We start from the raw sequence: 55,615 nt of genomic DNA on the forward strand, positions 1-55,615 counted from the left end.
CGAACACGGAAGTTAAGCTCTTCAGCGTTGATGATAGCCGGGGGTTCTCCCCCCGTGAAAGTAGATCGCTGCCGGGCGAATTCAACCGTTTCCCTTTTCGGGGAAGCGGTTTTTTTATATCATGAAGCGTTAAACAAAGTAAAAAAGATAAGGTATAATAAATGAAAGGATGTGACTCAGGTGGAGCAGTGGATGGAATATGAATCAATTACGATACTCATTCGTTTAATTCTTGCTGCCTTTTTGGCGGGAGTAATAGGAATTGAACGTGAATCGAAAGGCCATCCAGCTGGTTTTCGGACCCACATGCTGGTTGGGACCGGTTCCTGTTTAGTGATGCTGCTTGCGTTGTTTGGCTTTCAGGATTATTTAAACCAAAACGGGGATTTGGTTGCTTATGATCCTTCACGTCTGGCCTCTTATGTAATAAGTGGGATTGGCTTCCTCGGCGCTGGTACCATTATAGTCCAGGGTGCTTCTATCCGGGGGCTGACTACTGCTGCTTCCATCTGGATAGTCGCTGCTATCGGCTTGACTATAGGAGCAGGCATGTTTTTTGCTGGTATTGCCGCTACAGTTCTTGTATTGACAAGTCTTATCTTTTTAAACCACGTAGACAAATGGTTTAAAAACGTTTCTGATACGGACGTATTGTTTATAGCTATGAACAAAGAGGCAAATGAGCTCGGCGAGACGATTCAACGTCTGGAAAGCATGGAAGTTCAAGTTCAAAAAATAAAGGGCAAGGAATTTGATGAAGACGAAGCCCCTCTGCTTCATTATTATATTAAAGTTCAACTGCCGGAGGGGATAGCTGAAACAGAACTGTATGAGTCTTTATATAAAATAGAAAGCATAAAAGAAATAGAGCTTAATCCGTCCTATGAGTAACATACTGCAGGACGGATTTTTCATTTTGCTCGTCTCTAGCTTGAAAACAGTTGAATAATATTATATATTATAGTCAAAGATAGTCAAAATCAATTTTTTGATAATAGCAAGACGAACCGGGGCGGAGAGGAGGTCGCGGGAATGAAAAGCATGTCTGATGTTATTGAAAATTATTTGAAACAAATTTTAACACAGAGTGAACAGGATCTAATTGAAATTAAAAGAAGTGAACTTGCAAAGCGCTTTGAGTGTGTCCCCTCCCAGATTAACTATGTCATAAGCACGCGTTTTACTATTGAAAAAGGCTATGTAGTAGAGAGTAAACGTGGTGGTGGCGGGTATATACGAATTACAAGGGCTAAAATTTCAGATCACGCAGAACTGCTTCGGCAGGTTTCAGATCTTGTAGGGCACGGTATTGACCAAAGAACAGCAGAGAGCGTTATTATGCGTTTGTTTGAGGAAAACGTGGTGAATAAGCGTGAAGCAAATTTGATGCTTGCGGCAGTTGATAGGTCTATACTGGCCTTAAAGTATCCAGAAGAAAGGGATATTGTTCGTGCGCGGATTATGCAAGCTATGATAGAAAGTCTGCGCTATGAATAAGGGAGGGAAGATATATGATCTGCCAGAATTGCGGTCAGCGTCCGGCCTCTTTGCATTATACGAAAATCGTTAATGGAGCTAAAACAGAGCTTCATTTATGCGAAGAGTGTGCCAAAGAACAGGGGGAATCCTCTGAAACAGAGCATTCTTTCATGTCGGCTGCGGGCGGCTATACCATCCAGGATTTATTGTCGGACTTACTAAACATGGACCAGCCCAGTACAGCTGGAAACGCTGAAAAAAAACAGCCGAAAAAAACAAACACAAACAGGCCGCTGACATGCGACAACTGCGGACTGACGTATAAGCAGTTCACTAAAACCGGCCGATTGGGCTGTGCTCATTGCTATCACGCATTTGAGTCGAAGCTGACGCCTGTTTTTCGCCGGGTGCACAGCGGCAATACCAATCATACCGGCAAGGTCCCAAAACACAGGCACGAGAAGCTGCATGCCCAAAGGGAGCTCGAGGAGAAAAAACAACAGATTAACATTCTCGTCCAAAATGAAGAGTTTGAAAAAGCTGCGGAATTAAGAGACGAAATCCGTACCCTTGAAAAGCAGTTTCAGGGAAGGGAGGAAGACAGCTGATGGCATCCGAGCACTTTTTTTCAGAAGCGATCAGTCCGTGGATGCAGGAAGGGCCGGGACCGGAAGGCGATATTGCCCTCAGCACCCGGATCCGGCTTGCCCGTAATATAGAGCAGTACCCCTTTCCTGTTTTTGCTTCAGAAGAAGCAAGTGCAACACTTCTGCGCTATGCTTCCTCCACTCTGTTGAATCAGTCAGAAGAAGTAGGCTCTCTTGAAGCGTTGAATATGAATGAGCTTCGTCCGAATGAACGGCAGGTACTGGTGGAAAAGCATCTTGTCAGCCCGTATTTAATAAAAAATATGGAACATAGTGCTGTTCTTTTGAATAACGATGAATCAATCAGTATTATGGTTAATGAGGAAGATCATTTGCGTCTTCAATGTCTGAGTAACGGTATGCAGCTTGAAGAATGTTACAATGAAGCTGACCGTCTGGACGATTGGGCAGAGGCTAACCTTACCTATGCGTTTGACGAACGGCTCGGTTACTTAACAAGCTGCCCGACGAATGTAGGGACAGGTATGAGAGCTTCAGTAATGGTACACCTGCCTGCGTTAGTCTGGACCAATCAACTCAGCCGTATTCTCCCGGCTATTCACCAGCTTGGCCTGGTCGTAAGAGGCATTTACGGAGAAGGCAGTGAAGCACTAGGCAATCTTTTCCAAATTTCCAACCAGATGACACTGGGAAAATCTGAAAAAGATATTATCGAAGATCTGCGCGGTGTAGTAATGCAGGTGATTCAAAGAGAACGCCATGCACGCGAGTCTCTGCTCAGCTCTTCAAGGTTAAAGCTCGAAGACAGGGTGTTCAGATCCTACGGTATCCTTGCATACAGCCGGACAATGACGACAAAAGAGGCTGCTAACCGTTTATCAGATGTAAGGCTTGGTATCGATCTGGATTTAATTAAAGGGATTCCGGGTAATATTTTGAATGAACTTATGTTACTGACTCAGCCTGGTTTTCTTGAGCAGTATGCAGGAAAATCACTGAGTCAGGAAGAAGCAGATATAAGACGGGCAAATGTGATCCGTGAGAGAATAAAACTTGAACTATAGATTTACTAATGCGTAGGAGGTGCGTGCAACATGATGTTCGGCCGTTTTACAGAACGAGCGCAAAAAGTACTGGCGCTAGCTCAGGAAGAAGCTATCCGCCTTGGCCATAATAATATAGGAACAGAGCATATTCTGCTCGGTTTAGTGCGTGAAGGTGAGGGCATTGCTGCAAAAGCTCTGCAGGCACTGAATTTGGATACAGACCAGATTCAGCAGGAGGTGGAAACCCTTATCGGCACAGGCCAGCAGGGGTCGAAAACGATTCATTATACCCCGCGGGCGAAAAAAGTTATTGAGCTTTCCATGGATGAGGCACGAAAGCTTGGCCATTCCTATGTCGGCACAGAGCATATTCTGCTTGGATTAATCCGGGAAGGGGAAGGCGTTGCAGCCCGGGTGCTGAATAATCTTGGAGTTAGTCTGAACAAAGCCCGCCAGCAGGTGCTTCAGCTTCTCGGAAGCAATGAAGGGGCTTCGAGCTCGGGAAGCCAGCAGGCTCCGGGAGCAGGTGGAAGTGCCAACACGCCGACTCTTGACAGTTTAGCAAGAGATTTGACGGCAGTAGCTAAAGAAGAAGGCCTTGATCCGGTAATTGGAAGAAGCCAGGAAATTGAACGTGTTATTCAGGTATTAAGCCGCCGGACGAAAAACAACCCGGTTCTTATCGGGGAGCCTGGTGTAGGCAAAACAGCTATCGCTGAAGGCCTCGCTCTGTCGATCGTTTCCAATGAAGTGCCGGAAACGCTCCGCAATAAGCGGGTTATGACTCTCGATATGGGTACTGTTGTTGCCGGCACAAAATACCGCGGTGAATTTGAAGACCGTTTGAAGAAAGTAATGGAAGAGATTCGTCAGTCCGGAAATGTGCTGCTGTTCATTGATGAACTGCATACATTAATCGGTGCCGGTGGCGCAGAAGGTGCAATCGATGCCTCGAACATCCTGAAGCCTTCACTCGCACGAGGAGAGCTTCAGTGCATCGGTGCCACTACCCTGGATGAGTACCGCAAGTATATTGAAAAAGATGCTGCGCTTGAACGTCGTTTCCAGCCAATTCAGGTGGACGAACCGACACTTGAAGAATCCATTCAAATTCTTGCCGGACTGAGAGACCGTTACGAAGCCCATCACCGGGTAACTATCGGAGACGAGGCGATTGAACAGGCAGTAAAATTATCCGACCGGTATATTTCGGACCGTTTCCTTCCGGATAAAGCAATCGACTTAATCGACGAAGCAGGTTCACGGGTGCGTCTGCGTTCTTATACAGCGCCGCCGAACCTGAAAGAACTCGAGCAGAATCTCGAAGAAACGCGTAAGGAAAAGGATGCGGCCGTGCAGAGTCAGGAATTTGAAAAAGCGGCTTCACTCCGTGATTCCGAACAGCGGCTTCGGGCGGAAGTCGAAGAGATGAAAAACGAATGGAAAGAAAAACAGGGGCAGGAAAACTCTGCGATTACGACAGAAGACATTGCTCAGGTGGTTTCAAGCTGGACAGGCGTTCCAGTATCCAAGCTCGCAGAAGAAGAAACGGACCGCCTGCTTCACATGGAAGACATCCTGCATAACCGGGTTGTCGGCCAGGACGAAGCAGTCAATGCTATTTCCAAAGCAGTACGCCGTGCCCGTGCCGGATTGAAAGATCCAAAACGGCCGATCGGCTCCTTTATCTTCCTTGGGCCTACCGGTGTAGGTAAAACGGAGCTGGCACGCGCTGTTGCAGAAACATTGTTTGGCGATGAAGAATCGATTATCCGAATCGATATGTCCGAATATATGGAACGCCACGCGACGAGCCGCCTGGTCGGTTCTCCTCCAGGCTATGTCGGCTATGAAGAAGGCGGACAGCTGACAGAAAAAGTGCGCCGTAACCCGTACTCCGTAATTTTGCTGGATGAAATCGAAAAAGCTCACCCGGAAGTATTTAACATTCTGCTTCAAGTACTTGAAGACGGTTTTCTTACCGACTCTAAAGGACGCCGGGTCGACTTTAGAAATACAGCGCTGATTCTGACATCAAACGTCGGGGCAAGTACTCTGCGTCAAAATAAAAGTGTCGGCTTCGCTGCCCAGTCCACCGAGCAGAAATTCGATGATATGCGGGATAAAATCATGGGCGAACTGAAAAACACGTTCCGTCCTGAATTTATCAACCGTCTGGATGAAATCATTGTCTTCCACAGCCTGGAAAAAGAGCACATCAAAAAGATCGTGCGCTTAATGACAGAGCAGCTTAAAAAGCGTGTGGAAGAGCATGGTATCAGCATTGAAATTACTGAAACAGCACTTGATAAAATTGCTGACGAAGGTTTTGATCCTGAATACGGGGCCCGCCCGCTCAGACGTGCTCTGCAGCGTCACGTGGAAGACCGTTTGTCCGATGAACTGCTTAAAGGTACGCTTGAAGAAGGCAACACTGCTGTGATTGACGTGAAAGACGATGAATTTATCGTTGAAACAAAATCAGGCACAGCGAAAGCGCAATAAAGCTATACTTGAAACAGCTGCCTTGTGGCATATTAATGTCAGGGGGCAGCTGTTTTTCTTTTTATGAACGATAAAATTACGTGGAATCGAAACGAAAAATAGATACAGCCCGTAGTAAAAGAGGAGGATCGTATGGCAAAAGCTAAAACAAAATTTGTCTGCCAGGAGTGCGGGTATGAAACCCAAAAATGGATGGGGCGCTGTCCTGCCTGCAGCAACTGGAATACGATGGTAGAGGAAAAAGAAGCACCGGCATCGAAAGCAGGCCGTCGCCCGGCGGCAAATGTATTCAGCGAAGCTGACAAACCGACACCGATTACCCAGGTAACCGGAGAAAAGGAAAACCGCATTTCAACGTCTGTAGGCGAACTAAACAGAGTATTAGGCGGGGGCATCGTGCCCGGGTCACTCGTACTTGTTGGGGGAGACCCGGGAATTGGGAAGTCAACGCTGCTTCTGCAGGTTTCTGCTCTGCTTGCTTCTCAGAAGTACCGTGTCCTTTATGTTTCCGGAGAGGAGTCGGTCAAGCAGACGAAAATGAGAGCGGAACGGCTCGGAGTGGAAGCAGACACGCTGTTTGTCTTTACAGAAACGAACATGGAGCGCATTGAAGCTGCGATGGAGGAAGTGAAGCCGGATCTTGTGATTATCGATTCGATTCAGACCGTCCATTCGGATGAAATCCAGTCGGCGCCCGGGAGCGTAGCGCAGGTGCGTGAATCGACGTCGACGTTTATGCACATTGCAAAAAATCAGGGCATTGCTGTATTTGTTGTAGGACACATGACCAAGCAGGGGTCCATTGCCGGACCTAAAATGCTCGAGCATATGGTGGATTCTGTGCTTTATTTTGAAGGCGAACAGCATAATACGTACCGGATTTTACGGGCCGTTAAAAACAGATTTGGTTCGACGAACGAAATTGGAATATTTGAAATGAAGGAGGCTGGACTGAAGGAAGTAACAAATCCTTCAGAAATCTTTCTTGAAGAGCGGACGGAGGGTACTTCGGGATCAGCTGTTGTAGCTTCTCTGGAGGGGACCCGGCCGGTGCTTGTAGAACTGCAGGCGCTGATCGCCCCTACCAGCTATGCTTACCCGCGCCGTACGGCTACAGGAATCGACCAGAACCGGATTGCGCTTCTGATGGCAGTGCTTGAAAAGCGTCTTGGCATGCTTCTTCAAAACCAGGATGCCTATATTAATGTCGCCGGAGGCGTGAAGCTCGACGAGCCGGCAGTCGACCTTGGTATTGCTATATGCGTTGCCTCGAGCTTTCGGAATCAATCCACAAACCCGGGTGACATTGTTATGGGAGAAGTCGGCCTTACCGGAGAAATCCGGCGTATTTCCAGGGTGGAGGAGCGCGTGAAAGAAGCAGCGAAGCTTGGGTTTTCGCGGGCGATTATTCCATCGAAGAATATCGGGGGCTGGACATTTCCGGAAGGCATTCAGGTAGTAGGCGTCAAAACGCTTGAAGAAGCACTTGATGCTGCACTCGAACCAGCGCCGCTTAGATAAATTAAAGATGAAGGTCCTGATCGCATAGGGGGACCTTCTCTATCCTTTTTCCTAATAATTAAGAAAATTCAACAATCTCATGAACATATTGTATCAAATTGTCCAAAGTTATGATAAATATGACGTTAGTGGTTTGTACCAGAGGAAAAATGTTTATAATACACTTAAGGAGGTGTTTGGAAAGTGTTGGAAAAGATTGTACAATTATTTTTTGTTCTTGCCGGTATTACGTTAGGATTCCTTTATATTCCTGAACTTATTTCTTTATTTCCTTTTTATACTTTTCCTGAATGGGTTTACAATGCCTATATCGGTGCTGTTGTAGGAGCGGTAATCGTTGGGTTTGTGTTTTGGGCCGTGAGCCTTTGGATCGCAACGCCAATTGTCAACGGCATGCGGTTCCTTGAAGAGAAGGTCGTGAAAGCTCCTGTCACAGACGTGCTGTTTGGAACGCTTGGACTGATTTTTGGCCTGGTGGTTGCCTTTCTAATTTCTCTTCCACTCAATTCTATCCGTATTCCAGTAATTGATTCCGTTCTTCCCCTATTTTTATCCTTTTTCTGCGGCTATTTTGGCTTTCAGATTGGATTTAAAAAGCGTGATGAACTGTTGGGCCTTTTTTCAAGCTCAAAAAACGCTGCAGCAAAGGAAGAAGCAGCGCTGGCTGCTGCAGCAGCTTCAGAAGAAAACCAGGCGTGGGAGAAGCTGCTCGATACAAGTGTGATTATTGACGGGCGCATTGCAGATATCTGCCAGTCAGGATTTATTGAAGGGAAGCTGGTGATCCCGGAGTTCGTACTTGAAGAGCTTCAGCATATTGCGGATTCCTCAGACGTATTAAAGCGTAACCGGGGCCGTCGAGGACTCGATATTTTAAATCGTATTCAGAAGGAGCTTCCTATCGAAGTAGAGATTACGGACGCCGATTTTGAAGACATTCATGAAGTGGACAGCAAGCTGGTAAAGCTTGCGAAAGTGCGAAATGGTATTGTCGTCACCAATGATTTTAATTTAAACAAAGTGTGCGACCTTCAAGGCGTCAGTGTATTAAACATCAATGATTTGGCTAATGCAGTCAAACCGGTGGTTCTTCCTGGTGAGGAAATGATGGTCCAGGTAATCAAAGACGGCAAGGAACAAAGCCAGGGGATTGGATACTTAGACGATGGCACGATGATTGTAGTCGAAAGCGGCAAAGGCTATATCGGCCAGGAAATAGAAGTGGTAGTCACGAGTGTCCTGCAGACAAGTGCGGGACGGATGATATTTGCAAAACCAAAGGTATCGAAACGCGAAAAAGCTTTATAATGAGATGCCCTGTGCCTGCACAGGGTTTTTTTATGCGGATTTCCATCAAATATAAATAGCTGGCAGCTTTTCCTATAGGGGAAGTTTTGGTAAAATTAATGTTTGATAAGCGGTGCGGTAGAATAAATACAGCGTTTTTCGGGTATCAGCATATTATTAACAGGCGGACTTTGCTAAAAAAGCAGAGAAAAAGCAATACATACAACGGGAACATAATGTCTTGAAATTGGAGAGGTACTATGAACTATGCGGTAGTCATTCCTGCAGCCGGCCAGGGAAAACGAATGCTGGCAGGCCATAATAAACAGTTTCTCGTTTTAGAAGAACGGCCATTAATAATTCACACTGCATCTGTTTTCGAGCAGGATCCGTGGTGTAAAGAAATTATTGTTGTTGCCAATGCTTCAGAAATTTATGACATGGAAGAGCTTTTCGAAGAGTGGGGCATTCGGAAGGTGAAGCAGGTGGTTGTAGGTGGAAATGAGCGACAGAACAGTGTGCACGAAGGCTTGAAACGCCTTCTTCCCGAGCACCGGGTCGTTCTGGTGCACGACGGGGCCCGCCCATTCGTGGAACAGGAAGATATTCACCGCCTCGTGGAACAGGCAGAGCAAACAGGGGCAGCAGTGCTTGGCACAAAAATGAAAGACACCGTCAAACGTACAGATGGGGAGACGGTGCTTGAAACGATCGACCGTTCCAGCTTATGGGCGGTACAGACCCCGCAGGCGTTTCAGGCAGCGGTGGTGACGGAAGCCTACGATTACGCAGCAACCCACCAGATTATTGGCACAGACGATACCAGCCTTGTGGAATATATGGGCCGGCCGGTAAAGATTGTGGAAGGAAGCTACGATAATATTAAATTGACCACTCCTGAAGACATGGTGGTAGCCCGGGCGATTTTGCAGAAGCGAAGAGAGGGAAGAAAGTAATGAGAATTGGACATGGATATGATGTACACCAGCTGCAGGAAGGACGGCCTTTAATCCTGGGAGGGATAAACGTTCCTCACGATAAAGGACTGCTCGGACATTCGGATGCAGACGTTTTACTTCATGCAGTAACAGATGCGATACTAGGGGCAGTCGGGCTCGGCGATATCGGCAGGCATTTCCCGGATACGGACCCGGAATTTAAAGATGCTGATTCTGCGGACCTGCTTGCTCATGCCTGCAGTCTTGTGAAAGCAAAGGGATGGAAGCTTGGAAATGTCGATGCGACTATACTGGCCCAGCAGCCAAAAATGGCTCCGCATATTCCGGAAATGAAAAAGCGTATCGGCGAACTGCTTGAAGCACAAGCAGAGGACCAGGTGAATGTAAAAGCGACGACCACAGAGAAGCTAGGATTCGTCGGCCGAAAAGAAGGTATTGCTGCTCATGCTGTTGTACTTCTGCAGCCAGCCGATTAAATATACGTAAAAATAGAGAATATAAAAAACAGAAAGTCTACGGAGGGTGAAGGAAATGAGTGAAAAAGTACGTGTACGGTTTGCTCCGAGTCCAACCGGCCATCTTCATATCGGCGGAGCGCGCTCGGCATTATTTAATTATTTATTCGCGAGAAGCCAGGGCGGAGATTTTATTCTGCGGATTGAAGATACAGACCAGGAGCGTAATGTGGAAGACGCTACGGCCCGTTTAATGGAAAGCCTGCGCTGGCTTGGCATTGAATGGGATGAAAGTGTGGATGTCGGCGGCCCGCATGCTCCTTATCAGTCGATGGAGCGAATCGGACTGTATAAAGAATATGTCCAGCGTCTTCTCGATGAAGGCAAGGCCTACTATGATTATATGACAGAAGAAGAGCTTGCCCAGGAAAGAGAGGAACAGATGGCCCGCGGGGAAGCGCCGAAATACAGCGGACGGGATCGGGATCTTACACCAGAGCAGCGGAAAGCATATGAAGACCAGGGCATTAAGCCGGTCGTTCGTTTCCGTGTTCCTGAAGGACAGAGCGTCATCATTGATGATGTTGTAAGAGGAAATGTTATTTTCGAATCCAACGATATCGGTGATTTTGTCATCGCCCGTAAAGACGGCATACCAACATACAACTTTGCGGTAGTGATTGATGATCATTTGATGGAAATTTCCCACGTCATCCGTGCAGAAGAGCATCTTTCCAACACGCCGCGGCAGGCTCTGGTCTACGATGCCTTTGACTGGGAAAAGCCGCGTTTTGCCCACGCTTCACTGATTTTGAATCCGAACCGCCAAAAAATGAGCAAGCGTGATGGCTCCGTTATTCAATTTGTAGAACAGTACCGTGATCTTGGATATCTTCCGGAAGCTATCGTGAACTTTCTGGCACTGCTCGGGTGGTCTCCAAAAGGAGAAGAGGAGCTGTTTACGATTGAAGAATTAAAAGAACAGTTTTCACTTGAACGGGTTTCGAAGGCGCCGGCGGTCTTTGATACGGACAAACTTGCCTGGATGAACAACCAGTACGTAAAAGAAGTGGACACAGAACGTCTTACGCTGCTTGCACTTCCGCATCTGCAGGAAGCAGGAAAGCTGCCGGCAGAACTTTCGGAAGACCAGTACGAGTGGCTGAAGCAGCTTGTCGGGATCTATCAGGAACAAATGCACTATGCAGCAGAAATTGTCGATCTGACAGATCTGTTCTTCAAAACAGAAATCGACTATACCCAGGAAGCCCGGGAAGTACTCGAGCAGGAGCATGTAAGCACCGTACTTCAGCACTTCTCGAAAGAGCTTGACGAGGCTCCGGATTTTGAACCGGAAACGGTGAAAAAAGCGGTAAAAGCTACCCAGAAAGCGACAGGCTATAAAGGAAAGCAGCTATTTATGCCAGTCCGGGTGGCAACGACCGGGCAGACGCACGGACCCGAGCTCCCGGCAGCCATTTCGCTCCTCGGAAGAAACGTCGTGCAGGCAAGACTGCAGCAGGTTATCTCCTCCTAAATAAATATCGGTAAAACTATGACAGGAAGAAGTAAAAAACAACAGGCTTTATACAGAGATGCTCTCCGTTGGCTGAGAGAGGGCACTGAGCCGGTTTTTGAAATGCGTCCTGGAGTCCTCTGCTGAATATAGTAGGCAGCGGCGGAGTGTGCCCCGTTACGGCAAAAAGAGAAGCGTCTGTCCCGGCGCTTAAACAGAGTGGAACCGCGCTTTAAAGCGTCTCTGTGCGAATTCGCACAGAGACGTTTTTTTTATTGATATACTAAGCATATAATATGAAAGCCTGAGAGAAGGAATAGAAAGTGGGGAAGCACCATGTGGAAAACGCTGAAAAATGATTTGGACGTCGTATTTGACCAGGATCCGGCAGCGAGAAACCGTCTGGAAGTGGTCTTCACGTATGCGGGGGTACACGCAGTATGGTCTCATCGTTTCGCTCATTGGCTGTGGAAGAAAAAGATGTTTTTTCTTTCCCGCGTGATCTCTCAGCTCAGCCGCTTTGTCACCGGAATTGAAATTCATCCGGGAGCGGTGGTCGGCGAACGGTTGTTTATTGATCACGGCATGGGGGTCGTTATCGGAGAAACATGTGAAATCGGCGATAATGTCACGATTTTCCAGGGCGTTACTCTGGGCGGCACGGGCAAAGAAAAAGGCAAGCGGCATCCGACGATTGAAGACCACGTATTAATCGCAAGCGGCGCCAAAGTACTCGGTTCCATGACGATTGGTAAGCATTCCCGTATTGGTGCGGGCTCGGTCGTATTGAATGAAGTGCCGCCCAACTCGACGGTCGTCGGCATTCCGGGAAAGGTCGTTGTACAGGATGGCGTGAAAATCAACAGAAACTCGCTCGACCATCAGAATCTCCCGGATCCGGTGGCTGATAAGATCCGTTCACTCGAAGAGGAAATCGAGCTGCTGAAAGAACAACTCCCGGAACATAAAAGTGCAAACCGCGAACAATCGGTGAAAGGAAGAGAGCAGTAATGGCGATTCATATATACAATTCGTTAACTAATCAAAAAGAGCTGTTTCAACCGATAGACCCGGACCGGATTACGATGTATGTGTGCGGGCCGACTGTGTACAACTACATTCATATCGGCAACGCCCGTCCTGCTATCGTTTTTGATGCTGTCCGCCGCTATCTGATCTACCGTGGATACAATGTGTATTACGTGTCGAATTTTACCGATGTGGATGACAAAATTATTAAAGCTGCGCAGGAAATGAATGAAGAAGTGCCTGTGCTCGCTAATCGTTTTATTGATACGTACCTTGAAGATATCGAATCGCTCAGAGTTGAAAAAGCGGATCTTCATCCACGGGCGACCGAAACAGTGACAGAAATGATTGAGTTTATCGAGCAGCTGATCGCAAAAGGATTTGCCTATGAATCAAACGGTGATGTGTATTACCGCACGAAGAAATTCAAAAACTACGGGAAGCTTTCCTCCCAGTCTGTCGGGGATCTGCAGATGGGCGCGCGGATTGAAATAGGCGAACAGAAAGAGGACCCGATGGACTTCACGCTCTGGAAAAAAGCGAAGGAAAACGAAATCGCCTGGGACAGCCCGTGGGGCGAAGGACGCCCGGGCTGGCATATTGAATGCTCGGCGATGGTGAAAAAATATATGGGAGATACTATCGACATCCATGCCGGCGGCCAGGATTTAAAATTTCCTCACCACGAAAACGAAATTGCCCAGACGGAAGCATTGACCGGAAAACCGATGGCCCACTACTGGATGCATAACGGCTATATTAATATTAACAATGAAAAAATGTCGAAATCGCTCGGTAATTTCGTGCTGGTGCATGACATGATTCAGCAGCACGATCCGGAAGTAATCCGCTTTTTCATGATGCAGGCGCACTACCGCAATCCTATTAACTTTGACAACGACCTGCTTGAATCAGCCAGGGCCGGGCTGGAACGACTTCGTTCGACGATTGAAAACGTCAAGCACCGCCGGGGCGAAAGCGCGGACGGCGGCAGCAGGGAAGGCCGGGAAGCAGCAGAACGGGCGAAAGCGCGCTTTCTGGAGGAAATGGACGATGATTTTAACACGGCAAACGCCATCAGTGTGCTGTTTGACCTGGCCCGGGAAGCAAATAAATACATGCAGCAGCCGCAGACAAGTATTGATTCGCTGGACGCAATTATTGAAACGATGACAGAAATCGGAAACGTCCTGGGGGTTTCTTTGGAAAAAGAAGAAGAAATGCTCGACGAAGATATTGAACAGCTTCTCGAAGAACGGGTGGAAGCAAGAAAAAACAAAAACTTTGCCCGTGCCGATGAAATCCGGGACCAGCTCGAGAACGACGGAATTTTATTGGAAGATACGCCGCAGGGAACCCGGTGGAAGAGGAAATAACATGATAAACTATAGTAAAGTGGATGAAAAGCAGTTAAATGCGCTGGCGCTTGCCTATATGGGAGATGCAGTGCTTGAAACCCACATCCGTCATTATTTAATTTCGGAAGGGAAAGTTCGGCCGCAGGAGCTGCATAAGCAGGCTACCTCCTACGTATCGGCTCAGGCCCAGGCGGAAGTGCTTCGGTCCATGTGGGATGAAGGGTATTTAACTGAAGAGGAGACAGCCGTGGCCAGGCGGGGACGTAACGCGAAATCCGGAAGCATCCCCAAAAATGCGGATCTGGCCACCTACCGCATGAGTACGGCTTTTGAAGCAATGCTTGGGTATCTGTATTTTGCCGGAAGACAGGAACGGGTGAACGAAATTATTGCATTTGCGATAGACAAAACACAAGAAAGAGGCCAGTCATTATGAGCCAGGAATGGATCGCGGGGAAAAATCCTGTTATAGAAGCGTTAAAAGCCGACCGGAAAATTGAAAGAATTATGATCGCAGACACTTCCAAAAAAGGAGCAGCACAGGAAATACGCGCTCTCGCAGGAAAAAAAGGCATAACGGTTCAGGAGGTTTCAAAGAAAAAACTCGATGAACTCGATGCAGGCGTGCATCAGGGAGTGGCAGCTGCTGTCCCTTCGTATCAGTATGCAGGGCTGGATGATTTATTCCGTAAAGCAGAAAAACAGAATGAGGATCCTTTTTTCCTCGTACTGGACGGGGTGGAGGACCCTCATAATCTGGGGTCCATGATACGAACCGCGAATGCCTCCGGCGTGCACGGCGTCATTATTCCGAAAAGACGGGCGGCGGGTGTGACCCAGACTGTGGTAAAAACATCAGCAGGAGCCGTCGAGTACGTGCCGGTAGTCCGGGTAACTAACATTAATAAGACGCTCGATGAATTAAAGGAAAAAGGTCTTTGGATAGCCGGGACAGGCACAGAAAATGCCTCTGATTACAGGCAGATGCAGGCGGATATGCCTCTTGCTCTCGTAATCGGAAATGAGGGTAAGGGATTGAGCCGGCTCGTAAAGGAAGCCTGTGACTTTCTGGTAGAGATTCCGATGCACGGACCGGTTACTTCATTGAACGCTTCTGTCGCTGGTGGTGTTCTAATGTACGAAGTGCTGCGCAAACGCCAGGAGAAGGGAAGGCAGACACCATGAAGGACATTCTTCTCGTAGATGGATATAATGTAATTGGCGACTGGCCGGAGCTGAAGCCGCTCCGGGCCGGTCATCTTGAAGAAGCCCGGGACCGGCTTATTGACGCGATGGCGGAATACCAGGCGTATAAAGGATGGAGAGTTATTGTTGTTTTCGATGCCCACATGGTCCCCGGTATCGGAAAAAACTACCAGCTGAAACGTGTGGAGGTCGTATATACGAGAGAACACGAGACAGCTGATGAGCGCATCGAAAAATTAGTTGGAGAGTTAAAAAATGTGGAAACAAGAGTACACGTCGCAACCTCTGATTATGCCGAACAGTCAATGACGTTTGGGAGCGGGGCATTAAGAAAATCAGCCCGGGAGCTCCGGCATGAAGCAAAGCTTGTTGAAAAAGGCATTGAAGAACAGCTTGCAAATCAAAAAAAAGCAATTCATAAGACTACTCTTCCTATAACGGAAGAAATGGCAGAAATTTTCGACAAATGGCGCAAAAGGGATCTGTAGGCAGTTGACGCTCTTATGAACACTCCGATATAATGATTGCTATATTTACACTACTACGCGCATGGGCGGAGGGATTGTATTGAGTACAGACCTCAAGAAACCGGAACAACGTCAAACTACCCGAACCGAAGATGAAATATTGATTGAATTTGCACGTGCAGGCGATAACCAGGCGTTAGAACGACTGATTGAGAAATACCGGCATCTGGTGCGGGCGAAATCGCGATCGTATTTTCTCATCGGGGGAGATTATGAAGATATTATACAAGAAGGAATGATAGGGCTGTACAAAGCTGTACGAGATTTCCGGGGAGACAAACTATCCTCATTCCGTGCCTTTGCTGAGTTGTGTATTACGAGGCAGATCATTACAGCTATAAAGACGGCGACGAGGCAGAAGCATTCGCCGCTGAACTCATATATTTCATTGGATAAACCAGTGTATGAGGAAGACTCGGAACGGCCGCTGCTCGATATTTTAGTAGAGACCCACGCCAAAAGTCCGGAGGATCTGCTGATTATCAGGGAGAAGCAGGAGGATATGGAAACGAAAATTGGCAATGTACTGAGTGAACTCGAACAGCAGGTGCTGCAGCTGTACATCGATGGCCGTTCCTATCAGGAAATGTCCGGACTGCTCGGCAGAAGAAATAAATCAATCGATAATGCGCTTCAGAGAATCAAGCGGAAACTTGAAAATTGTGAAGAGTGGAATGCGTTAATCTCTTGAAAGACGGGGTTTGTAGGGTTTTTGATTTCAGAAAAATCAAAAATAATTATGTGACAAGTTATTGACAGCGTTTTCTCGTAGTGGTAAGCTTTATTTAAGTTAATACGTTAGGTTGAGTATATGAAAGCCGCACACCAGTCATTCCATTGGGATACGTGTGCGGCTTTTTCTAGGCTCACCCGGTTATTTCCGGTTGTTCATGCTAATTTTTATTCATTATTATGAAAGCGTTTTTCTGGAAAATAACCGGGATTAAAGGTCTGGGTCTTGCGGCGCCGCAACAAATAATAAGACGAACCGCCTAACGTTATGACGATAAGTAAGCTTTAATAAAAAAAGGAGGAAGAAGAAATGTCTGTTTATTTAGCAGAGCTTATCGGTACGATGATTCTTATTATCTTTGGCGGCGGCGTAGTTGCCAATATCAGCCTGAACAAATCAAAAGCTCAGGGCGGAGGCTGGATTGTTGTAGCACTTGGGTGGGGGTTTGCGGTGGCAATGGCAGTTTACGCAGTAGGCCAGTTCTCCGGAGCACATATTAACCCGGCTGTAACGCTCGGTCTTGCTTCTGTTGGGGAATTCGCATGGGCCCAGGTTCCAGGCTATATTATTGCTCAATTAATTGGTGCTGCACTAGGCGGCGTAGTAGTTTATCTTCACTTTCTCGGTCACTGGAAAGAAACAGATGACCCGAATACAAAGCTCGGGGTATTTTCGACCGATCCGGCTCTTCCAAATAGGTTTAATAACTTCTTAAGTGAATTCATCGGCACAGCCGTCCTTGTCGGCGGTATTTTGGGAATTGGTGCCAACCAGTTTACTGAAGGATTGAACCCGTTAATTGTCGGCTTTCTAATCGTAGCGATCGGTCTTTCACTCGGCGGTACGACAGGATATGCCATCAACCCGGCCCGTGACCTTGGCCCTCGTATTGCGCACGCTTTGCTGCCGATTCCGGGTAAAAGAGATTCCAACTGGTCCTACGCCTGGATTCCAGTTGTAGCTCCGGCTGCCGGCGGTGTGTTCGGTGCAATGGTTTACCGGTCGTTTTTCTTAGGAGAAGGCGCGATGGCATTAATGATTTACTCGGTTGTCGTAGCTGTTTTCCTGGGAAGCCTGTACTACATGGGCAAACGTTCCGAAAAAACAATCATGTCCAACCCTGAAGTTAAAAACTAATACAAATTATATACGAAAGAGGAGATGAGGCGGATGGAGAAGAAATACATTTTAGCAATCGACCAGGGAACGACAAGCTCGCGTGCCATTATTTTTAACAAAGAAGGAGAAATTGTAGGCACTGCGCAAAGAGAATTCAAGCAGTACTTCCCAAAATCCGGCTGGGTGGAACATAACGCCCAGGAAATCTGGACTTCTGTCCTTGCAGTCCTTGCAGAGGTGCTTGGGGAAAATGATATCCAGGCTGAAGAGATTAACGCGATTGGGATCACGAATCAGCGTGAAACAGCGGTTGTATGGGACAAGCACACTGGCCGTCCTGTCTATAACGCCATCGTATGGCAATCAAGGCAGACGATGGATATTTGCAACGAACTGAACGAGCAGGGATACGGAGAAATGTTCCGTAATAAAACCGGTCTCCTGATTGATGCTTATTTCTCAGGAACGAAAGTAAAATGGATTCTCGATAATGTGGAAGGTGCCCGGGAAAAAGCGGATAACGGAGATCTCCTGTTTGGTACCATTGATACGTGGCTCATCTGGAAGCTGTCCGGAGGAAAAGCGCATGTCACGGACTATACCAATGCCGGCCGGACGCTTATGTACAATATTTATGATCTGCAGTGGGACGACGAACTGCTTGATGTGCTTAGCGTACCGAAGAGCATGCTGCCGGAAGTGCGTTCTTCTTCCGAAGTGTATGCCAATACAGTGGACTACCACTTCTTTGGTCAGGAAGTTCCTATTGCCGGCGTAGCAGGAGACCAGCACGCTGCCCTGTTTGGCCAGGCATGCTTTGAAAAAGGTATGGCAAAGAACACGTATGGCACCGGCTGCTTTATGCTGATGCATACGGGGGATAAGCCAGTGCCTTCAAATAATGGATTGCTGACTACTATTGCCTGGGGAATTGATGGTAAAGTTGAATACGCTCTTGAAGGAAGTATTTTCGTAGCCGGATCGGCTATTCAGTGGCTCCGGGACGGGCTGCGGATGTTTACTAACTCTCCGGACAGCCAGAAATATGCCGAGCGCGTCGATGATACGAACGGTGTATACTTTGTACCGGCATTTGTAGGACTCGGTGCTCCTTATTGGGACAGTGAAGCGCGCGGAGCTATTTTCGGACTCAGCCGCGGAACGGAAAAAGAGCATTTCGTAAGAGCAACCCTTGAGTCGCTTGCGTATCAGACAAAGGACGTTCTCGGCGCAATGGAAACAGACTCTGGTATTGAAGTGAAATCTCTCCGTGTTGACGGCGGCGCTGTTTCAAATGATTTCCTGATGCAGTTCCAAAGTGATATTGTCGGTGTGCCCGTAGAGCGCCCGGCTGTTATTGAAACAACTGCGATGGGAGCAGCATATTTAGCGGGGATTGCTACTGGCTTCTGGAGCAGCAAAGAAGAAGTGAAAAAGCAATGGAAAAAAGAGAAACAATTTGACCCGCAGATTAATGAAGATACGAGAACAGAACTGTACGAAGGCTGGAAAGAAGCAGTGGACGCTACCAGAGCGTTCAAACCGGGAAAAAAGAAAGCACCAACGCAGTCAGCTAACTAATAATTATGAAGGGACCGGCGCTTACCGCGAGCGCCGGTTTTTATATGCACTTCAATTTCTTCTTGATTATAGTGGGGAAGTTGTTTATGATTGATATTGGTAGAAATATATGTGCACCTAAAGCAAACAGACCGCAGAGCCCTTAGGAGCGGCTGTTTTTTTAATGGTTGAAAACAAGCAGGGCAAAGAAGCCTGGTGGTACATTCGATGCAGAAAAAGATGCAGATACTTTGTTCGTACGAGACCTTATATTAATAATTCTATAACCGTAAACACCGGTTGATGGAGGTGGCTGCATGGCTGGGGGTACGAAAAAAAGCCCTATCCGCTTTCTCAAAGAAGTAGGGCAGGAAATGAAGCGTGTTACATGGCCGACACGCAAAGAGCTAACGAAATATACGATTGTCACGGTACTGACTATCATCTTTTTTGTGATCTATTTTTCCGTTATCGATTTAGGGCTTTCTGAGCTTGTTCGTGTATTTTTAGAGTAGTAATGGTTGAACGTTTGGAATAAAGGAGGGAAGGGACTTAGCTCCCACTCTAGATATGGAAAAAAGCTGGTATGTAGTCCATACTTATTCGGGCTATGAAAACAAAGTAAAAACAAACCTGGAAAAACGGGTGGAGTCTATGGGGATGACGGATAAGATTTTCCGTGTACTGGTACCTGTGGAAGAAGAAACGGAAACCAAAAATGGGAAGAGCAAAACAGTCTCCAAAAAGGTTTTCCCGGGATATGTCATTGTTGAAATGGTAATGACAGATGACTCCTGGTACGTAGTCCGCAATACGCCCGGAGTAACCGGGTTTATCGGTTCGACAGGAGCTGGGTCGAAGCCGACGCCGCTGCTGCCGGACGAAGTGGATGCTATTCTCGGTCAGATGGGCGAGAAGGAACCAAAGGCAGAGGTTGATTTTGAACTTAAAGAAGCAGTGAAGGTTACCGAAGGGCCGTTTGCTGATTTCACCGGCACGGTCGAAGAAATTAATGCAGAAAAGCAGAAGGTCAAAGTTTATGTAAACATGTTTGGCCGCGAAACCCCGGTTGAACTGGAGTTTACTCAGGTAGAAAAAATCTAGAGCCGGCTTATTGTTTCCGCCCACTCTTGAATTAGCTGTTGCTTATTTTGGCTGCAGGTGATAAAATCATCCTGTTTGGTATTGAAAGATATCACAGCCTAAAGCACATGGTGTTTTAGAATGAGTGGGAGGATACATTGTATCCGGCTACCACATCACGGACGAAGGAGGTGTGTCGCGTGGCTAAAAGAGTCGAGAAGGTTGTTAAACTTCAAATTCCGGCTGGTAAAGCGAACCCGGCACCACCGGTAGGCCCAGCGCTTGGTCAAGCCGGTGTGAATATCATGGGATTCTGTAAAGAATTCAACGCTCGTACACAGGAGCAGACAGGGACAATCATTCCTGTAGAAATCAGTGTCTATGAAGACCGTTCGTTCACTTTTATTACGAAAACTCCGCCAGCTCCTGTACTTCTTAAAGAAGCAGCTGGAGTCAAAGGCGGTTCCGGTGAGCCTAACCGTAACAAAGTCGGTTCAGTAACCCGGGATCAGGTTCGTGAAATTGCTGAAACGAAAATGCAGGATTTGAACGCATCTGACGTTGATTCAGCAATGCGTATGGTTGAAGGAACAGCCCGCAGCATGGGCTTAAACGTTGAAGACTAATTGAAAGATTTGCCTTGCTGAAGGTTGTGTGGACGCCTCTGACGCTTTTGCCGAAGGGACGGCTCGCAACCTTTACTAGTGGGAGGTCTTACCGTTAAACCACAACAAGGAGGAAAAACAATGCCTAAAAGAGGTAAAAAATACCGCGAGGCGGCGCAGCTCATCGACCAGGAGCAGCAGTACAATGCTGAAGAGGCGATTGAGCTTGCGAAGAAAACATCGATCGTAAACTTTGATGCAACGGTAGAAGTGGCGTTTCGTCTTGGAATTGATCCGCGTAAAAACGATCAGCAGATCCGTGGCGCGATTGTACTTCCAAACGGAACAGGAAAAAGCCAGCGCGTGCTTGTTTTTGCTAAAGGCGAAAAAGCTCAGGAAGCAGAAGCAGCCGGCGCTGATTATGTAGGAGAAGAAGATCTGGTGAACCGCGTGCAGCAAGGCTGGTTTGACTTTGATGCAGTAGTAGCCACTCCTGACATGATGGCCCAGGTAGGGAAATTGGGCCGTACCCTCGGACCGAAAGGCCTTATGCCTAACCCGAAAACTGGTACGGTTACAATGGACGTTACAAAAGCTGTTGAAGAAATTAAAGCGGGTAAAGTGGAATACCGTGTCGATAAGTCCGGTAACATCCATGCGCCAATCGGCAAAGTATCCTTTGATACTGCAAGCCTGGTGGAAAACTTCAACACGGTTGCCGAAGCGCTTCAAAAAGCAAAGCCGGCAGCTGCTAAAGGAACGTACATGAGAGGCGTTGCTGTAACGACTTCCATGGGTCCTGGCGTAAAAGTAAGCACTTCGTCGTTGAAATTCGCATAAATTAAACCGTAATACTTTGTTTGCCGGGAGCTCCCGGGCGATCTTGAAAAAGCTCTTGACCCGGGTGCTGCTTCCATTTATACTAAATGACGGATCAGCCAACAATTTTATATTGTTGCCGCAGACAGCAGGAGTGCAAAGCACTTAAACGTCCTGCCGAGGTACCATTCCTATACATTGAACGCTTTAATGCGTTTTACGGGAGTAGTGTCTTCGTGTCTGCTAATTGGACAGGAAGATTTTTTGTGTCTGCGGTTGCAGGCGGCAAACAATAAAGAATGGCAGGAGGTGGAACGGATGAGCAAAGTAATCGAACAAAAGCAGGCGGTTGTTGATGAAATCGCGGCTAAGCTGAAAGACAGCGTATCGACCGTACTGGTGGATTATCGCGGTCTGGACGTATCGGAAATCACAGAATTGCGTGCGCAGCTTCGTGAAGCAGACGTTGATTTCAAAGTATATAAAAATACAATGGCGCGTCGTGCAGCAGAAGATGTGAATCTGAAGGACGAGTTGAATGAACACCTGGTAGGTCCTACAGCCATTGCGACAAGCAAAGAAGACGCAGTAGCACCTGCGAAAGTGTTGTACAACTTCGCTAAAGATCACGAAGCACTGGAAATCAAAACAGGTGTCATTGAAGGCAGCGTTGTTTCCCAGGAGCAGATCAAGGAATTGGCAAGCCTTCCATCCCACGATGGACTTGTGGCTATGCTGCTTAGCGTTATGCAGGCGCCAATCCGTAACTTCGCACTGGCTACAAAAGCAGTGGCAGAGCAAAAAGAAGAAGAAGAGAGCGCCTAACCAACCGGCGTTTAAATCGGCTTAAATATTAATATTAAGAGGAGGATTATCCATGAGTAATCAAGAAATGATTGATGCGATTAAGGAAATGTCCGTTCTGGAACTGAACGAATTAGTAAAAGCAATTGAAGAAGAATTCGGCGTAACAGCAGCTGCACCAGTAGCAGCTGGCGGTGGCGGCGGTGAAGTCGTTGAGGAAGAGCAAACAGAATTCGACGTAGTACTCGAAAGCGCTGGTTCTTCTAAAATCAACGTCATCAAAGTTGTCCGCGAAATTACCGGCCTCGGCTTGAAAGAAGCTAAAGCATTGGTAGACGGAGCTCCTGACACGTTGAAAGAAGGCGTATCTAAAGAAGACGCTGAAGAAATGAAAGGTCAACTCGAAGAAGCAGGCGCTTCTATCGAATTGAAGTAAGTTTCGTATAAAACTCATCCGCATCTGTGCGGGTGAGTTTTTTGTTGCAATAAACTGTCTGGCCCTGCTATGATAATATTCCAATAATTAGAACGGAGCGATGCTATGAGCGGTGAACAATATTTTCATGCAAATCCAAGCGCGGCGAGCAACGAGAAAGTCATTCGTGCAGAGCTTCGGGGAAAAGACTGGTCATTTATTACAGACAGCGGAGTCTTCTCGAAACAAACGGTGGATTTTGGGACGGAGACCCTGCTTGAAACCTTTGAATGGCCGGAGGTAGACGGGGACATCGTAGATGTTGGCTGTGGTTACGGCGTAGTAGGAGTTACTCTCGCCAAAGAAACCACCCGAAGCGTTCTGCTTTTTGATATCAATCAGCGCGCCGTGGAGCTTGCAAAGAAAAATATCCAGCGGTACCAGCTGGATAACGCAGAGGCGGCGGAGAGTGATTTGTTTAGCGCCTATAAAGGCGGAGCGGCAGCAGTTTTAACAAACCCACCCATCAGGGCCGGAAAGAAAGTAGTACACCGGCTGTTCGAAGAAGCTTATGAAGCACTAAAGTCGGGGGGCGAATGCTGGATTGTCATTCAAAAAAAGCAGGGCGCCCCTTCAGCGAAGGAAAAGCTTAATGAGCTTTTTCCGGTCGTGAAAAATGTGAAAAAGAATAAAGGCTATTATATTTTTCGGGCACGTAAATAAATAAAACAGCACCATCAGAAGTTGACGGTGCTGTTTTGATATGGTATTATAATTTAATGCGTATAAGTATCCATACGCGCCAAACTACATGTAATATTCTACTTATTAAATCAGGTGATACCGTAAGAAGTATCATCCATTTCTTTTCTATTTGCCACTTCACGGCTGGGCTGAATTACGGTTACAGCAAGCTTATCCACTACAACGAGAACGTTTGTGCTTTTGATTCCTTCTTATTCTAACACACTCGAATGAGAAATGGGAGAATCGATCGTAATAAGTATTAGGAAAAACAATTCCATTTAAGATAATCAACATAAGTCAGGGAGAAGCGATCAGCGTTCTCAAACTGGCTATTCGGTTTGTGAAGCTTTTTTAACGACGAGGTGTGCGCGGGCTGTTCTCTGTGTTCTGATACGCAGGCGTTTTTATCAGAACAGAAAGAGCCGTCCGTCTACATGACGACGCGTCTCTGCATTTATCACTATTTAGCTATATTACCGATAATTGCCTTGGAAAAACGCTTGTTTTTAAAACGGGCGGATATCATGCGAGATTTGAGGGGTGAATCTGTTGTCAAGTCAACTTATTCAATTTGGACGTCACCGCCAGCGGAGAAGCTATGCCCGAATCAATGAAGTATTGGACCTTCCAAACCTCATTGAGATTCAGACGGCTTCTTATCAATGGTTTCTAGATGAAGGTATTCGCGAAATGTTCCAGGACATTTCGCCGATTGAAGATTTTACCGGAAACTTGGTGCTTGAATTCATCGATTACAATTTAGGGGAGCCTAAATATCCGATTGATGAATCAAAAGAACGCGATGCCACATATTCTGCACCGCTCCGGGTCAAGGTTCGCCTGATGAACAAAGAGACCGGCGAAGTAAAAGAGCAGGAAGTATTTATGGGTGATTTCCCGCTTATGACCGACACAGGTACTTTTGTGATAAACGGTGCTGAGCGTGTTATCGTATCCCAGCTCGTACGTTCACCAAGCGTATATTTTAATAATAAAGTGGACAAAAACGGCAAGCGTGGCCACACTGCGACCGTTATTCCAAACCGCGGTGCATGGCTCGAGCTTGAAACAGACGCAAAAGACGTCGTTCACGTTCGTATTGACCGCACGCGGAAAATTCCGGTTACCGTGCTCCTTCGTGCGCTTGGGTTTGGCTCGGATCAGGAGATTATCGATCTTCTGGGTGAAGACCAGTACCTGCGAAATACGCTCGAAAAGGATAACACAGAAGGCAGTGAAAAAGCCCTTCTCGAAATTTATGAACGTCTCCGCCCTGGAGAACCGCCAACGGTGGACAGCGCTAAGAGCTTATTAAATACGCGCTTCTTTGATCCGAAGCGGTACGATCTCGCAAACGTCGGGCGTTATAAAATGAATAAAAAACTTCATATCCAGAATCGTTTATTCAACCAGCGTTTAGCAGAAACGCTTGCTGATCCAGAAACGGGAGAGGTCATTGTTGAAGCGGGTACGATGCTCGACCGCCGGACATTGGACCGTCTGATGCCGTACCTGGAAAACAATCTTGGATTTAAACGGTACACCGTTTCCGGTGGAGTGGTGGAAGATGCAGATTTGGACGTACAGTCTATTAAGATTTATGCAGATGACGGTCAAGGCGAAGACCGTGAAATTAACGTAATCAGTAACGGAAATATTGATAATGATACGAAGAATATTACTCCTGAAGACATGATTGCTTCGGTTAACTATTTCTTCAATCTTCTTCACGGTGTCGGCCGGACAGATGATATCGACCATCTGGGCAACCGTCGTCTCCGTTCTGTCGGGGAGCTGCTTCAAAATCAATTCCGTATCGGGCTTTCCCGTATGGAACGTGTCGTACGTGAGCGTATGTCCATTCAGGATCCAAGCTCCATTACGCCGCAGGCGCTTATCAATATCCGCCCGGTAATTGCTTCCATTAAAGAGTTTTTCGGAAGCTCGCAGCTTTCCCAGTTTATGGACCAGACAAATCCTCTGGCTGAGTTGACACACAAACGCCGTCTGTCAGCGCTTGGACCGGGCGGTCTTACCCGTGAACGTGCCGGCTTTGAAGTTCGTGACGTGCACTATTCCCACTACGGGCGTATGTGTCCGATCGAAACGCCGGAAGGTCCGAACATCGGTTTGATTAACTCCTTATCAAGCTACGCCAAGGTAAACAAATTCGGCTTCATCGAAACTGCCTACCGTCGTGTAGATCCGGATACGGGAGTGGTCACCGAACAGTGTGACTACCTGACTGCCGATGAAGAAGACAACTACGTAGTCGCCCAGGCGAACGCTTCACTTGCTGAAGATGGCACGTTTGCCGACGATGAAGTTATTGCCCGTTTCCGCGGGGATAACACGATCGTTCCAAAAGAAAAAATTGACTATATGGACGTATCGCCAAAGCAGGCAGTTTCTGCTGCGACAGCGTGCATTCCGTTCCTTGAAAACGATGACTCCAACCGGGCATTGATGGGTGCGAACATGCAGCGTCAGGCAGTACCGCTTCTTGAACCGGAAGCGCCTCTTGTAGGTACCGGCATGGAATACGTTTCAGCAAAAGATTCAGGCGCTGCCATTATCGCACGTCACAAAGGCGTAGTTGAGCGGGCGTCCGCACGTGAAATCTGGATCCGCCGCATTGAAAATGTGGATGGAAAAGAAGTCGAAACTGATATCGACAAATACCGTATGATGAAATACGTCCGTTCTAACCAGGGAACAAGCTACAACCAGCGTCCGATCGTAAAAGACGGAGATCGTATAGAAAAAGGCGAAGTACTTGCAGACGGTCCGTCGATGGACAATGGGGAAATGGCATTGGGCCGTAACGTATTAACCGCCTTTATGACGTGGGATGGCTATAACTATGAGGACGCTGTTATCCTGAGTGAACGGGTAGTAAAAGACGACGTTTATACTTCCATTCACGTCGATGAATACGAGTCAGAAGCCCGCGATACTAAGCTCGGACCGGAAGAAATCACCCGTGACATTCCAAACGTCGGCGAAGAAGCGCTGAAGGATCTGGATGACCGCGGTATTATCCGTGTCGGTGCGGAAGTGAAGGATGGCGACATTCTTGTTGGGAAAGTAACGCCAAAAGGCATGACGGAGCTTTCCGCAGAGGAACGTCTGCTTCACGCGATCTTTGGGGAAAAAGCCCGTGAAGTACGTGATACTTCGCTTCGTGTTCCTCACGGCGCAGACGGTATTGTACTCGACGTAAAAATCTTTAACCGTGAAGACGGAGATGAACTTCCGCCAGGAGTGAATCAGCTTGTCCGGGTGTACCTCGTGCAGAAGCGTAAGATTCACGAAGGGGATAAAATGGCCGGCCGTCACGGAAACAAAGGTGTTATTTCGCGTATTCTTCCAGAGGAAGATATGCCTTACCTGCCGGACGGAACACCGATTGATCTCATGCTGAACCCTCTCGGGGTGCCTTCTCGTATGAACATCGGACAGGTTCTTGAAATGCACCTCGGCATGGCGGCCCGTTCCCTGAACCTTCACATGGCGACACCGGTGTTTGACGGTGCCCGTGAAGAAGACGTGTGGGAAACCATTCAGGAAGCCGGTCTCGCCCGGGACGGAAAAACCGTATTGTATGACGGGCGTACAGGGGAAACCTTTGACAACCGTATTTCGGTCGGGGTCATGTATATGATCAAGCTTGCCCATATGGTTGACGACAAGCTTCACGCCCGTTCAACCGGGCCTTACTCCCTCGTCACCCAGCAGCCGCTTGGTGGTAAAGCCCAGTTCGGCGGCCAGCGTTTCGGGGAAATGGAAGTATGGGCGCTTGAAGCGTATGGTGCAGCTTATACGCTGCAGGAAATTCTCACAGTGAAATCCGACGACGTTGTCGGTCGTGTGAAGACGTACGAAGCGATTGTTAAAGGGGAAAATGTGCCGGAACCTGGCGTTCCTGAGTCGTTTAAAGTTCTGATTAAAGAGCTTCAAAGCCTTGGGATGGACGTGAAAATGCTTTCGAGCAATGAAGAGGAAATCGAGATGAAAGAACTCGATGATGAAGATGAACAACCCGGAGATAACTTGAATCTTAGACTCGAGTCCTCGGAAAACGCATAAGGTCTCATCGGTAAAATGGAGAACACGGGGTGTCTAATTAAAAGCTTATCAGCTTTTGTAGGCACCTCTTGTCCCTCTTTCAGCCATGCCACCTTTATAGATCGAAAGGGAGGTCGACCTCTTGATAGACGTCAATAACTTTGAATATATGAAAATTGGACTTGCCTCTCCGGAAAAAATTCGTTCCTGGACACACGGTGAAGTGAAAAAGCCAGAAACGATCAATTACCGGACGTTAAAACCGGAAAAAGACGGGCTGTTCTGCGAACGTATTTTTGGTCCGACAAAAGACTGGGAATGCCACTGCGGCAAATACAAGCGTATTCGCTATAAAGGCGTAGTCTGTGACAGATGCGGAGTGGAAGTTACCCGTTCGAAAGTGCGCCGGGAACGCATGGGCCACATCGAGCTTGCAGCTCCGGTATCTCATATTTGGTACTTTAAAGGTATTCCGAGCCGTATGGGACTTGTTCTTGATATGTCCCCGCGCTCGCTCGAAGAAGTTATTTATTTTGCTTCTTATACAGTAACGGAGCCAGGGGAGACGCCGCTTGAATACAAGCAGTTGCTTTCCGAACGAGAGTACCGTGCATATTACGATAAGTACGGCAAAACCTTCTCTGCTCAAATGGGTGCAGAAGCCATCCGCAAGCTTCTTCAGGATATTGATCTTGAAAAAGAAGTGCATGGCCTAAAAGGTGAACTCGAAACAGCACAGGGACAGCGCCGCACTCGTGCGATCAAGCGTCTGGAAGTGCTTGAAGCGTTCCGTCACTCTGGCAACCATCCAGCATGGATGATTCTCGACGTGCTCCCGGTTGTTCCTCCGGAAATCCGTCCAATGGTTCAGCTTGATGGCGGCCGGTTTGCAACCTCTGATCTGAACGATCTGTACCGTCGTGTGATTAACAGGAACAATCGTTTGAAGCGTCTTCTTGACCTGGGAGCACCGAGCATCATCGTACAAAACGAAAAACGGATGCTTCAGGAAGCTGTCGACGCCCTGATCGACAACGGGCGCCGCGGCCGTCCAGTTACCGGTCCCGGAAATCGTCCGCTAAAATCTCTTTCTCACATGCTTAAAGGGAAGCAGGGACGTTTCCGTCAGAACCTTCTCGGTAAACGTGTTGACTATTCTGGTCGTTCTGTTATCGTGGTCGGGCCAAGCCTGAAAATGTATCAATGCGGGCTTCCTAAAGAAATGGCTCTTGAGCTCTTCAAGCCGTTTGTAATGAAAGAACTCGTGAACCGGAGTCTGGCACACAACATTAAGAGCGCAAAGCGGAAAGTAGAACGCGTGCATCCGGAAGTATGGGATGTGCTTGAAGACGTTATCCGCGAACATCCGGTTCTTTTAAACCGTGCTCCAACGCTTCACCGCCTTGGTATTCAGGCGTTTGAACCGACGCTGGTCGAAGGGCGCGCCATCAAGCTTCACCCGCTCGTATGTACAGCGTATAACGCCGACTTTGACGGAGACCAGATGGCTGTACACGTGCCGCTTTCGGCAGAAGCGCAGGCAGAAGCCCGGGTGCTCATGCTTGCAGCGCAGAACATCCTGAACCCTAAGGATGGCAAGCCGGTTGTTACACCTTCCCAGGACATGGTGCTTGGAAACTATTACCTGACACTTGAGCGTGAAAATGCGATGGGTGAAGGTTCTACCTTTAATGATATAAAAGAAGTGCTCACTGCCTATCAAAACGGCTATGTGCATCTGCATACCCGGATTGCTCTGCCTGTCCGTGCGTTAAATAAAACGAATTTCAGTGAAGAAGAGATGAGCAAGCTCGTCTTAACGACACCAGGAAAGCTCATTTTCAATGAAATTCTGCCGACATCGTTCCCTTATGTGAACGAGCCGACAGCATTAAACCTTGAACAGGAGCTCCCGGAAAAATATGTAGTACCGAGCACGACAGATATAAAAGAAGAATTTAAAAACCGCGAACTCATACAGCCATTTAAAAAAGGCTTCCTGGGGGATATCATCGCAGCGGTATTTAAGAACTTCCAGATCATCGAAACGTCGAAAATGCTTGACCGTATGAAGGATCTTGGCTTCCATTACTCTACAAAAGCAGGTATTACTGTTGGTATTTCGGATATTGTTGTACTTCCGGATAAGCAGGACGTGCTGACGGATTCCGAGGAACAGGTTTCGCGGGTGATGAAACAGTTCCGACGCGGTTTGATTACCGAAGAAGAGCGCTACGATAAAATTATCAGTATTTGGGGCAGCGCCAAAGACGTCATTCAGGAAAAACTTATGGGTACGCTTGATATAAGAAACCCTATCTTTATGATGAGTGACTCCGGTGCCCGTGGTAACGCATCGAACTTTACCCAGCTTGCAGGTATGCGCGGACTGATGGCCAATCCATCCGGACGAATCATCGAGCTTCCGATTAAATCAAGTTTCCGTGAAGGACTTACTGTACTTGAATACTTTATTTCCACGCACGGTGCGCGTAAAGGTCTTGCCGACACAGCGCTTAAAACTGCTGACTCGGGTTATCTGACCCGTCGTCTTGTGGACGTGGCCCAGGACGTTATCATCCGTGAGGATGACTGTGGCACCGACCGCGGACTTGCGGTAGCAACGCTTCGTGAAGGTAACGAAATCATTGAAAAACTTCAGGACCGCCTCATCGGCCGTGTAGCCTTTGAAACAGTGCGTCATCCTGAAACGAACGAAGTACTGGCTCAAAAAGGCGAGCTTCTGAATGAGGATTCGGCCCGTATTATTGAAGAAGCCGGCGTCGAAAAAGTCGTTATCCGCTCTGTCTTTACGTGCGATACGCATCACGGCGTCTGCAAAAAATGCTACGGCCGTAACCTTGCTACAGGAGCCGACGTTGAAGTGGGCGAAGCAGTAGGAATCATTGCTGCCCAGTCTATCGGTGAACCGGGCACGCAGCTTACAATGCGTACGTTCCACACAGGCGGGGTAGCCGGGGATGACATTACCCAGGGCCTTCCTCGTATCCAGGAGCTTGTTGAAGCCCGTAATCCGAAAGGTCAGGCTGTCATTTCTGAACTCTCCGGCGAAATTGTCGATGTGAAAGATCTGACGGATAAAAAAGAAGTTACGGTGCAGGGCGCGCTTGAAAGCCGCTCCTATACAACTCCTTATGGTGCCCGTCTCCGCATAGGAGTAGGAGATCAGGTGGAAGTCGGCCAGGCTCTTACTGAAGGTTCGATCGATCCGAAAGAACTGTTGAAAGTAACCGGACTCGACCAGGTACAGCAGTATCTTCTGAAAGAAGTTCAGAAGGTATACAGCATGCAGGGCGTTGAAATTGGCGACAAGCACATTGAAGTAATGGTCCGTCAAATGTTCCGTAAAATCCGGATTACTGATTCCGGTAATACAGATGCTCTGCCTGGCAGTCTGGTGGAAGTGCATGCGTTTGAAAAAGCAAACCGTGAAGCACTTCAAAAACACCATCAGCCAGCCGTCGGTCAGCCGGTCATTCTTGGTATTACGAAAGCATCGCTTGAAACAGACTCCTTCCTTTCAGCCGCTTCGTTCCAGGAAACGACAAGAATTCTTACGGACGCAGCTATTCGCGGCAAACGCGACGAGCTTTTAGGTCTGAAAGAAAACGTTATTATCGGGAAACTGGTTCCGGCCGGTACAGGCATGCAGCGTTACCGCAGCCTCGAACAGGTTCTCCCGGAAGAAGCTGTTCAGGAAATGCAGGAATCGGGCGAAGAAGTATATTCGTCGGAATGAAATAGTGTTGACATCGCAAAAACGCGGTGATATGCTATCTAAGGTGCGTTAAGCTCCTGTGCTTTGGAGGATGAATGATGTCTTATGAAAAAGTAACACAGGCTGACGAAGTTTTAATTGGAACTAAACAAACGCTTAAAGCGATTGAACATGGCACAGCTTCCGAAATCATTGTGGCAGAAGATGCCGCTGTAGAAATTCAGCAGCGTATTCTTAAAGCTGCAAATGAAAGCAGTGTTTCCATCCAGTTTGTCGATTCGATGAAAAAACTTGGAAAAGCTTGCGGAATTGATGTAGGAGCGGCTACGATCGCTTTAAAAAAGCAATAACGAGTTTTTGCTGGTGGGATTTCGGATCTCATCGGCAAAAACTTTCATTTTGCTTATCAATGAACCACCTGGAACGGTGGTCTTGAAATAACTTAGTCGGAAAGGAGGAAAACAACTATGCCAACTATTAATCAGCTGGTTCGTAAAGGCCGTCAGATGAAGACTAAAAAGACTGACTCTCCGGCATTGAACCGAGGTTACAATAGCTTGCGTAAAGTCCCAACAGATCAAAATGCTCCGCAGAAACGTGGTGTATGTACTCGTGTAGGCACACTTACCCCGAAGAAACCAAACTCGGCTCTTCGTAAGTACGCACGTGTGCGCCTGACTAACCAAATCGAGGTTACAGCATACATTCCTGGTATTGGTCACAATCTCCAGGAGCACAGCGTAGTATTGATCCGTGGAGGCCGTGTTAAGGACCTTCCTGGTGTGCGTTATCACGTTGTTCGTGGTGCTCTTGATACTGCCGGTGTACAAAACCGTATGCAAAGCCGTTCCAAATACGGAACCAAGCGCGGGAAGAAAAAGAAATAATAACAGCTCGTTCATAATATAAAGAAAGGAGGAGGATTTATGTCTCGTAAAGGACCAGCACCACGCCGTGATGTTCTGCCTGATCCTATTTATAACTCCAAGCTTGTTACACGCATGATCAACCGTGTAATGAATGATGGTAAAAAAGGAAAAGCGCAAAATATCCTATACAGAGCATTTAACCTCGTGCAGGAGCGTTCCGGTCAGGAGCCGATGGAAGTTTTTGATCAGGCTATGAAAAACGTTATGCCTGTATTGGAAGTAAAAGCCCGCCGTGTAGGGGGAGCTAACTATCAGGTTCCAATTGAAGTTAAACCAGACCGTCGTACGACTCTGGCACTTCGTTGGATCGTGAGCTACGCTCGTCTTCGTGGAGAAAAAACCATGGAAGAGCGTCTTGCAAATGAAATTCTTGATGCTTCCAACAACACAGGATCTGCTGTTAAGCGTCGTGAAGATACTCATCGTATGGCTGAAGCAAACAAAGCGTTTGCTCACTACCGCTGGTAAGCAGTACCGCGGAAAATACTACTTTGATGAATGGAAGGAGAAAGAAAGTCCATGGCACGTGAATTCTCCTTGGAAAAAACCCGTAATATTGGAATCATGGCTCACATTGATGCTGGTAAAACGACAGCAACAGAGCGTATCCTTTATTACACGGGTCGTATCCATAAAATTGGTGAAACCCATGAAGGTGCTTCTCAAATGGACTGGATGTCGCAGGAACAAGAGCGTGGTATTACTATCACCTCCGCTGCGACGACAGCCCAATGGAAAAACCACCGTATCAATATCATCGACACTCCTGGCCACGTAGACTTTACCGTAGAGGTAGAGCGTTCCCTGCGTGTGCTTGACGGAGCTGTTGCTGTATTGGATGCGCAGTCCGGCGTGGAGCCGCAGACAGAAACTGTATGGCGCCAGGCAACTACCTACCATGTTCCACGTATTGTTTTCGTTAACAAAATGGACAAGGTAGGCGCGGATTTTGTTTATTCCTTAAGCACACTGACAGAGCGTCTCGGCGCGAATGCTCAGGCAATTCAGCTTCCGATCGGTGCTGAGGATGATTTTGAAGGAATTATTGATCTTATCGAAATGCAGGCTTACTACTACCTTGATGATCTCGGAACCCGTGCGGAAGCGCGTGAAATTCCGGAAGAGTATCAGGCACAGGCTCAGGAGTACCGCCAGAAGCTGGTGGAAGCTGTATCAGAACTCGATGAAGATCTTATGATGAAATACCTTGAAGAAGAAGAAATCACAAATGAAGAACTCAAACTGGCAATCCGTAAAGGAACGCTGAACGTTGAGTTTTATCCAGTACTTTGTGGTTCTGCCTTTAAAAACAAAGGCGTTCAGCTTATGATCGACGCTGTTCTCGACTATCTTCCATCTCCATTGGATGTTCCTGCTATTAAAGGTAAATATCCGGATTCGGAAGAAGAGGAAGAGCGCCCGGCAGACGACAACGGGAAGTTCTCTGCACTGGCCTTCAAAGTGGCCACAGACCCTTATGTCGGTAAGCTGACTTTCTTCCGCGTATATTCTGGTACACTCAGTTCCGGGTCGTACGTCAAAAACTCCACGAAAGATAAACGTGAGCGCGTCGGCCGTATTCTTCAAATGCACGCAAACTCCCGTGAAGAAATTTCAACGGTATATGCCGGTGATATTGCAGCGGGCGTCGGTTTGAAAGATACGAGCACCGGTGACACACTTGTGGCAGAAAAAGACAACATCGTGCTTGAATCGATGGACTTCCCTGAACCGGTTATTTCCCTTTCTGTAGAGCCGAAGTCGAAAGCGGACCATGACAAAATGAGTATCGCTCTCGGAAAGCTTGCAGAAGAGGATCCGACCTTCCAGACAGAAACAGACGAAGAAACCGGACAAACGATCATCAAAGGTATGGGTGAGCTTCACCTTGACATTATCGTTGACCGTTTGAAACGGGAATTCAAAGTAGAAGCGACTGTAGGTGCCCCTCAGGTATCCTATCGTGAAACAATCCGCCAGGAAGCTAACTGCGAAGGTAAATTCGTACGTCAGTCCGGTGGACGCGGTCAGTACGGACACGTTTGGGTGAAATTTGAGCCAAACGAAGAAGGCGCCGGCTTTGAATTTGTAAACAAAATCGTCGGCGGTGTGGTACCTCGTGAGTATGTACCTTCCGTGCAGTCCGGTATTGAAGAGTCCCTTCAAAGCGGTATGCTCGCCGGTTATCCGGTTATCGACGTAAAAGCTACTCTTTTTGACGGTTCCTATCACGATGTCGACTCTAACGAGATGGCATTTAAAGTTGCGGCTTCCATGGCTCTGCGTGAAGCAAAGCAAAAATGTAAGCCGGTACTGCTTGAACCGTTAATGAAAGTAGATATCGTGGTTCCAGAAGAATACATGGGCGACGTTATGGGTGATGTAACATCCCGCCGTGGCCGTGTAGACGGTATGGAAGCACGAGGCAACTCTCAGGTTATCCGGTCATTTGTACCGCTTGCTGAGATGTTTGGGTACGCCACGACTCTTCGTTCCAACACGCAGGGCCGCGGAACGTATTCCATGTTCTTCGATCATTACGAAGAAGTGCCAAAAAGTGTTTCTGAAGATGTTATCAAGCAGGCAACAGGACAGTAAAAATCCGGCAGCTTGATGATTGTATGCATGACGGATTTATTGTAAGCTAAGGTAGGGCGTTTACTGATAGCAGCGCCCGCCTGGCTGCTATACAACATTAATTACCTGAAATAAAGGGAGGACAATTATAATGGCAAAAGAAAAATTCGACCGTTCGAAAACGCATGCGAACATTGGTACTATCGGTCACGTTGACCATGGTAAAACAACTTTGACTGCTGCGATCACAACGGTACTTCACAAAAAATATTCCCGCGGAACGGCTATGGCTTATGACGCAATCGACGGTGCACCTGAAGAGCGTGAGCGTGGAATCACGATCTCCACTGCACACGTTGAGTATGAAACTGATTCCCGTCACTATGCACACGTTGACTGCCCAGGTCACGCTGACTATGTTAAAAACATGATCACTGGTGCAGCTCAAATGGACGGAGCGATTCTCGTTGTGTCCGCAGCTGACGGCCCAATGCCTCAGACTCGTGAGCACATCCTGCTTTCCCGTCAGGTTGGTGTACCATCCATCGTTGTTTTCTTGAACAAAGTTGACATGGTAGACGACGAAGAGCTTCTCGAACTCGTAGAAATGGAAGTTCGTGACCTCTTATCCGAATACGACTTCCCTGGTGACGATGTACCAATCATCAGCGGTTCTGCTCTGAAAGCCCTCGAAGGCGACGAAGAGTATGAAAACAAAATTCTTGAACTGATGGAAGCTGTAGACAACTACATTCCAACTCCAGACCGTGACAAAGACAAGCCATTCATGATGCCTGTAGAGGACGTATTCTCTATCACAGGCCGTGGTACAGTTGCAACTGGCCGTGTTGAACGTGGCGTTCTTAACGTTGGGGACGAAATTGAAATCATCGGTATCGATGAAGACTCCCGCAAATCCACGGTTACTGGTGTAGAAATGTTCCGTAAGCTTCTTGACTATGCAGAAGCTGGCGACAACATTGGTGCGCTTCTCCGTGGTGTGTCCCGTGATGACATCAAACGTGGCCAAGTTCTTGCAAAGCCAGGTTCGATTACTCCACACACTAACTTCAAAGCAGAAGTTTATGTACTTTCCAAAGACGAAGGTGGACGTCATACTCCATTCTTCTCTAACTACCGCCCACAGTTCTACTTCCGTACTACGGACGTAACTGGTATCATCCAACTGCCTGAAGGCGTTGAGATGGTAATGCCTGGCGATAACGTAGAAATGACAGTTGAGCTCATCAACCCAATCGCTATCGAAGAAGGAACTAAGTTCTCTATTCGTGAAGGCGGCCGTACAGTTGGCGCCGGCGTTGTTTCTACTATCCAAAAATAATCACCCGATTATTCTCCTCTAATGCTGAAAAGCATTAGAGGTTTTTTTATTTCTTCCATATTAATTAAAGCTCTTAAAGATAAAAGGGAAAAAGGGGGGGGGGCGCACCGAGATTTTTTTGAAAAACCCCTTGCGTAAAAGGCGAACGATCACTATAATAGATGAAGTGTGACCATGGGAGACATAGAAATACTTCTATATCCACCCACGGTCAGGCGATGATGCGGAAGGTTGCTGACACACCCGGGTCCATTGCCATGGCCAGGTGTGAGGAAATTTTCGCGGAGTATGTCTGTAAAATCGGACGAGAAGGAGGGCTTTTAATGGCAGCTAATGAAAAAATTCGTATTCGTTTAAAAGCGTATGATCACAGAGTGTTGGATCAATCCGCTGAAAAGATTGTAGACACGGCAAAACGTTCTGGTGCAGGTGTTTCTGGACCGATTCCATTGCCAACAGAGAAATCTGTTTATACAATTCTTCGTGCTACGCACAAATTTAAAGATGCTCGTGAGCAATTTGAAATGCGTACACATAAACGTTTAATCGACATTTTAACGCCAACGCCACAAACGGTAGATTCGCTTATGCGTTTAGATCTACCATCGGGTGTAGACATCGAAATCAAATTATAATAACAAATATATGAAAATCAAAATTTATTAGGAGGTGTGACTCATGGCCAAAGGAATCTTGGGTAAAAAACTCGGCATGACGCAACTGTTTAAAGAAAACGGCGAACTGCTTCCAGTTACGGTCATTGAAGCAGAGCCAAACGTTGTGCTTCAAAAGAAAACTACTGAGTCCGATGGATACGAAGCTATTCAGCTAGGTTTTCACGACAAAAAAGAAGCACGCGCAATCAAACCGGAAAAAGGACATGCTGAGAAAGCAAACACGACCCCCAAGCGCTTCGTTAGAGAAATCCGCGGGACAAACCCAGAGGATTACGAGGTTGGTCAAGAGGTCAGTGTAGCAACATTTGCAGAAGGAGATATCGTAGACGTCACTGGGAAATCCAAAGGGAAAGGGTTCCAGGGTGCTATCAAGCGCCATAACCAATCCCGCGGACCAATGACGCACGGCTCCCGTTTCCACCGTGCCCCTGGTGCGATGGGCGTTATCGACCCTAACCACGTATTGAAAGGCAAAAAGCTCCCTGGACGTATGGGTAACAACACGGTTACAGTACAAAACCTGGAGATTGTTAAAGTAGATACCGAGCGCAACGTGCTTTTAGTTAAAGGCAATGTTCCTGGTGCGAAACGCAGCTACGTAACAGTACAGAACGCTGTGAAAGCAAACACTGAAAAAGCATAATAGAAAGGAGGGCGCAAGATGCCAACAGTAGATTTACTAAACCAAACCGGTTCCCGCGTAGGAGATATCGAATTAGCAGACACTGTCTTCGGTATTGAACCAAATGAGCACGTCCTGTATGACGCAGTAATCATGCAGCAAGCATCGTTACGACAAGGAACGCACAAAGTGAAAAACCGTTCCGAACGCCGCGGTGGCGGACGCAAGCCATGGCGCCAAAAAGGCACAGGCCGTGCCCGTCAAGGTTCCATCCGTTCCCCGCAATGGGTGAAAGGTGGTATCGTGTTCGGTCCGACGCCAAGGTCTTACGGCTATAAGCTTCCGAAAAAAGTTCGCCGTCTGGCTATCAAATCAGCACTCGCAAGCAAAGCACAGGAAAATGATCTTGTCGTGCTTGATGAGCTGAAGTTTGATGCTCCGAAAACGAAAGAGATGGTTAAAGTACTTTCTTCTCTTTCCATTGATACGAAGGTATTGATTGTTACCGGCAACGACGATGAAACAGTCGGTCTGTCTGCACGCAATCTTCCTAACGTAACATTCCTCACGGCAAGCAGTGTAAACGTCCTGGACGTTGTGAAACATGACAAATTGGTTATGACACAGGACGCCGTGAAGAAAGTAGAGGAGGTGTTCGCATAATGGAAGCACGTGACCTAATTAAAAAACCCGTTATTACAGAACGCTCCGCTGACTTGATGGACGAAAAGAAATACACGTTTGAAGTAGACGTGAAAGCTAATAAATTCCAAATCAAAAACGCGGTTGAAGAAATCTTTGATGTTCAGGTAGAGAAAGTAAATACAATGAACAAAAAAGGTAAATTCCGTCGTTTTGGCCGTCATGAAGGGTACAAACCCAACCGTAAAAAAGCGATCGTGACGCTTACAGCAGATAGCGAAGATATTGAATTCTTCGAAGGTGCTTAATTAACAAATAGATACGAAGGAGGGTAATGAGCATGGCTATCCAAAAGTATAAACCGACCACAAACGGCCGCCGTCACATGTCGGTAAACAAGCACAGCGAAGTCACTTCAGAAACACCAGAACGTTCGCTGCTTGAACCGCTTCATAAAAAAGGCGGTCGTAATAACCAGGGTCGTATGACCAGTCGTCACCAGGGCGGCGGGCATAAACGTCAATACCGTGTTATTGACTTTAAACGTAATAAAAACGACGTACCAGGTAAAGTTGCTGAGATCGAGTATGACCCAAACCGTTCAGCAAATATCGCGCTTATCAACTACGTTGATGGCGAAAAACGGTACATCCTTGCTCCAAAAGGGTTGAAAATCGGTCAGGAAATCATGGCTGGTTCGAGTGCAGATATCAAACTTGGTAACGCATTGGACCTTCGTGATATTCCGGTAGGTACTGTTATTCATAACATCGAATTGAAGCCAGGCCGCGGCGGACAGCTCGTTCGTTCCGCTGGAGCAGAAGCCCAGGTTCTTGGTAAAGAAGGCAAGTACGTACTCGTGCGTCTTCGTTCCGGTGAAACCCGTCTAATCCTCGCTTCCTGCCGTGCAACTGTCGGTCAGGTTGGAAACGTAGAGCATGAGCTGGTGAACATCGGTAAAGCCGGACGTTCCCGTTGGTTAAACAAACGTCCACACGTTCGTGGTTCCGCAATGAACCCTAGCGATCACCCACACGGTGGTGGTGAAGGCCGTGCGCCAATCGGACGCGTTGCACCTGTATCCCCTTGGGGTCAGCCTGCAGTTGGCTATAAAACAAGAAAACGCAATAAAGATTCCAATAAATATATCGTGCGTGGCCGTCGCCGTAAGAAAAAATAATAAAAAGATGAAGCTGCGGTTCTCCGGAATCGCAGGTTAATCGCGAAAGGAGGTTCTCTCATGGGTCGTAGTTTAAAAAAAGGACCTTTCGTCGACTTGCACTTGATGAATAAAATCGAGAGACTAAACGATTCGAACAATAAAGAAGTTATTCGTACCTGGTCACGCCGTTCCACAGTATTCCCGGAATTTGTCGGCCATACGATTGCAGTGTACGACGGACGCAAGCACGTACCTGTTTATGTATCTGAAGATATGGTAGGCCATAAGCTTGGTGAATTCGCACCAACTAGAACGTTTAAAGGCCATAAAAATGACGATAGAAAAACGAAAAGATAAGACCTGAGGGGAGGTAAAGAAACATGGAAGCAAAAGCAGTAGCAAAGCAGATCCGTATCGCCCCCCGCAAGGCTCGTCTTGTGATAGACCTAGTCCGGGGAAGATCCGTCGGAGAAGCTATTGCCATCCTTAAGAACACGCCAAAATCGGCGTCTCCGATTGTTGAGAAAGTTATTAACTCTGCTATCGCCAACGCAGAGCACAACTATGAGATGGAACCAGAAAATCTTTACATCAGCCAAGCATTCGTAGACGAGGGAGTAACACTCAAACGTTTCCGCCCACGTGCAATGGGGCGCGCAAGCCGCATTAACAAACGTACGAGTCACATTACTGTAATCGTCGAAGAAAAAAAGGAGGGATAACGCGTGGGACAAAAAGTTAATCCTATCGGACTTCGTGTTGGAGTCATCCGTGATTGGGAATCGAAATGGTATTCGGAAAAAGAATACGCGACTTTGCTTCATGAGGACTACAGAGTGCGCCGTCACATCGAAACGAAGCTCGTTGACGCTTCTATTTCTACTGTGGAAATCGAACGTGCGGCAAACCGTGTGAATATTACGATCCATACTGCGAAACCAGGAATGGTTATCGGCCGCGGTGGCTCGGAAGTGGAAGCACTCCGTAAAGACTTGAACAACCTGACTAACAAGCGGGTTCACATTAACATTGCAGAAATAAAGCAGGCAGACATGGATGCCCGTCTCGTAGCGGCAAACATTGCCCGCCAGCTTGAAAATCGTATTTCTTTCCGTCGTGCAATGAAACAGTCTATTCAGCGTACGATGCGCGCAGGAGCAAAAGGGATCCGGACAGAAGTAAACGGACGCTTAGGCGGCGCAGACATCGCCCGCTCTGAAAGATACAGTGAAGGAACAGTACCTCTCCATACGTTGCGTGCAGATATTGATTACGGCACTGCAGAAGCAGATACAACGTACGGTAAACTGGGTGTAAAAATCTGGATTTATCGAGGAGAAGTCCTTCCAACGAAAGGAACGAACAAAGAGGAAGGAGGCAACTAATATGTTATTGCCAAAACGCGTAAAGTATCGTCGCGAACACCGTGGCAAAATGAGAGGCCGTGCAAAAGGCGGCAAAGAAATCACTTTTGGCGAGTACGGACTGCAGGCAGTGGAAGCTTCCTGGATCACGAACCGCCAGATCGAATCTGCACGTATCGCTATGACTCGTTATATGAAACGTGGCGGTAAAGTCTGGATCAAAATCTTCCCGGACAAGCCATACACAGCGAAGCCCCTCGAAGTCCGCATGGGTTCCGGTAAAGGTTCTCCTGAAGGCTGGGTAGCTGTTGTAAAACCAGGAAAGATCATGTTTGAAATTGCCGGGGTTAACGAAGAAATTGCCCGTGAGGCTTTGAGACTTGCAGCTCACAAGTTACCGATTAAAACGAAATTTGTGAAACGCGAAGAAGTGGGTGGTGAGGCAAATGAGAGCTAATGAATTGAGAGATCTAACCACAGTAGAAATCGAAGACCAAACAAAAAGCCTGAAAGAAGAACTTTTTAACCTTCGTTTTCAATTAGCGACTGGTCAGTTGGAAAATCCCGCCCGCATCCGTACTGTAAGAAAAGATATTGCACGTGCCAAAACCGTGTTGCGTGAACGTGAACTCGGGATGAACAAAGGCTAAAAGGAAAAGGAGGTTAAACCAATATGGCTGAAGAACGTAACAACCGTAAGGTTTATAACGGCCGCGTGACATCCGATAAAATGGATAAAACGATTGCTGTTGTTGTTGAAACTTATAAAAAAGACCCGTTGTACGGCAAACGTGTCAGAGACTCCAAAAAGTTTAAAGCCCACGATGAAGAAAACACTGCAAAAGTTGGCGACATCGTCCAGATCATGGAAACCCGCCCGCTTTCGAAAGACAAGCGTTTTCGTCTCGTGAAAGTAATAGAAGAATCAGTTATTCTTTAAATCGTTTTTAAAGAAAGGAGGTACCGTGACTTATGATCCAACAAGAATCACGCTTAAGAGTAGCGGATAACTCTGGTGCCCGCGAAGTACAGTGCATAAAAGTTTTAGGCGGTTCCGGCCGTAAAACTGCTAATATCGGTGATATGATTACATGCTCTGTCAAACAAGCAACACCAGGGGGCGTTGTCAAAAAAGGCGAAATAGTTCAGGCAGTTATTGTACGTTCCCGCAGCGGCGTTCGCCGTCCAGACGGTTCTTACATTCGCTTTGACGAAAACGCAGCTGTAATCGTACGTACGGACAAAGGACCACGTGGAACACGTATCTTTGGCCCAGTAGCAAGAGAGCTTCGTGATGAGCAGTATATGAAAATTATCTCCCTTGCACCGGAAGTTCTGTAATACAAATATCATGCGAAGTCGTGATGTCCCGTTAAGGAGGTGCGAAAATGGCCCAAAATAAGCTTCATGTTAAACAGGGTGAAAAAGTAAAAGTAATCAGCGGCAAGGATAAAGGCAAAGAAGGCGTTATCCTTAAAGCAATGCCTGCACAGGAACGTGTAATCGTCGAAGGTGTTAACATCGTGAAAAAACATGCGAAGCCTTCCCAGGAAAACCCACAAGGCGGTATCTTAAACCAAGAAGCTGCCATTCACGTATCAAACGTTATGCCGCTTGATCCGAAATCCGGCGAACCAACACGTGTTGGTCACAAGGTAGAGAACGGCAAAAAAGTACGTGTCGCCAAAAAATCAGGTGAAGCCCTGAACTAAGTAAGACAAAGGACGAGAGGAGGTCACACGAATGAACGCTTTAAAAGAAAAGTATCAAACATCAATCGTACCGAGTCTGCACGAGAAATTCGACTACTCTTCCGTAATGGGAGTACCGAAGGTTGATAAAATTGTTATTAACATGGGTGTTGGGGAAGCAGTACAAAACCCTCGCTCATTGGATAAAGCAGTAGAAGAGCTGGAAGCAATCAGCGGGCAGAAGCCTTTGATTACAAAAGCAAAACGTTCTATTGCAGGATTTAAACTTCGTGAAGGTATGCCAATCGGTGCAAAGGTAACTTTGCGCGGAGCACGTATGTATGACTTCCTGGAGAAATTAATCCACGTCACGCTTCCACGTGTCCGTGACTTCCGCGGTGTGTCAAACAAAGCATTTGACGGCCGTGGCAACTACACGCTTGGTGTACGCGAACAATTGATCTTCCCGGAAATTTCCTACGATCAGGTAGAAAAAGTACGCGGAATGGATATCGTTATCGTTACTACTGCTTCTACTGATGAAGAATCTTACGAGCTGCTCGATCAAATGGGCATGCCATTTCAAAAATAAATTATTCACGTAAACGCCGGCAGGCGCCGGCGCACGACCCCGTAACTGGGAGGGAGGTATTCAAATGGTCATGACAGATCCGATTGCTGATATGCTTACTCGTATCCGCAACGCAAACATGGTGAACCACGAGAAAGTAGAATTTCCTGCATCGAACCTTAAAAAAGAAATCGCTGAAATCCTCAAGCTGGAAGGTTTCATTCGCGACGTTGAATATGTCGATGATAAAAAACAGGGAATGATCCGCTTATTCTTAAAAACAGGTACGGAAAACAAGAAAGTTATTTCCGGTATCAAACGTATCAGTAAACCAGGTCTCCGTGTTTATGCAGGATCCAACGAGGTTCCTAAAGTGCTGGGCGGACTTGGTATCGCAGTGATTTCTACATCTAAAGGTGTTATGTCTGATAAAGAAGCAAGAAAACAAAACGTTGGCGGCGAAGTACTCGCATACGTTTGGTAATAAAATCGTTATAAAGAACGGAGGTGTGCAATATGTCTCGTATTGGCCTGAAACCAATCGAAATTCCAGAAGGCGTAACAATCGCTAAAGAAGGAAATACAGTAACAGTTAAAGGACCAAAAGGTGAATTGAGCCGTGATCTTCACCCGGTTATTACTGTGAATATTGGAGAGTCGGAAGTGACTTTTGAACGCCCTTCTGACAATAAAACGTACCGTTCGCTTCATGGTACGACCCGAAGCCTTGTAAACAACATGGTAGAAGGTGTAACAAAAGGGTACGAAAAGAACCTCGAGCTCGTCGGCGTAGGTTACCGTGCGCAAAAGACTGGCGAGAAGTTAGTGTTAAACGTTGGTTACTCCCACCCGGTAGAATTTGTTTCCGAGGAAGGAATCGATATTGAAGTACCTTCTAACACGAAAGTGACCGTCCGCGGTATTGATAAAGAACGCGTCGGGGCAGTAGCTTCCAACATTCGCTCTGTGCGTCTTCCTGAACCTTACAAAGGCAAAGGAATCCGCTACGAAGGTGAAGAAGTTCGCCGTAAAGAAGGTAAAACGGGTAAATAATCGGTTAATTAACATCGCAACAAGCACGAAAGGAGGAACTGTACGATGGCTCAAGCAACAAGTTATGAAAAACGTAAGAAACGCCATATGAGTATCCGCCGCAAAATCAGCGGCACACCAGAACGTCCTCGTCTGAACGTTTTCCGTTCTGCAAAGCATATCTATGCGCAGCTGATTGACGACGAAGCAGGAGTGACTCTGGCAGCAGCATCGACAATGGAGAAAAATTCCGGAATCGAAAATGGCGGCAATAAAGAGGCAGCCCGCAAAATCGGAGAAACTCTCGCCAAGCGTGCTACAGAAAAAGGCTATGACACAGTCGTTTTTGACCGGGGTGGATTTGTTTATCACGGCCGTGTTCAAGAACTCGCTGAAGCAGCCCGCGAGAACGGACTAAAATTCTAAAAAGTAAGGGAGGGACAAGAATGCAAAGTATTGATCCGAATAAACTGGAGCTTGAAGAACGTGTTGTAACCATCAACCGTGTCGCAAAAGTTGTAAAAGGTGGACGTAACTTCCGCTTTGCAGCACTCGTAGTAGTTGGAGACCGTAACGGCCACGTCGGCTTTGGCCAGGGTAAAGCTATTGAAGTACCAGAAGCAATCCGTAAGGCGGTAGAAAACGCTAAAAAGGACCTTGTACAGATTCCGATCGTAGGAACAACTATTCCACACGAAATCACTGGTCACTTCGGCGCAGGCAACGTTCTATTGAAGCCTGCATCTGAAGGTACTGGGGTAATCGCTGGAGGACCGGTACGTGCCATCTTAGAGCTTGGCGGCGTACAGGACATTCTGTCGAAATCTCTCGGTTCCAACAATCCTATTAACATGGTTCGCGCTACTATCAACGGATTAACTTCTTTGAAAACAGCTGAAGAAGTAGCTAAATTGCGTGGTAAGAGCGTCGAAGAATTGTTAGGATAAGGGGGGAAAGCAAATGGCCAAACAATTGGAAATCACCCTTACCCGCAGTATGATCGGGCGCCCGGAAGAACAACGTGTTACAGTCCGTACACTTGGTTTGCATAAAATCAACCGTACGGTAGTAAAAGAAGACAATCCTGCAATCCGCGGTATGGTGAACAAAGTAGCTCACCTGCTGACGGTAAAAGAACTGAACTAATAAATTTCATTCCTAAATGACAGGGAGGTGGCAACATGAAACTCCACGAACTTCAGCCTGCAAAAGGCAAAAACAAACAGCGTAACCGTGTAGGCCGCGGGCCGGCTTCCGGCAACGGCAAAACTTCCGGCCGCGGACAAAAAGGGCAGAACGCCCGTTCCGGCGGTGGTGTACGTCCAGGTTTTGAAGGTGGGCAGAACCCTATCTTCAAGCGTTTGCCAAAACGCGGCTTTACGAATATTAATCGTAAAGAGTACGCTATTGTTAATGTGGAAACGCTCAACAGCTTCGACAACGGTACAACAGTAACTCCAGAAGCGTTGCTTGAAAAAGGCGTAATCAGCAAGTACAAAGATGGCGTGAAAATTTTAGGCGACGGCAAGTTGGAGAAAGAGCTTCAGGTGCACGCGAACAAGTTCTCTGCTTCAGCAGTGCAAGCAATTGAGGCAGCAGGCGGAAAAACCGAGGTGGTCTAATGTTCCGCACGATTATCAACATGTTTCGTGTGAGTGACATTCGAAACAAGGTGTTGTTCACCTTAGCCATGTTGATTATATTTCGGATCGGAAGTTTTATTCCGGTGCCTGGAACAAACCGCCAGGTGCTAAATTTCTCTGATGAAGCAAGTGCATTTGGCTTTTTAAACACGTTTGGAGGCGGGGCGCTGTCGCAGTATTCCATATTTGCGATGGGCGTCATGCCATACATTACCGCTTCAATTGTGGTACAATTGCTTCGTATGGATGTTGTGCCTAAATTTTCAGAATGGGCAAAGCAGGGGGAAACAGGAAGACGGAAACTGAATCAGTTCACCCGTTATTTTACTATTGTTCTTGCGTTTGTTCAGGGACTTGGAATGTCAGTTGGGTTTAACAACTATTTTCCAGGGCTTATTCCGGACCCAAATGCTGCAAAGTATATATTTATTGCGTTGATAATGACAGCCGGCACGGCTTTTTTAATGTGGCTTGGTGAGCAAATCACTGCAAAAGGTGTGGGGAACGGTATCTCTATCCTGATCTTTGCCGGTATTGCGGCGGGTATTCCTAATGGAATCAACCAAATTTATGCGACGCAGATCGAGGATGCTGGCGGAGAGTTATATATAGGCATTATCACTATAGCGCTTCTGGCAGTAGCAGTTCTTGCTATTATTGTAGGCGTCATTTTTGTACAGCAGGCGCTGCGCAAAATTCCTATTCAATACGCAAAACGAACTGTTGGACGGAGCCCGGTTGGCGGCCAGTCGACACATCTTCCTTTAAAAGTAAACGCTGCAGGGGTTATCCCGGTAATTTTTGCTTTGGCGTTATTTATTTTTCCGCCAACAGCAGCGAGCTTTATTGGGGAAGAGAATGCGATTGCCAACTGGATTGTAAATAACTTTGATTATACGCAGCCTATAGGAATGGTCGTATATGCAGCTTTAATCATTGCGTTTACGTACTTTTATGCCTTTGTGCAGGTGAATCCCGAACAAATGACGGAGAACCTGAAAAAGCAGGGTGGCTACATTCCCGGCATACGCCCAGGGTTTGCCACTGAAAAGTACATCCGGCGGACGCTCTACAGGCTTACATTCGTCGGAGCCCTGTTTTTAACCGTGGTTGCCATCATTCCAGTCTTTTTCATCACACAGATGGGTCTCCCACAGTCGATTCAAATTGGCGGTACAGGCCTTCTAATCGTTGTAGGGGTTGCTTTGGAAACGATGAAGCAAGTAGAAAGCCAGTTAGTTAAACGGAACTATCGCGGTTTCATTAAATAGAATTGGCCTCGAAGACGAAGCTCGCCTATGCCGCTTCCCTTCGGGTAAAATAGTCGTTGGAGGAGATAGCGTGAATCTGATATTGATGGGGCTGCCGGGTGCTGGAAAAGGCACGCAGGCTGCAACAATTAGTGAAGAATACAATATTCCCCACATTTCTACTGGGGATATGTTCCGCACAGCCATTAAAGAAGAGACCGAGCTTGGCAGACAGGCAAAGTCTTACATGGATGCTGGTGATTTAGTTCCAGACGAAGTCACAAACGGTATTGTTGAAGAACGTTTGCAGAAAGAAGACTGCCGAAACGGATTTTTGCTCGATGGTTTTCCTAGAACTCCGGCGCAGGCTGGTGCACTGGAAAAAATGCTGGCGGATATGGGCAGGCAGCTCGATTACGTACTGAACATCGATGTTCCAAAAGAAAAACTTGAAGAACGTCTTACCGGCCGTCGCGTTTCCCCTTCTTCAGGCAGGACTTATCACGTGATTTACAATCCGCCGAAGCAGGAAGGGATTGACGATGTAGACGGAAGTGAACTCGTTCAGCGCGATGATGATAAACCGGAAACGGTTAAGCGCCGTTTGGAAGTAAACATTGAACAGCAGCAGCCGCTGATTGATTTCTATGAAGAAAAAGGATATCTCCGTAACATCGATGGAGATCAGGATATAGATAAAGTATTTCATGACATTGAAGCACTCTTGAAAGACCTTCGTGCATGATTGTTTGTAAAACGGGTCGGGAACTCGTTATAATACGGGAAGTGCGATGTGGCAGAAGCGTTTCATAAGTAACGCGGAGCCCATCGGATACGACCCGGGAACATGATGCAATACCATCATTTTAGGGGTACACTGAATTTGCCTAGAGCAAACACGTATACACCCTCTCCGATGGTTGGACAACCTGGTCCGTTTATTACGGTTTCAGGTTGCTAAATCCTAACGAAGCCTAAGGAAAAGAGGATGCATGCATGAAAGATTCGGAGTCAAGGCGACCCGATCTGGGACAAATCGTTCGAGTGACCCGGGGGCGCGAAGCTGGTCAGTACGCGGTAGTAATCGATGTGCTGGATGATAAGTTTCTGATGCTGGCGGACGGGGAAAGACGAAAGTTCGATCGGGGAAAGAAGAAAAACACGTCCCACGTAGAATTGCTTTCGTATATTTCGCCGGAGGTACAGTCGAGTTTAATAGAAACCGGCCGAGTGACTAACGCGAAAATCCGGCACGCTCTTTACACCTTTTTTGAACAAGAAGCCTTATTTGAAAAGGAGAATTAATTCATGGCTAAAGATGATGTTATTGAAATGGAAGGTACGGTGGTTGAGCCTCTTCCAAACGCTATGTTTCGTGTCGAGCTTGAAAATGGACACAAAATTTTAGCGCATGTTTCCGGTAAGATTCGTATGCACTTTATCCGGATTCTTCCTGGTGATAAAGTAACTGTAGAAATTTCACCGTACGATCTTTCCCGCGGACGTATTACGTACCGCTACAAATAGACCCGCAAGTTCATTCTTGAGCACTCTTACCAATGCATGGCATGCATGCAGTGAAGGAGGTAAATGGAAAATGAAAGTAAGAGCTTCCGTTAAAAAGATTTGTGACAATTGTAAAGTTATTCGCCGTAAAGGTTCGGTAATGGTAATTTGCTCGAACCCGAAGCATAAACAAAGACAAGGATAATAAAAAGGAGGTGCCCGCATGGCACGTGTTGCAGGAGTAGATATTCCGCGTGATAAGCGTATTGCTATTTCACTCACTTACGTATACGGCATCGGCAAATCGCTTGCAGTTCAGGTTCTGAACGAAGCTGACGTTGACCAAAACACCCGTGTGCGTGATTTAACTGAAGACGAACTCGCCCGTATCCGTACGGCTATTGATAACAACCATACGGTAGAAGGGGATCTTCGCCGTGAAACGTCCCTCGACATCAAACGCTTGATGGAGATCGGAAGCTATCGTGGAATCCGTCATCGTCGTGGACTGCCGCTTCGCGGACAAAACACGAAGAACAATTCCCGTACCCGTAAAGGTCCGCGTCGTACAGTAGCAAACAAACGTAAATAATTTATTCATAAAGGAGGTTACCTATTATGGCAAAAGCAAAGTCGAACGCACCACGTAAACGCCGTCAGCGCAAGAATATAGAGTCGGGTGTGGCTCATATCCGCTCGACGTTTAACAACACGATTGTAAACATTACGGACGTCCAGGGAAACACACTTGCATGGGCAAGCGCTGGAGTGCTTGGTTTCAAAGGTTCCCGTAAATCCACTCCATTCGCAGCTCAAATGACTGCAGAAACAGCAACAAAAGCTGCAATGGAACACGGATTGAAAAGCGTAGAAGTTACAGTGAAAGGTCCAGGAGCTGGACGTGAAGCTGCAATTCGTTCCCTTCAGGCAACCGGTGTAGAAGTTACGGTCATTCGTGATGTTACGCCAGTACCTCATAACGGGTGCCGCCCGCCAAAACGTCCACGTGCATAACTGAAAGCGAACATGACTATTGCAAAGGATTCAGGCTGGAAGGAGTGCTTTTGCATTTCGCTTTCCTGTTTTCCTTACTTTCCGGCACCGGCTGCCGGATGTACGACGTTTGAAGGAGGGTACGCAAACAAATGATCGAAATTGAAAAGCCTAACATTGAAGCGGTCGAAGTGAGCGAAGATGCCAAGTTTGGCAAATTTGTTGTTGAACCATTGGAACGTGGTTATGGTACTACCCTGGGGAATTCCCTGCGTCGTATTCTTTTATCCTCGTTACCGGGAGCAGCGGTTTCTACGGTTCAAATCGATGGGGTTCTTCACGAGTTTTCTACGATTGAAGGCGTACTTGAAGACGTAACAACCATTATTTTGAATTTGAAAAAGCTTGCTTTAAAGGTGTACTCTGATGATGAAAAAGTGCTTGAAGTGGATGTGCAGGGAGAAGGTACGATATCTGCACGGGACATCACGCACGACAGCGACGTGGAAATTCTAAATCCGGATCTTCACATCGCTACGTTATCAAAAAACGCCAACCTGCATATGCGCCTTACCGCTCATCGCGGACGCGGTTATGTCCCGGCTGAGGGAAACAACAGCGACGACCTTCCAATCGGTGTCATTCCCATTGATTCTATTTATACGCCGGTCGAGCGCGTAAATTACCAGGTGGAAAATACCCGTGTCGGACAGATTACCAACTACGATAAGTTAACGTTGGATGTCTGGACAGACGGCAGCATCCGTCCCGAAGAGGCAGTATCCCTTGGTGCAAAAATCATGAATGAGCACTTGAATATCTTTATCGGCCTGACCGATCAGGCACAGAATGCGGAGATTATGGTGGAAAAAGAGGAAGACCAAAAAGAAAAAGTGCTTGAAATGACAATTGAAGAGCTTGATCTTTCGGTCCGTTCTTATAACTGCCTGAAACGCGCAGGCATCAATACTGTGCAGGAGCTGACGCAGAAGTCAGAAGAAGATATGATGAAAGTCCGCAACCTCGGACGCAAATCGCTGGAAGAAGTTCAGGAAAAGCTCGGTGAGCTCGGCCTCGGATTGCGCGAAGAGGACTAATCATAAATATTTGTTTGATCAAAGGAGGGAATTGTAATGCCATACTCAAAGCTTGGACGCGACACATCGGCAAGAAAAGCGCTCTTTCGTGATTTGACTACCGACCTTATTATTAACGGCCGGATCGAAACAACTCACGCAAAAGCGAAGGAAGTACAGCCGATCGCAGAAAAAATTATTACTCTTGGAAAACGTGGAGATTTGCACGCCCGCCGTCAGGCAGCTGCATTCGTTCGCAAGGAAACAGCTAATGAAGAAGGCCAGGATGCTGTTCAGAAGCTGTTCTCTGAAATCGGTCCTCGTTACGAAGACCGTCAAGGCGGATACACGCGCGTACTGAAACTCGGACCGCGCCGTGGAGACGCTGCTGAAATGGCTATTATCGAACTTGTATAAACGGGAAGCCCTCGTTTATACATTTCTTTCATTTGCAAATGAAGGTAACATGTAAAAGAGGCAGGACGATGTCTGTAAAGACTGCGTCTTGCTTTTTTTCTATGCAAAAATCGAACATTAAAGGGAGGGGAGAGGCATGGCGATTATCGAACTCCAGAATCTTGAATATCAATACGAGGAAAGCGACGAAAAGGTGTTGAAAGGATTAAATAAAAAGATTCATAAAGGGGAATGGCTTTCGATTATAGGAGCCAATGGTTCCGGGAAATCGACACTCTCCCGTCTCTTTAACGGCCTTTCCCAGCCGACCGGAGGGGCTGTTCTTGTGCTGGGTAAAAAGACAACAGATGAGAATTCTCTGCAAATGATTCGGCGGGAAGTGGGGATGGTTTTCCAAAACCCTGAGCATCAGTTTGTGGCTCCGACGGTGCGTGACGATATTGCTTTTGGAATGGAAAACGCCGGAATTCCGCGAGAAGTAATGCTCGAACGCATTGACGAAGTCAGCCGCTGGGTAAACATCGGGCATATTTTACATATGGAGCCGCACCGCCTGTCGGGAGGCCAGAAGCAGCGGGCGGCGATAGCCGGAGTTCTTGCTTTACGTCCTCAGGTGATGGTGTTTGATGAATCGACCTCCATGCTTGACCCGAATGGCAGAAAAGAAATTTTGGAAACAATGAACCGGCTGTGCCGCGAATCGGGCATCACAATCGTATCGATTACTCATTATCTTGAAGAAGCCTTTATGTCCGACCGTATTTGGTTCATGAAAGCAGGACGAATCGAAAAAGATGTAACTACGGCCAGCATCCCGGATCAGCTGGAATGGATGGAGGCAGAAGGGATGCCCCTTCCGTATAAATATCAGCTTTACAGAGAAGCAAAGAAGCGGAGGATCGATATACGAACGCTCCGTACCATGGTTGAAGGAGAGTAGCAGCATGGATGTGAATTTTCAAAACGTAAGCCATGTGTATATGAAAAAAACGCCGTTTGAAACATTAGCACTTAAAAACATAGATGCCTGCTTCCGCTCTTCTTCAGTGACGGCTGTTATTGGGCGTACCGGCTCCGGGAAATCAACACTTGTGCAGCACATCAATGGACTGCTTAAGCCGTCCGCCGGCGTGGTAACAGTAGGGGATTACCAGCTGGAAGCCAAAACAAAGCGAAAAATGGTCAAAGCGGTGCGGAGTCATGTAGGAATGGTGTTTCAGTATCCCGAGCACCAGCTGTTCGAGGAAACCGTCGAAAAAGATTTATTGTTTGGGCCGAAAAATAAGGGAATGGACATAGCGGAGATACAAAAGAAGCTTCCAGAATTGCTGCAGCAGGTGGGGCTTAGTGAAACACTGCTGGAGCGCTCGCCGTTCGAGCTGAGCGGGGGGCAGATGCGGAGGGTAGCAATAGCCGGGGTGCTTGCCACCAACCCGGACATTCTTATTCTGGACGAACCAACTGCTGGTCTCGATCCCCAGGGACAAAAAGAAATTCTGGAGCTATTTATGAACTGGCAGCTTATGTATCAGCCGACAACGATTATGATTACGCATCAAATGGAGGAGGCGGCTGCATTTGCTGAGTACATGTATGTGATGGAGGATGCAGAGATCAAAATGCAGGGAGAACCGGAAGCCATTTATGCCCAGCGGGAAAAGCTGCAGGGAATGGATTTGGATATCCCGGAGCAGGTACGGGTGCTTCAGCAGATTGAACGGGACAGCGGCATCCGCTTCCCCCATTATAAGCTTTCTCCGGCAGAAGCTGCAGATTACTGGGAGCAGGCCGTTCAGAACGGAGAGGTGCCACATGTTTGAAAATGTCATAATCGGCCAGTATCTGCCGGGGCGCTCCTTTCTTCATCATATGGATCCCCGGGCGAAGATTGCCGCCGTATTGTTTTTAATCATTGTAGTTTTTCTCGTGAACAGCTGGAATGGATATGCGCTTTTCGGAGCGGCGGCGATAGCCGTTTATTTTCTTTCCGGAGTGCCATTTCGATATATCCGCAAGGGAATGTTTCCGGTATTTATTTTAGTGATATTAACATTTTTTCTGCACGCTTTTTTTACAAGAGAAGGAGACATCCTCTTTTCGATCGGTATATTTTCGTTTTATGAGGAAGGCATCCGCCAGGGACTGTTTATTTCTCTTCGCTTGCTGCTGCTCGTGTATTTCACGTCGCTTTTAACGCTGACAACGAGCCCGATTGACCTTACAGATGCATTAGAGCAAATGTTTTCCCCGCTCGAGCGCTTTAGGTTTCCCGCCTACGATGTGGCGATGATGATGTCGATTGCGATCCGGTTTATTCCTACGCTCCTGCAGGAAACAGAAAAAATTATTAAAGCCCAGACGGCCCGCGGCGCTGATTTTAACAAAGGCTCCATGCGGGACCGGATGCAGGCATTTGTTTCTCTTCTAGTGCCGTTATTTGTACGTGCCTTCCGCCGGGCGGAGGATTTGGCCTATGCTATGGAGGCCCGCGGCTATAACGGAGGAGAAGGGCGGACAAAGCTCCGTCTGCTCGTGTGGGGCTGGAGAGATACTTTATGCTGCGTTCTGATCGCGGCATTTGGAGTTATTTTATTGTTTTTACGCCAGTAAACGAAAGGAGGAAAGTCCAATGCCTAGAGTGAAAGCAACAGTAGCGTATGATGGTACGTTTTTTGAAGGCTGGCAGGTGCAGCCGGGCCGCCGGACGGTCCAGAGAGAAATCGAGGAGGCGCTCCAGAAAATGCACAAAGGTGTCCATGTGCCAATCCATGCTTCAGGCCGGACGGATTCAGGTGTGCATGCAAAAGGCCAGGTATTCCATTTTGATTCTCCGCTGCAGCTGCCGGAGCACAAATGGGGAAAGGCCCTTGAATCCTTTCTGTCAAAAGATATCCACGTCTGGCACTCCGCGTATGCCAATGAAGATTTCCACGCACGTTTTGACGCAGTGGAGAAAGAGTACCGGTACTGCGTGCTGCTGCGTAAGGAGCGTGACGTGTTTCGCCGAAATCATGCCTTTTATTACCCATATCCAACGGACGTTGAAGCTGTGCAGAAGGCAGTCCGCTACATTGAAGGGGAGCACGACTTTTCCTCCTTTTGCGCTGCCAATACCGACGTGAAGGAAAAAACCCGCACGGTATACAAAGCAGATGCTACGCTAGACGGGGAGGAGCTGTGGTTTACGTTCCGCGGGTCGGGCTTTTTATACAATATGATTCGCATTGCTGTAGGAACGCTTCTCGAAATAGGAAAGGGCAACCGTTCCCCTGAAGAAATGAAATCTATTATTGAAGCGAAGGAGCGGGCTGCTGCCGGTAACACGGCCCCCGGCCACGGTCTGTATCTTTGGAAGGTGAATTACTGACAGATGAAAGTATTTATCCAGGCCGGTTATAAAAAGCAGTAGTGGGTAGAAAATTAAGGGAGCTGAGGTTATGACGTTTGTAAGTTTTCTGTTCGTCCTGGTTTTTGCTGCTGTCCATGCTGCGGTTAAATTTGTCGGACGTATATCCAACGCAGGTCGCCGCAAGCTGATTTCGATTTCCGGTGGAGTAGCGATCGCTTACGTGTTTTCTATCACCCTGCCAAATTTGAGCACTTCTCAAAAGCAGATTGACAGCCAGACCAGTACTGCTTTTTTAGAAACGGTAAATAATGATGCTTACCTGGTGGCTATGGGAGGCCTGCTTTTAACCTATGCCCTTGAAAAGGTTGCTCATTCATTTCATCGGGAAGACAGCGTGAGGGATCGTCTTCGGAGCGGGAACCTCTACTTTTTAATTCCGCTTACATTTTATACATTGTTTAATGTTATCGTAGGCTACCTGCTGCTTCATGGCCAAATGGGCACAGCAAAGGAAACTGTCTTTTATTTCGCTGCCCTTTCGGTCTATCTGTTAACCTCAGATATCAGCATGCGCTCCATCAATCATCGTCTCTTTGATAAATTTGGCCGGTGGCTTTTAGTAGCGGGAGTTTTAGCAGGCTGGCTCTTTGGATTGCTCATTGATTTAAAGGACGAGTGGGTCTCAGTTATCTATGCGTTTATTTCCGGGGGTATTATTTATCAGGTAATGCAGGAAGAAATACCTCAGCACCGGAAGAGCACGTTCCGGTATTTTGCCGCAGGCTGCGCACTGTACACAGTACTCTGGCTGGTCGTGCGTTAACAGTCTTTAAGGCCAGCTGAAAGCGTAGCCGGCTACGGAAAAAATTGATTATAAAAAAACAACGTTTCCTGGTGTTTTAACATTGACATTTGGCCCCTATTATTATACGATGTTATTTGGCATTTCACGTCCCACTGCCCCGGGATACGGAATGATGAGCGTAAATATGACAAGTGATCGATGATATAATCGGCAGAGAATTGATTTAGGAGGGAAACAACTATGCGTACGACATACATGGCTAAGCCAGGCGACGTAAAACGCAAATGGTACGTAGTAGACGCACAAGGCCAGACACTCGGACGTCTTGCCAGTGAAGTCGCTGCAATCCTTCGCGGTAAAACAAAGCCACAATATACCCCGCACATTGACGTTGGGGATAACGTGATTATTGTTAATGCAGAAAAAATCCACTTAACCGGGAAAAAACTTTCTCAAAAGTATTATCACCGTCACAGCGGTTATCCGGGTGGACTGAGATCTACACGCGCAGACGACATGCGCCGTGAGAAACCAGAAAAAATGCTCGAAATTGCTATTAAAGGCATGCTTCCGAAAAATACTCTTGGCCGCGAACAAGGCAAGAAGTTATTCGTATACGAAGGCCCAGAGCACAAACACCACGCACAACAACCAGAAGAACTGCAGCTGCGCGGTTAAAATAAAAGGAGGGACTACATTTGGCACAAGTACAATATTACGGTACTGGACGCCGGAAAAACTCATCGGCTAGAGTTTTTCTTGAGCCAGGCGATGGAAAA

The 55,615-nt window shown here is 47.3% G+C and carries 68 protein-coding genes, 1 rRNA gene and 2 other annotated features (1 of these 71 cut by a window edge); all 69 genes read left to right on the forward strand.

From position 1 onward, the window contains the following. Positions 1-77: ribosomal RNA gene (rrf, locus tag ACTRXI_RS14150) — 5S ribosomal RNA — on the forward strand; the annotation flags it as partial. A gap of 103 nt (positions 78-180) precedes the next feature. Then, positions 181-891, forward strand: coding sequence for an MgtC/SapB family protein (locus tag ACTRXI_RS14155; protein ID WP_474263590.1), 711 nt, complete (start codon positions 181-183; stop codon positions 889-891). Between the two features lie 141 nt (positions 892-1,032). Then, complete coding sequence (locus ACTRXI_RS14160) at positions 1,033-1,497, forward strand: CtsR family transcriptional regulator (RefSeq protein WP_322527264.1); 465 nt, start codon at positions 1,033-1,035, stop codon at positions 1,495-1,497. A gap of 14 nt (positions 1,498-1,511) precedes the next feature. Then, positions 1,512-2,087 (forward strand): UvrB/UvrC motif-containing protein, encoded by a 576-nt coding sequence (locus ACTRXI_RS14165; protein WP_474263592.1) that lies wholly within the window; start codon positions 1,512-1,514, stop codon positions 2,085-2,087. Next, positions 2,087-3,151 (forward strand): protein arginine kinase, encoded by a 1,065-nt coding sequence (locus ACTRXI_RS14170; RefSeq protein WP_474263595.1) that lies wholly within the window; start codon positions 2,087-2,089, stop codon positions 3,149-3,151. Before ACTRXI_RS14165 ends, ACTRXI_RS14170 begins: the two co-directional genes overlap by 1 nt. A gap of 30 nt (positions 3,152-3,181) precedes the next feature. Further along, positions 3,182-5,638, forward strand: coding sequence for an ATP-dependent protease ATP-binding subunit ClpC (gene clpC / locus ACTRXI_RS14175; RefSeq protein ID WP_474263597.1), 2,457 nt, complete (start codon positions 3,182-3,184; stop codon positions 5,636-5,638). 132 nt (positions 5,639-5,770) lie between these two features. Then, entirely contained in the window at positions 5,771-7,159 is a 1,389-nt protein-coding gene (gene radA / locus ACTRXI_RS14180) for a DNA repair protein RadA (protein WP_322527260.1), read from the forward strand. Between the two features lie 183 nt (positions 7,160-7,342). Then, positions 7,343-8,467 (forward strand): PIN/TRAM domain-containing protein, encoded by a 1,125-nt coding sequence (locus ACTRXI_RS14185; protein ID WP_474263600.1) that lies wholly within the window; start codon positions 7,343-7,345, stop codon positions 8,465-8,467. 239 nt (positions 8,468-8,706) lie between these two features. Next, positions 8,707-9,402 (forward strand): 2-C-methyl-D-erythritol 4-phosphate cytidylyltransferase, encoded by a 696-nt coding sequence (gene ispD, locus ACTRXI_RS14190; protein WP_474263602.1) that lies wholly within the window; start codon positions 8,707-8,709, stop codon positions 9,400-9,402. Continuing rightward, positions 9,402-9,881, forward strand: a complete 480-nt coding sequence (gene ispF / locus ACTRXI_RS14195; protein WP_474263604.1) for a 2-C-methyl-D-erythritol 2,4-cyclodiphosphate synthase — start codon at positions 9,402-9,404, stop codon at positions 9,879-9,881. Before ispD ends, ispF begins: the two co-directional genes overlap by 1 nt. Before the next feature lie 55 nt (positions 9,882-9,936). Continuing rightward, the gene (gene gltX, locus ACTRXI_RS14200) at positions 9,937-11,397 is read left to right on the forward strand and encodes a glutamate--tRNA ligase (RefSeq protein WP_474263606.1); all 1,461 of its coding nucleotides are present in this window, start codon (positions 9,937-9,939) and stop codon (positions 11,395-11,397) included. A gap of 9 nt (positions 11,398-11,406) precedes the next feature. Further along, positions 11,407-11,624, forward strand: a binding site (T-box leader). An 88-nt stretch (positions 11,625-11,712) separates the two neighbouring features. After that, a complete protein-coding gene (gene epsC / locus ACTRXI_RS14205) occupies positions 11,713-12,387 on the forward strand; it encodes a serine O-acetyltransferase EpsC (protein WP_474263608.1) in 675 nt (224 codons plus the stop codon). After that, positions 12,387-13,781, forward strand: coding sequence for a cysteine--tRNA ligase (gene cysS / locus ACTRXI_RS14210; protein ID WP_474263610.1), 1,395 nt, complete (start codon positions 12,387-12,389; stop codon positions 13,779-13,781). The genes epsC and cysS overlap by 1 nt, the downstream gene beginning before the upstream one ends. A gap of 1 nt (position 13,782) precedes the next feature. Beyond that, the gene (locus ACTRXI_RS14215) at positions 13,783-14,199 is read left to right on the forward strand and encodes a Mini-ribonuclease 3 (protein WP_474263612.1); all 417 of its coding nucleotides are present in this window, start codon (positions 13,783-13,785) and stop codon (positions 14,197-14,199) included. Further along, on the forward strand, positions 14,196-14,948 hold the full coding sequence (gene rlmB / locus ACTRXI_RS14220) for a 23S rRNA (guanosine(2251)-2'-O)-methyltransferase RlmB (protein ID WP_474263614.1): 753 nt from the start codon (positions 14,196-14,198) through the stop codon (positions 14,946-14,948). Before ACTRXI_RS14215 ends, rlmB begins: the two co-directional genes overlap by 4 nt. Beyond that, entirely contained in the window at positions 14,945-15,457 is a 513-nt protein-coding gene (locus ACTRXI_RS14225) for an NYN domain-containing protein (RefSeq protein ID WP_474263616.1), read from the forward strand. The genes rlmB and ACTRXI_RS14225 overlap by 4 nt, the downstream gene beginning before the upstream one ends. A gap of 61 nt (positions 15,458-15,518) precedes the next feature. Beyond that, positions 15,519-16,187, forward strand: a complete 669-nt coding sequence (gene sigH, locus ACTRXI_RS14230; RefSeq protein ID WP_474263619.1) for an RNA polymerase sporulation sigma factor SigH — start codon at positions 15,519-15,521, stop codon at positions 16,185-16,187. Between the two features lie 351 nt (positions 16,188-16,538). Continuing rightward, positions 16,539-17,366 (forward strand): MIP/aquaporin family protein, encoded by an 828-nt coding sequence (locus ACTRXI_RS14235; protein ID WP_474263621.1) that lies wholly within the window; start codon positions 16,539-16,541, stop codon positions 17,364-17,366. Positions 17,367-17,399: 33 nt separating this feature from the next. Further along, entirely contained in the window at positions 17,400-18,929 is a 1,530-nt protein-coding gene (gene glpK / locus ACTRXI_RS14240; protein ID WP_474263624.1) for a glycerol kinase GlpK, read from the forward strand. Between the two features lie 296 nt (positions 18,930-19,225). Beyond that, complete coding sequence (gene secE / locus ACTRXI_RS14245) at positions 19,226-19,423, forward strand: preprotein translocase subunit SecE (protein WP_474263626.1); 198 nt, start codon at positions 19,226-19,228, stop codon at positions 19,421-19,423. A 55-nt stretch (positions 19,424-19,478) separates the two neighbouring features. Continuing rightward, positions 19,479-20,012 (forward strand): transcription termination/antitermination protein NusG, encoded by a 534-nt coding sequence (gene nusG / locus ACTRXI_RS14250; RefSeq protein ID WP_091616735.1) that lies wholly within the window; start codon positions 19,479-19,481, stop codon positions 20,010-20,012. A 179-nt stretch (positions 20,013-20,191) separates the two neighbouring features. After that, the gene (gene rplK, locus ACTRXI_RS14255; RefSeq protein WP_022794455.1) at positions 20,192-20,617 is read left to right on the forward strand and encodes a 50S ribosomal protein L11; all 426 of its coding nucleotides are present in this window, start codon (positions 20,192-20,194) and stop codon (positions 20,615-20,617) included. A 120-nt stretch (positions 20,618-20,737) separates the two neighbouring features. Beyond that, entirely contained in the window at positions 20,738-21,436 is a 699-nt protein-coding gene (rplA, locus tag ACTRXI_RS14260; protein WP_474263628.1) for a 50S ribosomal protein L1, read from the forward strand. 100 nt (positions 21,437-21,536) lie between these two features. After that, positions 21,537-21,690, forward strand: a sequence feature (ribosomal protein L10 leader region). Positions 21,691-21,733: 43 nt separating this feature from the next. After that, complete coding sequence (gene rplJ, locus ACTRXI_RS14265) at positions 21,734-22,240, forward strand: 50S ribosomal protein L10 (RefSeq protein ID WP_474263630.1); 507 nt, start codon at positions 21,734-21,736, stop codon at positions 22,238-22,240. A 52-nt stretch (positions 22,241-22,292) separates the two neighbouring features. Beyond that, positions 22,293-22,655 (forward strand): 50S ribosomal protein L7/L12, encoded by a 363-nt coding sequence (gene rplL / locus ACTRXI_RS14270; RefSeq protein WP_319630636.1) that lies wholly within the window; start codon positions 22,293-22,295, stop codon positions 22,653-22,655. Between the two features lie 105 nt (positions 22,656-22,760). Further along, complete coding sequence (locus ACTRXI_RS14275; RefSeq protein WP_474263632.1) at positions 22,761-23,357, forward strand: class I SAM-dependent methyltransferase; 597 nt, start codon at positions 22,761-22,763, stop codon at positions 23,355-23,357. A 573-nt stretch (positions 23,358-23,930) separates the two neighbouring features. Next, entirely contained in the window at positions 23,931-27,470 is a 3,540-nt protein-coding gene (rpoB, locus tag ACTRXI_RS14280; RefSeq protein WP_474263634.1) for a DNA-directed RNA polymerase subunit beta, read from the forward strand. 121 nt (positions 27,471-27,591) lie between these two features. Then, positions 27,592-31,209, forward strand: a complete 3,618-nt coding sequence (gene rpoC, locus ACTRXI_RS14285) for a DNA-directed RNA polymerase subunit beta' (RefSeq protein WP_474263636.1) — start codon at positions 27,592-27,594, stop codon at positions 31,207-31,209. 77 nt (positions 31,210-31,286) lie between these two features. Continuing rightward, positions 31,287-31,538: a 50S ribosomal protein L7ae-like protein gene (locus ACTRXI_RS14290; protein ID WP_474263638.1), complete on the forward strand. Its 252-nt coding sequence runs from the start codon at positions 31,287-31,289 to the stop codon at positions 31,536-31,538. A 117-nt stretch (positions 31,539-31,655) separates the two neighbouring features. Continuing rightward, positions 31,656-32,075 carry a 30S ribosomal protein S12 gene (rpsL, locus tag ACTRXI_RS14295; RefSeq protein WP_022794463.1) on the forward strand — a complete coding sequence of 140 codons (420 nt, stop codon included), beginning with the start codon at positions 31,656-31,658 and terminating at the stop codon, positions 32,073-32,075. Between the two features lie 39 nt (positions 32,076-32,114). Further along, a complete protein-coding gene (gene rpsG, locus ACTRXI_RS14300; RefSeq protein ID WP_022794464.1) occupies positions 32,115-32,585 on the forward strand; it encodes a 30S ribosomal protein S7 in 471 nt (156 codons plus the stop codon). 51 nt (positions 32,586-32,636) lie between these two features. Continuing rightward, a complete protein-coding gene (gene fusA / locus ACTRXI_RS14305) occupies positions 32,637-34,715 on the forward strand; it encodes an elongation factor G (protein ID WP_322527242.1) in 2,079 nt (692 codons plus the stop codon). A gap of 130 nt (positions 34,716-34,845) precedes the next feature. Continuing rightward, on the forward strand, positions 34,846-36,036 hold the full coding sequence (gene tuf, locus ACTRXI_RS14310; protein WP_022794466.1) for an elongation factor Tu: 1,191 nt from the start codon (positions 34,846-34,848) through the stop codon (positions 36,034-36,036). A 323-nt stretch (positions 36,037-36,359) separates the two neighbouring features. Continuing rightward, the gene (gene rpsJ / locus ACTRXI_RS14315; protein ID WP_027847395.1) at positions 36,360-36,671 is read left to right on the forward strand and encodes a 30S ribosomal protein S10; all 312 of its coding nucleotides are present in this window, start codon (positions 36,360-36,362) and stop codon (positions 36,669-36,671) included. A 43-nt stretch (positions 36,672-36,714) separates the two neighbouring features. Next, on the forward strand, positions 36,715-37,356 hold the full coding sequence (rplC, locus tag ACTRXI_RS14320; protein WP_079475105.1) for a 50S ribosomal protein L3: 642 nt from the start codon (positions 36,715-36,717) through the stop codon (positions 37,354-37,356). An 18-nt stretch (positions 37,357-37,374) separates the two neighbouring features. Next, on the forward strand, positions 37,375-37,998 hold the full coding sequence (gene rplD, locus ACTRXI_RS14325; protein ID WP_022794469.1) for a 50S ribosomal protein L4: 624 nt from the start codon (positions 37,375-37,377) through the stop codon (positions 37,996-37,998). Beyond that, positions 37,998-38,285: a 50S ribosomal protein L23 gene (rplW, locus tag ACTRXI_RS14330; RefSeq protein WP_022794470.1), complete on the forward strand. Its 288-nt coding sequence runs from the start codon at positions 37,998-38,000 to the stop codon at positions 38,283-38,285. The genes rplD and rplW overlap by 1 nt, the downstream gene beginning before the upstream one ends. Positions 38,286-38,317: 32 nt before the next feature. Further along, entirely contained in the window at positions 38,318-39,157 is an 840-nt protein-coding gene (rplB, locus tag ACTRXI_RS14335; RefSeq protein WP_022794471.1) for a 50S ribosomal protein L2, read from the forward strand. A gap of 60 nt (positions 39,158-39,217) precedes the next feature. Beyond that, positions 39,218-39,496, forward strand: a complete 279-nt coding sequence (gene rpsS, locus ACTRXI_RS14340; RefSeq protein ID WP_022794472.1) for a 30S ribosomal protein S19 — start codon at positions 39,218-39,220, stop codon at positions 39,494-39,496. A 23-nt stretch (positions 39,497-39,519) separates the two neighbouring features. Next, the gene (rplV, locus tag ACTRXI_RS14345; RefSeq protein WP_022794473.1) at positions 39,520-39,861 is read left to right on the forward strand and encodes a 50S ribosomal protein L22; all 342 of its coding nucleotides are present in this window, start codon (positions 39,520-39,522) and stop codon (positions 39,859-39,861) included. A 3-nt stretch (positions 39,862-39,864) separates the two neighbouring features. After that, positions 39,865-40,524, forward strand: coding sequence for a 30S ribosomal protein S3 (gene rpsC / locus ACTRXI_RS14350; protein ID WP_462868227.1), 660 nt, complete (start codon positions 39,865-39,867; stop codon positions 40,522-40,524). A 1-nt stretch (position 40,525) separates the two neighbouring features. Next, entirely contained in the window at positions 40,526-40,960 is a 435-nt protein-coding gene (rplP, locus tag ACTRXI_RS14355; protein ID WP_022794475.1) for a 50S ribosomal protein L16, read from the forward strand. Then, positions 40,950-41,153 carry a 50S ribosomal protein L29 gene (gene rpmC / locus ACTRXI_RS14360; RefSeq protein WP_091616711.1) on the forward strand — a complete coding sequence of 68 codons (204 nt, stop codon included), beginning with the start codon at positions 40,950-40,952 and terminating at the stop codon, positions 41,151-41,153. The genes rplP and rpmC overlap by 11 nt, the downstream gene beginning before the upstream one ends. A gap of 23 nt (positions 41,154-41,176) precedes the next feature. Beyond that, positions 41,177-41,443, forward strand: a complete 267-nt coding sequence (gene rpsQ, locus ACTRXI_RS14365; RefSeq protein ID WP_462868226.1) for a 30S ribosomal protein S17 — start codon at positions 41,177-41,179, stop codon at positions 41,441-41,443. 32 nt (positions 41,444-41,475) lie between these two features. Then, positions 41,476-41,844, forward strand: coding sequence for a 50S ribosomal protein L14 (gene rplN, locus ACTRXI_RS14370; RefSeq protein WP_079475114.1), 369 nt, complete (start codon positions 41,476-41,478; stop codon positions 41,842-41,844). Between the two features lie 47 nt (positions 41,845-41,891). Beyond that, positions 41,892-42,215 carry a 50S ribosomal protein L24 gene (rplX, locus tag ACTRXI_RS14375; RefSeq protein WP_079475115.1) on the forward strand — a complete coding sequence of 108 codons (324 nt, stop codon included), beginning with the start codon at positions 41,892-41,894 and terminating at the stop codon, positions 42,213-42,215. Positions 42,216-42,246: 31 nt separating this feature from the next. Continuing rightward, entirely contained in the window at positions 42,247-42,786 is a 540-nt protein-coding gene (gene rplE, locus ACTRXI_RS14380; protein WP_022794480.1) for a 50S ribosomal protein L5, read from the forward strand. 64 nt (positions 42,787-42,850) lie between these two features. After that, the gene (gene rpsH / locus ACTRXI_RS14385; RefSeq protein WP_079475117.1) at positions 42,851-43,249 is read left to right on the forward strand and encodes a 30S ribosomal protein S8; all 399 of its coding nucleotides are present in this window, start codon (positions 42,851-42,853) and stop codon (positions 43,247-43,249) included. A 32-nt stretch (positions 43,250-43,281) separates the two neighbouring features. Then, on the forward strand, positions 43,282-43,818 hold the full coding sequence (gene rplF / locus ACTRXI_RS14390) for a 50S ribosomal protein L6 (RefSeq protein WP_474263643.1): 537 nt from the start codon (positions 43,282-43,284) through the stop codon (positions 43,816-43,818). Between the two features lie 45 nt (positions 43,819-43,863). Further along, positions 43,864-44,223 carry a 50S ribosomal protein L18 gene (gene rplR, locus ACTRXI_RS14395; RefSeq protein ID WP_298788702.1) on the forward strand — a complete coding sequence of 120 codons (360 nt, stop codon included), beginning with the start codon at positions 43,864-43,866 and terminating at the stop codon, positions 44,221-44,223. A gap of 20 nt (positions 44,224-44,243) precedes the next feature. After that, positions 44,244-44,744 carry a 30S ribosomal protein S5 gene (gene rpsE, locus ACTRXI_RS14400; RefSeq protein ID WP_022794484.1) on the forward strand — a complete coding sequence of 167 codons (501 nt, stop codon included), beginning with the start codon at positions 44,244-44,246 and terminating at the stop codon, positions 44,742-44,744. A gap of 13 nt (positions 44,745-44,757) precedes the next feature. Next, positions 44,758-44,943, forward strand: coding sequence for a 50S ribosomal protein L30 (rpmD, locus tag ACTRXI_RS14405; RefSeq protein WP_022794485.1), 186 nt, complete (start codon positions 44,758-44,760; stop codon positions 44,941-44,943). A gap of 35 nt (positions 44,944-44,978) precedes the next feature. Next, complete coding sequence (rplO, locus tag ACTRXI_RS14410; RefSeq protein WP_298788697.1) at positions 44,979-45,419, forward strand: 50S ribosomal protein L15; 441 nt, start codon at positions 44,979-44,981, stop codon at positions 45,417-45,419. After that, positions 45,419-46,711 (forward strand): preprotein translocase subunit SecY, encoded by a 1,293-nt coding sequence (gene secY, locus ACTRXI_RS14415; protein ID WP_322527237.1) that lies wholly within the window; start codon positions 45,419-45,421, stop codon positions 46,709-46,711. The genes rplO and secY overlap by 1 nt, the downstream gene beginning before the upstream one ends. A gap of 70 nt (positions 46,712-46,781) precedes the next feature. After that, positions 46,782-47,435 carry an adenylate kinase gene (locus tag ACTRXI_RS14420; RefSeq protein WP_022794488.1) on the forward strand — a complete coding sequence of 218 codons (654 nt, stop codon included), beginning with the start codon at positions 46,782-46,784 and terminating at the stop codon, positions 47,433-47,435. A 251-nt stretch (positions 47,436-47,686) separates the two neighbouring features. Beyond that, positions 47,687-47,995 (forward strand): KOW domain-containing RNA-binding protein, encoded by a 309-nt coding sequence (locus tag ACTRXI_RS14425; protein WP_022794489.1) that lies wholly within the window; start codon positions 47,687-47,689, stop codon positions 47,993-47,995. Between the two features lie 3 nt (positions 47,996-47,998). Continuing rightward, the gene (gene infA, locus ACTRXI_RS14430; protein ID WP_022794490.1) at positions 47,999-48,217 is read left to right on the forward strand and encodes a translation initiation factor IF-1; all 219 of its coding nucleotides are present in this window, start codon (positions 47,999-48,001) and stop codon (positions 48,215-48,217) included. 70 nt (positions 48,218-48,287) lie between these two features. Continuing rightward, on the forward strand, positions 48,288-48,401 hold the full coding sequence (gene rpmJ, locus ACTRXI_RS14435) for a 50S ribosomal protein L36 (RefSeq protein ID WP_084687350.1): 114 nt from the start codon (positions 48,288-48,290) through the stop codon (positions 48,399-48,401). An 18-nt stretch (positions 48,402-48,419) separates the two neighbouring features. After that, positions 48,420-48,788, forward strand: a complete 369-nt coding sequence (rpsM, locus tag ACTRXI_RS14440) for a 30S ribosomal protein S13 (RefSeq protein ID WP_022794491.1) — start codon at positions 48,420-48,422, stop codon at positions 48,786-48,788. A gap of 26 nt (positions 48,789-48,814) precedes the next feature. Continuing rightward, complete coding sequence (rpsK, locus tag ACTRXI_RS14445; RefSeq protein WP_022794492.1) at positions 48,815-49,210, forward strand: 30S ribosomal protein S11; 396 nt, start codon at positions 48,815-48,817, stop codon at positions 49,208-49,210. Between the two features lie 131 nt (positions 49,211-49,341). Next, the gene (locus ACTRXI_RS14450; RefSeq protein ID WP_022794494.1) at positions 49,342-50,286 is read left to right on the forward strand and encodes a DNA-directed RNA polymerase subunit alpha; all 945 of its coding nucleotides are present in this window, start codon (positions 49,342-49,344) and stop codon (positions 50,284-50,286) included. A gap of 36 nt (positions 50,287-50,322) precedes the next feature. Beyond that, positions 50,323-50,682, forward strand: coding sequence for a 50S ribosomal protein L17 (gene rplQ / locus ACTRXI_RS14455; RefSeq protein WP_022794495.1), 360 nt, complete (start codon positions 50,323-50,325; stop codon positions 50,680-50,682). A 136-nt stretch (positions 50,683-50,818) separates the two neighbouring features. Continuing rightward, entirely contained in the window at positions 50,819-51,622 is an 804-nt protein-coding gene (locus ACTRXI_RS14460) for an energy-coupling factor transporter ATPase (RefSeq protein WP_474263647.1), read from the forward strand. 4 nt (positions 51,623-51,626) lie between these two features. Next, the gene (locus ACTRXI_RS14465; RefSeq protein ID WP_474263649.1) at positions 51,627-52,502 is read left to right on the forward strand and encodes an energy-coupling factor transporter ATPase; all 876 of its coding nucleotides are present in this window, start codon (positions 51,627-51,629) and stop codon (positions 52,500-52,502) included. Continuing rightward, the gene (locus tag ACTRXI_RS14470) at positions 52,495-53,292 is read left to right on the forward strand and encodes an energy-coupling factor transporter transmembrane component T family protein (protein ID WP_474263651.1); all 798 of its coding nucleotides are present in this window, start codon (positions 52,495-52,497) and stop codon (positions 53,290-53,292) included. Before ACTRXI_RS14465 ends, ACTRXI_RS14470 begins: the two co-directional genes overlap by 8 nt. A 19-nt stretch (positions 53,293-53,311) precedes the next feature. Beyond that, positions 53,312-54,049 (forward strand): tRNA pseudouridine(38-40) synthase TruA, encoded by a 738-nt coding sequence (gene truA / locus ACTRXI_RS14475; protein WP_474263653.1) that lies wholly within the window; start codon positions 53,312-53,314, stop codon positions 54,047-54,049. Between the two features lie 70 nt (positions 54,050-54,119). After that, on the forward strand, positions 54,120-54,854 hold the full coding sequence (locus ACTRXI_RS14480) for a hypothetical protein (RefSeq protein WP_474263655.1): 735 nt from the start codon (positions 54,120-54,122) through the stop codon (positions 54,852-54,854). 222 nt (positions 54,855-55,076) lie between these two features. Further along, positions 55,077-55,514 (forward strand): 50S ribosomal protein L13, encoded by a 438-nt coding sequence (rplM, locus tag ACTRXI_RS14485; protein ID WP_322527231.1) that lies wholly within the window; start codon positions 55,077-55,079, stop codon positions 55,512-55,514. Between the two features lie 20 nt (positions 55,515-55,534). Next, on the forward strand, positions 55,535-55,615 hold the start of the coding sequence (rpsI, locus tag ACTRXI_RS14490) for a 30S ribosomal protein S9 (protein WP_091616686.1). Its footprint extends 312 nt past the window's final position; the window shows 81 of its 393 coding nt (coding positions 1-81); it begins with the start codon at positions 55,535-55,537; its stop codon lies off the right edge, out of view.

It is taken from the genome of Marinococcus sp. LNHM4E3-1, assembly GCF_056034405.1.

What these genes read in the sequence shown, in the direction of transcription:
- ACTRXI_RS14160 (WP_322527264.1), top strand. Translation starts at nt 1,033, where the DNA reads ATGAAAAGCATGTCTGATGTTATTGAAAATTATTTGAAACAAATTTTA.
- ACTRXI_RS14165 (WP_474263592.1), top strand. Translation starts at nt 1,512, where the DNA reads ATGATCTGCCAGAATTGCGGTCAGCGTCCGGCCTCTTTGCATTATACG.
- ACTRXI_RS14170 (WP_474263595.1), top strand. Translation starts at nt 2,087, where the DNA reads ATGGCATCCGAGCACTTTTTTTCAGAAGCGATCAGTCCGTGGATGCAG.
- clpC (WP_474263597.1), top strand. Translation starts at nt 3,182, where the DNA reads ATGATGTTCGGCCGTTTTACAGAACGAGCGCAAAAAGTACTGGCGCTA.
- radA (WP_322527260.1), top strand. Translation starts at nt 5,771, where the DNA reads ATGGCAAAAGCTAAAACAAAATTTGTCTGCCAGGAGTGCGGGTATGAA.
- ispD (WP_474263602.1), top strand. Translation starts at nt 8,707, where the DNA reads ATGAACTATGCGGTAGTCATTCCTGCAGCCGGCCAGGGAAAACGAATG.
- ispF (WP_474263604.1), top strand. Translation starts at nt 9,402, where the DNA reads ATGAGAATTGGACATGGATATGATGTACACCAGCTGCAGGAAGGACGG.
- gltX (WP_474263606.1), top strand. Translation starts at nt 9,937, where the DNA reads ATGAGTGAAAAAGTACGTGTACGGTTTGCTCCGAGTCCAACCGGCCAT.
- epsC (WP_474263608.1), top strand. Translation starts at nt 11,713, where the DNA reads ATGTGGAAAACGCTGAAAAATGATTTGGACGTCGTATTTGACCAGGAT.
- cysS (WP_474263610.1), top strand. Translation starts at nt 12,387, where the DNA reads ATGGCGATTCATATATACAATTCGTTAACTAATCAAAAAGAGCTGTTT.
- ACTRXI_RS14215 (WP_474263612.1), top strand. Translation starts at nt 13,783, where the DNA reads ATGATAAACTATAGTAAAGTGGATGAAAAGCAGTTAAATGCGCTGGCG.
- rlmB (WP_474263614.1), top strand. Translation starts at nt 14,196, where the DNA reads ATGAGCCAGGAATGGATCGCGGGGAAAAATCCTGTTATAGAAGCGTTA.
- ACTRXI_RS14225 (WP_474263616.1), top strand. Translation starts at nt 14,945, where the DNA reads ATGAAGGACATTCTTCTCGTAGATGGATATAATGTAATTGGCGACTGG.
- sigH (WP_474263619.1), top strand. Translation starts at nt 15,519, where the DNA reads ATGGGCGGAGGGATTGTATTGAGTACAGACCTCAAGAAACCGGAACAA.
- ACTRXI_RS14235 (WP_474263621.1), top strand. Translation starts at nt 16,539, where the DNA reads ATGTCTGTTTATTTAGCAGAGCTTATCGGTACGATGATTCTTATTATC.
- glpK (WP_474263624.1), top strand. Translation starts at nt 17,400, where the DNA reads ATGGAGAAGAAATACATTTTAGCAATCGACCAGGGAACGACAAGCTCG.
- secE (WP_474263626.1), top strand. Translation starts at nt 19,226, where the DNA reads ATGGCTGGGGGTACGAAAAAAAGCCCTATCCGCTTTCTCAAAGAAGTA.
- nusG (WP_091616735.1), top strand. Translation starts at nt 19,479, where the DNA reads ATGGAAAAAAGCTGGTATGTAGTCCATACTTATTCGGGCTATGAAAAC.
- rplA (WP_474263628.1), top strand. Translation starts at nt 20,738, where the DNA reads ATGCCTAAAAGAGGTAAAAAATACCGCGAGGCGGCGCAGCTCATCGAC.
- rplJ (WP_474263630.1), top strand. Translation starts at nt 21,734, where the DNA reads ATGAGCAAAGTAATCGAACAAAAGCAGGCGGTTGTTGATGAAATCGCG.
- rplL (WP_319630636.1), top strand. Translation starts at nt 22,293, where the DNA reads ATGAGTAATCAAGAAATGATTGATGCGATTAAGGAAATGTCCGTTCTG.
- ACTRXI_RS14275 (WP_474263632.1), top strand. Translation starts at nt 22,761, where the DNA reads ATGAGCGGTGAACAATATTTTCATGCAAATCCAAGCGCGGCGAGCAAC.
- ACTRXI_RS14290 (WP_474263638.1), top strand. Translation starts at nt 31,287, where the DNA reads ATGTCTTATGAAAAAGTAACACAGGCTGACGAAGTTTTAATTGGAACT.
- rpsL (WP_022794463.1), top strand. Translation starts at nt 31,656, where the DNA reads ATGCCAACTATTAATCAGCTGGTTCGTAAAGGCCGTCAGATGAAGACT.
- rpsG (WP_022794464.1), top strand. Translation starts at nt 32,115, where the DNA reads ATGTCTCGTAAAGGACCAGCACCACGCCGTGATGTTCTGCCTGATCCT.
- fusA (WP_322527242.1), top strand. Translation starts at nt 32,637, where the DNA reads ATGGCACGTGAATTCTCCTTGGAAAAAACCCGTAATATTGGAATCATG.
- tuf (WP_022794466.1), top strand. Translation starts at nt 34,846, where the DNA reads ATGGCAAAAGAAAAATTCGACCGTTCGAAAACGCATGCGAACATTGGT.
- rpsJ (WP_027847395.1), top strand. Translation starts at nt 36,360, where the DNA reads ATGGCAGCTAATGAAAAAATTCGTATTCGTTTAAAAGCGTATGATCAC.
- rplC (WP_079475105.1), top strand. Translation starts at nt 36,715, where the DNA reads ATGGCCAAAGGAATCTTGGGTAAAAAACTCGGCATGACGCAACTGTTT.
- rplD (WP_022794469.1), top strand. Translation starts at nt 37,375, where the DNA reads ATGCCAACAGTAGATTTACTAAACCAAACCGGTTCCCGCGTAGGAGAT.
- rplW (WP_022794470.1), top strand. Translation starts at nt 37,998, where the DNA reads ATGGAAGCACGTGACCTAATTAAAAAACCCGTTATTACAGAACGCTCC.
- rplB (WP_022794471.1), top strand. Translation starts at nt 38,318, where the DNA reads ATGGCTATCCAAAAGTATAAACCGACCACAAACGGCCGCCGTCACATG.
- rpsS (WP_022794472.1), top strand. Translation starts at nt 39,218, where the DNA reads ATGGGTCGTAGTTTAAAAAAAGGACCTTTCGTCGACTTGCACTTGATG.
- rplV (WP_022794473.1), top strand. Translation starts at nt 39,520, where the DNA reads ATGGAAGCAAAAGCAGTAGCAAAGCAGATCCGTATCGCCCCCCGCAAG.
- rplP (WP_022794475.1), top strand. Translation starts at nt 40,526, where the DNA reads ATGTTATTGCCAAAACGCGTAAAGTATCGTCGCGAACACCGTGGCAAA.
- rpmC (WP_091616711.1), top strand. Translation starts at nt 40,950, where the DNA reads ATGAGAGCTAATGAATTGAGAGATCTAACCACAGTAGAAATCGAAGAC.
- rpsQ (WP_462868226.1), top strand. Translation starts at nt 41,177, where the DNA reads ATGGCTGAAGAACGTAACAACCGTAAGGTTTATAACGGCCGCGTGACA.
- rplN (WP_079475114.1), top strand. Translation starts at nt 41,476, where the DNA reads ATGATCCAACAAGAATCACGCTTAAGAGTAGCGGATAACTCTGGTGCC.
- rplX (WP_079475115.1), top strand. Translation starts at nt 41,892, where the DNA reads ATGGCCCAAAATAAGCTTCATGTTAAACAGGGTGAAAAAGTAAAAGTA.
- rplE (WP_022794480.1), top strand. Translation starts at nt 42,247, where the DNA reads ATGAACGCTTTAAAAGAAAAGTATCAAACATCAATCGTACCGAGTCTG.
- rpsH (WP_079475117.1), top strand. Translation starts at nt 42,851, where the DNA reads ATGGTCATGACAGATCCGATTGCTGATATGCTTACTCGTATCCGCAAC.
- rplF (WP_474263643.1), top strand. Translation starts at nt 43,282, where the DNA reads ATGTCTCGTATTGGCCTGAAACCAATCGAAATTCCAGAAGGCGTAACA.
- rplR (WP_298788702.1), top strand. Translation starts at nt 43,864, where the DNA reads ATGGCTCAAGCAACAAGTTATGAAAAACGTAAGAAACGCCATATGAGT.
- rpsE (WP_022794484.1), top strand. Translation starts at nt 44,244, where the DNA reads ATGCAAAGTATTGATCCGAATAAACTGGAGCTTGAAGAACGTGTTGTA.
- rpmD (WP_022794485.1), top strand. Translation starts at nt 44,758, where the DNA reads ATGGCCAAACAATTGGAAATCACCCTTACCCGCAGTATGATCGGGCGC.
- rplO (WP_298788697.1), top strand. Translation starts at nt 44,979, where the DNA reads ATGAAACTCCACGAACTTCAGCCTGCAAAAGGCAAAAACAAACAGCGT.
- secY (WP_322527237.1), top strand. Translation starts at nt 45,419, where the DNA reads ATGTTCCGCACGATTATCAACATGTTTCGTGTGAGTGACATTCGAAAC.
- ACTRXI_RS14425 (WP_022794489.1), top strand. Translation starts at nt 47,687, where the DNA reads ATGAAAGATTCGGAGTCAAGGCGACCCGATCTGGGACAAATCGTTCGA.
- infA (WP_022794490.1), top strand. Translation starts at nt 47,999, where the DNA reads ATGGCTAAAGATGATGTTATTGAAATGGAAGGTACGGTGGTTGAGCCT.
- rpmJ (WP_084687350.1), top strand. Translation starts at nt 48,288, where the DNA reads ATGAAAGTAAGAGCTTCCGTTAAAAAGATTTGTGACAATTGTAAAGTT.
- rpsM (WP_022794491.1), top strand. Translation starts at nt 48,420, where the DNA reads ATGGCACGTGTTGCAGGAGTAGATATTCCGCGTGATAAGCGTATTGCT.
- rpsK (WP_022794492.1), top strand. Translation starts at nt 48,815, where the DNA reads ATGGCAAAAGCAAAGTCGAACGCACCACGTAAACGCCGTCAGCGCAAG.
- ACTRXI_RS14450 (WP_022794494.1), top strand. Translation starts at nt 49,342, where the DNA reads ATGATCGAAATTGAAAAGCCTAACATTGAAGCGGTCGAAGTGAGCGAA.
- rplQ (WP_022794495.1), top strand. Translation starts at nt 50,323, where the DNA reads ATGCCATACTCAAAGCTTGGACGCGACACATCGGCAAGAAAAGCGCTC.
- ACTRXI_RS14460 (WP_474263647.1), top strand. Translation starts at nt 50,819, where the DNA reads ATGGCGATTATCGAACTCCAGAATCTTGAATATCAATACGAGGAAAGC.
- ACTRXI_RS14465 (WP_474263649.1), top strand. Translation starts at nt 51,627, where the DNA reads ATGGATGTGAATTTTCAAAACGTAAGCCATGTGTATATGAAAAAAACG.
- ACTRXI_RS14470 (WP_474263651.1), top strand. Translation starts at nt 52,495, where the DNA reads ATGTTTGAAAATGTCATAATCGGCCAGTATCTGCCGGGGCGCTCCTTT.
- truA (WP_474263653.1), top strand. Translation starts at nt 53,312, where the DNA reads ATGCCTAGAGTGAAAGCAACAGTAGCGTATGATGGTACGTTTTTTGAA.
- ACTRXI_RS14480 (WP_474263655.1), top strand. Translation starts at nt 54,120, where the DNA reads ATGACGTTTGTAAGTTTTCTGTTCGTCCTGGTTTTTGCTGCTGTCCAT.
- rplM (WP_322527231.1), top strand. Translation starts at nt 55,077, where the DNA reads ATGCGTACGACATACATGGCTAAGCCAGGCGACGTAAAACGCAAATGG.